The 57,484-nt window shown below is 72.8% G+C and carries 46 protein-coding genes (2 of these 46 only partly in view); 15 read left to right on the top strand and 31 right to left on the bottom strand.

Annotated elements, in window-relative coordinates:
* From AB0J08_RS02425 to nagB, 4 genes are all read right to left on the bottom strand, one after another.
* A protein-coding gene (locus AB0J08_RS02425; RefSeq protein WP_360625564.1) for a YdcF family protein crosses the window boundary here: on the bottom strand, positions 1–585 show its 5' portion. 414 nt of this gene lie to the left of the window's left edge; 585 of the gene's 999 nt are visible here — the first part of the coding sequence; it begins with the start codon at positions 583–585; its stop codon lies off the left edge, out of view.
* A 202-nt stretch (positions 586–787) separates the two neighbouring features.
* Positions 788–1,762 (bottom strand): cytochrome c oxidase assembly protein, encoded by a 975-nt coding sequence (locus tag AB0J08_RS02420; protein ID WP_360625768.1) that lies wholly within the window; start codon positions 1,760–1,762, stop codon positions 788–790.
* A 204-nt stretch (positions 1,763–1,966) separates the two neighbouring features.
* Positions 1,967–2,683 (bottom strand): TNT domain-containing protein, encoded by a 717-nt coding sequence (locus AB0J08_RS02415; protein ID WP_360625561.1) that lies wholly within the window; start codon positions 2,681–2,683, stop codon positions 1,967–1,969.
* A 296-nt stretch (positions 2,684–2,979) separates the two neighbouring features.
* Positions 2,980–3,762: a glucosamine-6-phosphate deaminase gene (gene nagB, locus AB0J08_RS02410; RefSeq protein ID WP_360625558.1), complete on the bottom strand. Its 783-nt coding sequence runs from the start codon at positions 3,760–3,762 to the stop codon at positions 2,980–2,982.
* Between the two features lie 455 nt (positions 3,763–4,217).
* On the opposite strand from nagB, the gene AB0J08_RS02405 reads away from it, so the two are divergent.
* Complete coding sequence (locus AB0J08_RS02405) at positions 4,218–6,338, top strand: alpha-galactosidase (protein WP_360625555.1); 2,121 nt, start codon at positions 4,218–4,220, stop codon at positions 6,336–6,338.
* A gap of 604 nt (positions 6,339–6,942) precedes the next feature.
* Here the strand turns inward: AB0J08_RS02405 and AB0J08_RS02400 are convergent.
* The 3 genes from AB0J08_RS02400 to AB0J08_RS02390 form a co-directional block, all read right to left on the bottom strand.
* Positions 6,943–9,276: a glycoside hydrolase family 44 protein gene (locus AB0J08_RS02400; protein ID WP_360625552.1), complete on the bottom strand. Its 2,334-nt coding sequence runs from the start codon at positions 9,274–9,276 to the stop codon at positions 6,943–6,945.
* A 209-nt stretch (positions 9,277–9,485) separates the two neighbouring features.
* Positions 9,486–10,229 carry a transposase gene (locus tag AB0J08_RS02395; protein WP_360625765.1) on the bottom strand — a complete coding sequence of 248 codons (744 nt, stop codon included), beginning with the start codon at positions 10,227–10,229 and terminating at the stop codon, positions 9,486–9,488.
* Positions 10,230–10,356: 127 nt separating this feature from the next.
* Entirely contained in the window at positions 10,357–11,358 is a 1,002-nt protein-coding gene (locus AB0J08_RS02390) for a 2-hydroxyacid dehydrogenase (RefSeq protein ID WP_360625549.1), read from the bottom strand.
* A 456-nt stretch (positions 11,359–11,814) separates the two neighbouring features.
* Here AB0J08_RS02390 and AB0J08_RS02385 point away from each other — a divergent pair, with 456 nt between their 5' ends.
* Positions 11,815–12,219 (top strand): tyrosinase cofactor, encoded by a 405-nt coding sequence (locus tag AB0J08_RS02385; RefSeq protein ID WP_360625546.1) that lies wholly within the window; start codon positions 11,815–11,817, stop codon positions 12,217–12,219.
* A gap of 56 nt (positions 12,220–12,275) precedes the next feature.
* Positions 12,276–13,103 carry a tyrosinase family protein gene (locus tag AB0J08_RS02380; RefSeq protein ID WP_360625543.1) on the top strand — a complete coding sequence of 276 codons (828 nt, stop codon included), beginning with the start codon at positions 12,276–12,278 and terminating at the stop codon, positions 13,101–13,103.
* A 99-nt stretch (positions 13,104–13,202) separates the two neighbouring features.
* Here the strand turns inward: AB0J08_RS02380 and AB0J08_RS02375 are convergent, their stop codons facing one another.
* The 7 genes from AB0J08_RS02375 to asnB all read right to left on the bottom strand — a co-directional run bounded on the left by AB0J08_RS02375 (position 13,203) and on the right by asnB (position 23,354).
* Positions 13,203–14,228: a 6-phosphofructokinase gene (locus AB0J08_RS02375; protein WP_360625540.1), complete on the bottom strand. Its 1,026-nt coding sequence runs from the start codon at positions 14,226–14,228 to the stop codon at positions 13,203–13,205.
* A gap of 351 nt (positions 14,229–14,579) precedes the next feature.
* Entirely contained in the window at positions 14,580–15,308 is a 729-nt protein-coding gene (locus tag AB0J08_RS02370) for a glutamine amidotransferase (RefSeq protein WP_360625537.1), read from the bottom strand.
* A gap of 79 nt (positions 15,309–15,387) precedes the next feature.
* Positions 15,388–16,650 (bottom strand): MurT ligase domain-containing protein, encoded by a 1,263-nt coding sequence (locus AB0J08_RS02365; protein ID WP_360625535.1) that lies wholly within the window; start codon positions 16,648–16,650, stop codon positions 15,388–15,390.
* A gap of 367 nt (positions 16,651–17,017) precedes the next feature.
* Positions 17,018–18,433: a GNAT family N-acetyltransferase gene (locus AB0J08_RS02360; RefSeq protein ID WP_360625532.1), complete on the bottom strand. Its 1,416-nt coding sequence runs from the start codon at positions 18,431–18,433 to the stop codon at positions 17,018–17,020.
* A gap of 137 nt (positions 18,434–18,570) precedes the next feature.
* Positions 18,571–20,007 (bottom strand): pyridoxal-dependent decarboxylase, encoded by a 1,437-nt coding sequence (locus AB0J08_RS02355; protein ID WP_360625529.1) that lies wholly within the window; start codon positions 20,005–20,007, stop codon positions 18,571–18,573.
* Between the two features lie 153 nt (positions 20,008–20,160).
* Positions 20,161–21,288, bottom strand: a complete 1,128-nt coding sequence (locus tag AB0J08_RS02350) for a hypothetical protein (protein WP_360625526.1) — start codon at positions 21,286–21,288, stop codon at positions 20,161–20,163.
* A gap of 215 nt (positions 21,289–21,503) precedes the next feature.
* A complete protein-coding gene (gene asnB, locus AB0J08_RS02345; RefSeq protein ID WP_360625523.1) occupies positions 21,504–23,354 on the bottom strand; it encodes an asparagine synthase (glutamine-hydrolyzing) in 1,851 nt (616 codons plus the stop codon).
* Positions 23,355–23,593: 239 nt separating this feature from the next.
* Between asnB and AB0J08_RS02340 the strand changes: the two genes are divergently transcribed.
* From AB0J08_RS02340 to AB0J08_RS02320, 5 genes are all read left to right on the top strand, one after another.
* Entirely contained in the window at positions 23,594–23,878 is a 285-nt protein-coding gene (locus AB0J08_RS02340) for a hypothetical protein (protein WP_360625520.1), read from the top strand.
* Positions 23,879–23,919: 41 nt separating this feature from the next.
* The gene (gene glmS / locus AB0J08_RS02335) at positions 23,920–25,746 is read left to right on the top strand and encodes a glutamine--fructose-6-phosphate transaminase (isomerizing) (protein ID WP_360625517.1); all 1,827 of its coding nucleotides are present in this window, start codon (positions 23,920–23,922) and stop codon (positions 25,744–25,746) included.
* Positions 25,747–25,971: 225 nt separating this feature from the next.
* Positions 25,972–27,291, top strand: a complete 1,320-nt coding sequence (locus AB0J08_RS02330; RefSeq protein ID WP_360625514.1) for an aldehyde dehydrogenase family protein — start codon at positions 25,972–25,974, stop codon at positions 27,289–27,291.
* A gap of 299 nt (positions 27,292–27,590) precedes the next feature.
* A complete protein-coding gene (locus tag AB0J08_RS02325) occupies positions 27,591–27,794 on the top strand; it encodes a cold-shock protein (protein WP_042388274.1) in 204 nt (67 codons plus the stop codon).
* A 300-nt stretch (positions 27,795–28,094) separates the two neighbouring features.
* On the top strand, positions 28,095–28,457 hold the full coding sequence (locus AB0J08_RS02320; protein WP_360625511.1) for a hypothetical protein: 363 nt from the start codon (positions 28,095–28,097) through the stop codon (positions 28,455–28,457).
* A gap of 21 nt (positions 28,458–28,478) precedes the next feature.
* Here AB0J08_RS02320 and AB0J08_RS02315 read toward each other — a convergent pair whose 3' ends face one another.
* The 5 genes from AB0J08_RS02315 to AB0J08_RS02295 all read right to left on the bottom strand — a co-directional run bounded on the left by AB0J08_RS02315 (position 28,479) and on the right by AB0J08_RS02295 (position 34,234).
* Complete coding sequence (locus AB0J08_RS02315; RefSeq protein ID WP_360625508.1) at positions 28,479–29,636, bottom strand: serine hydrolase domain-containing protein; 1,158 nt, start codon at positions 29,634–29,636, stop codon at positions 28,479–28,481.
* Positions 29,637–29,793: 157 nt separating this feature from the next.
* The gene (locus AB0J08_RS02310; protein WP_360625505.1) at positions 29,794–30,765 is read right to left on the bottom strand and encodes a DUF1648 domain-containing protein; all 972 of its coding nucleotides are present in this window, start codon (positions 30,763–30,765) and stop codon (positions 29,794–29,796) included.
* Positions 30,762–31,109 (bottom strand): GntR family transcriptional regulator, encoded by a 348-nt coding sequence (locus AB0J08_RS02305; protein WP_360625502.1) that lies wholly within the window; start codon positions 31,107–31,109, stop codon positions 30,762–30,764. Before AB0J08_RS02305 ends, AB0J08_RS02310 begins: the two co-directional genes overlap by 4 nt.
* 154 nt (positions 31,110–31,263) lie before the next feature.
* On the bottom strand, positions 31,264–33,057 hold the full coding sequence (locus AB0J08_RS02300; RefSeq protein WP_360625499.1) for a beta-galactosidase family protein: 1,794 nt from the start codon (positions 33,055–33,057) through the stop codon (positions 31,264–31,266).
* A gap of 196 nt (positions 33,058–33,253) precedes the next feature.
* Positions 33,254–34,234: a carbohydrate kinase gene (locus AB0J08_RS02295; RefSeq protein ID WP_360625496.1), complete on the bottom strand. Its 981-nt coding sequence runs from the start codon at positions 34,232–34,234 to the stop codon at positions 33,254–33,256.
* Positions 34,235–34,503: 269 nt separating this feature from the next.
* Between AB0J08_RS02295 and AB0J08_RS02290 the strand changes: the two genes are divergently transcribed.
* Both AB0J08_RS02290 and AB0J08_RS02285 read left to right on the top strand, forming a co-directional pair.
* A complete protein-coding gene (locus AB0J08_RS02290; protein WP_360625493.1) occupies positions 34,504–35,907 on the top strand; it encodes an amidase in 1,404 nt (467 codons plus the stop codon).
* A 241-nt stretch (positions 35,908–36,148) separates the two neighbouring features.
* Positions 36,149–36,892, top strand: a complete 744-nt coding sequence (locus AB0J08_RS02285; protein WP_360625490.1) for a PIG-L deacetylase family protein — start codon at positions 36,149–36,151, stop codon at positions 36,890–36,892.
* A 29-nt stretch (positions 36,893–36,921) separates the two neighbouring features.
* Here the strand turns inward: AB0J08_RS02285 and AB0J08_RS02280 are convergent, their stop codons facing one another.
* From AB0J08_RS02280 to AB0J08_RS02270, 3 genes are all read right to left on the bottom strand, one after another.
* Entirely contained in the window at positions 36,922–37,578 is a 657-nt protein-coding gene (locus AB0J08_RS02280; protein ID WP_360625487.1) for a DedA family protein, read from the bottom strand.
* Positions 37,579–37,627: 49 nt separating this feature from the next.
* Entirely contained in the window at positions 37,628–37,822 is a 195-nt protein-coding gene (locus AB0J08_RS02275) for a DUF1918 domain-containing protein (protein WP_360625484.1), read from the bottom strand.
* Between the two features lie 178 nt (positions 37,823–38,000).
* Complete coding sequence (locus AB0J08_RS02270) at positions 38,001–38,681, bottom strand: TetR/AcrR family transcriptional regulator (RefSeq protein WP_360625481.1); 681 nt, start codon at positions 38,679–38,681, stop codon at positions 38,001–38,003.
* A gap of 336 nt (positions 38,682–39,017) precedes the next feature.
* On the opposite strand from AB0J08_RS02270, the gene AB0J08_RS02265 reads away from it, so the two are divergent.
* Positions 39,018–40,901 carry an amino acid transporter gene (locus tag AB0J08_RS02265; RefSeq protein ID WP_360625478.1) on the top strand — a complete coding sequence of 628 codons (1,884 nt, stop codon included), beginning with the start codon at positions 39,018–39,020 and terminating at the stop codon, positions 40,899–40,901.
* A gap of 66 nt (positions 40,902–40,967) precedes the next feature.
* Here the strand turns inward: AB0J08_RS02265 and AB0J08_RS02260 are convergent, their stop codons facing one another.
* The 7 genes from AB0J08_RS02260 to AB0J08_RS02230 all read right to left on the bottom strand — a co-directional run bounded on the left by AB0J08_RS02260 (position 40,968) and on the right by AB0J08_RS02230 (position 47,866).
* The gene (locus AB0J08_RS02260; RefSeq protein WP_360625475.1) at positions 40,968–41,855 is read right to left on the bottom strand and encodes a universal stress protein; all 888 of its coding nucleotides are present in this window, start codon (positions 41,853–41,855) and stop codon (positions 40,968–40,970) included.
* 422 nt (positions 41,856–42,277) lie between these two features.
* Positions 42,278–43,210, bottom strand: a complete 933-nt coding sequence (locus AB0J08_RS02255) for an amino acid ABC transporter permease (protein ID WP_360625472.1) — start codon at positions 43,208–43,210, stop codon at positions 42,278–42,280.
* Positions 43,207–43,872, bottom strand: coding sequence for an amino acid ABC transporter permease (locus AB0J08_RS02250; RefSeq protein ID WP_360625762.1), 666 nt, complete (start codon positions 43,870–43,872; stop codon positions 43,207–43,209). Before AB0J08_RS02250 ends, AB0J08_RS02255 begins: the two co-directional genes overlap by 4 nt.
* Positions 43,873–43,964: 92 nt before the next feature.
* Positions 43,965–44,825, bottom strand: a complete 861-nt coding sequence (locus AB0J08_RS02245) for a glutamate ABC transporter substrate-binding protein (protein ID WP_360625469.1) — start codon at positions 44,823–44,825, stop codon at positions 43,965–43,967.
* 36 nt (positions 44,826–44,861) lie between these two features.
* A complete protein-coding gene (locus tag AB0J08_RS02240; protein WP_360625466.1) occupies positions 44,862–45,626 on the bottom strand; it encodes an amino acid ABC transporter ATP-binding protein in 765 nt (254 codons plus the stop codon).
* A gap of 120 nt (positions 45,627–45,746) precedes the next feature.
* Positions 45,747–46,652 (bottom strand): CAP domain-containing protein, encoded by a 906-nt coding sequence (locus tag AB0J08_RS02235; RefSeq protein ID WP_360625463.1) that lies wholly within the window; start codon positions 46,650–46,652, stop codon positions 45,747–45,749.
* A 101-nt stretch (positions 46,653–46,753) separates the two neighbouring features.
* A complete protein-coding gene (locus tag AB0J08_RS02230; RefSeq protein WP_360625460.1) occupies positions 46,754–47,866 on the bottom strand; it encodes a basic secretory protein-like protein in 1,113 nt (370 codons plus the stop codon).
* A gap of 269 nt (positions 47,867–48,135) precedes the next feature.
* Here AB0J08_RS02230 and AB0J08_RS02225 point away from each other — a divergent pair, with 269 nt between their 5' ends.
* A complete protein-coding gene (locus AB0J08_RS02225; RefSeq protein ID WP_360625457.1) occupies positions 48,136–50,136 on the top strand; it encodes a protein kinase in 2,001 nt (666 codons plus the stop codon).
* A gap of 61 nt (positions 50,137–50,197) precedes the next feature.
* On the opposite strand, the gene AB0J08_RS02220 is transcribed toward AB0J08_RS02225, so the two are convergent.
* Positions 50,198–53,239 carry a BTAD domain-containing putative transcriptional regulator gene (locus tag AB0J08_RS02220; RefSeq protein WP_360625454.1) on the bottom strand — a complete coding sequence of 1,014 codons (3,042 nt, stop codon included), beginning with the start codon at positions 53,237–53,239 and terminating at the stop codon, positions 50,198–50,200.
* Positions 53,240–53,627: 388 nt separating this feature from the next.
* Positions 53,628–54,320 carry an XRE family transcriptional regulator gene (locus AB0J08_RS02215; RefSeq protein WP_360625451.1) on the bottom strand — a complete coding sequence of 231 codons (693 nt, stop codon included), beginning with the start codon at positions 54,318–54,320 and terminating at the stop codon, positions 53,628–53,630.
* Positions 54,321–54,353: 33 nt separating this feature from the next.
* Between AB0J08_RS02215 and AB0J08_RS02210 the strand changes: the two genes are divergently transcribed.
* From AB0J08_RS02210 to AB0J08_RS02200, 3 genes are all read left to right on the top strand, one after another.
* A complete protein-coding gene (locus AB0J08_RS02210; RefSeq protein WP_360625448.1) occupies positions 54,354–54,821 on the top strand; it encodes an SRPBCC family protein in 468 nt (155 codons plus the stop codon).
* A 137-nt stretch (positions 54,822–54,958) separates the two neighbouring features.
* Entirely contained in the window at positions 54,959–56,662 is a 1,704-nt protein-coding gene (locus tag AB0J08_RS02205; RefSeq protein WP_360625445.1) for a DUF885 domain-containing protein, read from the top strand.
* A gap of 320 nt (positions 56,663–56,982) precedes the next feature.
* Positions 56,983–57,484 carry the beginning of a fibronectin type III domain-containing protein gene (locus AB0J08_RS02200; RefSeq protein ID WP_360625442.1) on the top strand. 2,678 nt of this gene lie beyond the right edge of the window, so only the first 502 of its 3,180 coding nucleotides appear in the window; the start codon lies at positions 56,983–56,985; its stop codon lies off the right edge, out of view.

Genomic DNA, 57,484 nt, shown 5'->3' with positions numbered 1-57,484 from the left:
GTGCCCGGCCGCCTCCTCGGCCCGGTAGAGCGCCACCGCGCGGTCCAGCCGGGCGACCAGCAGCGGTGGCACCTCGCAGCCGTCCAGGCCGGCGCCCAGCACCACCAGGTAGTCGGCGCCGGGCCGGGGGGCGAGCCGCCGGTACAGCAGGGTGTAGCCGAGGAAGCAGAGCAGCAGGAACGCGCCGTAGCCGCCGAGCAGTACGGCCGCGCCGGCCGCCGCCCGCAGCGCCCGGACGCTGAGGTAGGTGGCCGAGAGCAGCAGCGCCAGGAGGGCGAGCAGGGCCGCGCCGGCGAGCAGCGCGAGCAGACTGGCCGGCCGGGTGCCCTCCCGCCGGACCATGGTGACCCCGTTGGCCACCAGCAGGGCCGCCGCCACCAGCCCGCTCAGCCAGACCGCGCCCGCCACCGCGGCCGTGACGGCGCTCGCGGCCGGCGAGGAGAAGTGGCCGACGGCGCTCACCGTGCCGAGCGCCGCGCAGACGCCGATCAGCCCGAGCAGCACCCCGTTGCCGAACCGGCGCGGCTCCTGGATCCGGGAGAGCAGCACCACGGCGAGCAGGGCGGCCATCAGAAGGGCTTGCATGCCCCGGATCCTAGGCACAGACGGCCGGGCGCCGTCGCCCGCCGGGCGGAAACCGGAGGGCCCGCCGGGGAAGCCCCACCCTTCCTCGTACGGGCGGGCGGGCCGGCGTGGCGGCGGGGCCCGGGGAGCCGGGGCGGGGAGACGACGAAACCCCCGCCCGGCGGCAGGGGTTTCGTGTGCGGCTGTGTGCGGTCGTGTGTGGTCAGCCGGCGTCGGCCGCCGGGGCGGGGCGCTGACCGCGCTTGTCCAGCGAGGCCAGGTAGGCGTTGTACGCGGCCAGCTCGGCGTCACCGCTGCGCTCCTCGGCGCGGTCCCGGCGGCGGGACACCCGCTGCTCGGAGCGCATCCACTGGTAGACCAGCGCGATCAGCACGATCGCGGTCGGGATCTCACCGAACGCCCAGGTGATGCCGCCGGCCAGCTTCTGGTCGTCCAGCAGCTTCGTCCCGGGCGGCGCCGCCTCCTCGGTGAAGGTGGTCACCAGCGGGTGGCTGGCCATCATCACCGCGACGCCGAAGAAGGCGTGGAACGGCATGCCCATGAACAGCTCGATGATCCGCATCACGTGGCCCGGCCGGTGCGGGCCCGGGTCGACGCCCATGATCGGCCAGAAGAACGCCAGCCCGGCGGCGAGGAAGTGCACCATCATGAAGATGTGCCCGAGCCGGTACTGCATGAGGAAGTCGAACAGCGGGGTGAAGTAGACCCCGTAGAGGCTCGCGATGAACAGCGGGATGGTGAATCCCGGGTGCGAGACCACCCGGACGAAGGTGCTGTGCAGCAGGGCCACCAGCAGTTCGCGCGGCCCGCGCGGCCGGCCCTTGCCGGCCGGGCGCAGCGCCCGCAGCGCGAGCGTGATGGGCGCGCCGAGCAGCAGCAGGATGGGCGACAGCATGGAGAGCACCATGTGCTGCATCATGTGCGCGCTGAACAGCACCATGCCGTAGTCGTTCAGCCCGGTGCAGGTGACCAGGATCACCGAGCCGATGCCCGCCGCCCAGCCGACCGACCGGCCGATCGGCCAGCGGTCACCACGCCGGTACAGCCGGACGACGCCCGTGCCGTACAGGGCCAGGGCGGCCAGGCCGCCGATCAGGAACACCCAGTCGGGGGACCAGGTCAAGACGTTGGAGAGGGAGAACGGGCCCAGCTCTGCCATTCCGCCGTGGTGGTGCATCCCTGACATTCCGTCGCCCATCGGCGGGTCCTGCTTTCCCTCGTCACGGGCCCTGGGTGGGTCCGGTTCGCCCGTTTTGCTTGCCTCCACAGCCTAGGCGGGCCTTACTCCGGGGCTTCCCCCACCCCCTGGTTCGGCCGGGCGGGCCGGGGCGGCGCGCCGGTCGCCGACCGTACGCCGCCCCGGTCGTTCCGCGGGGGTCGATCAGGAGCCCTGGGTGTTCTTCAGGCAGAAGTCCTTGTCGGTGACGTGCTCCGTCAGGTAGCCCGCGCTGAGGAGCCCCGCGACGTCGAAGGTCGCCAGGTTGGGGTCGGCCGGCTTGAGGTCCGGGTCGAGCCACTGCTGGAGGCCGTTGCCCGGCTGCGAGAACGCCCCCGCGATGTGGCCCTGTTGGACCTTGAACGACTTCTTCACCTCGAAGCAGTGGTAGTTGGCGTCGCCGCCGTTGAGCGAGTCGGGCGGGAGGGCGCGCTGGGGGAACGGCGTGCCGCCCGGGGCCAGGAACTTGCCGCGGGCGTTGCCCCCGAAGCGGTCCAGCTTCTTCCCGGGCTGCAGCAGCTCCTCGGTCATGTCGAGGTCGCCGCCGTTGTCGGTGAAGCCCATGTGGTCCGGGTACTTCCAGCCCCGCCAGTCCCGGTACCAGTCCAGGAACCGGGCCGGCGTCACCCCGCCCAGCCGGTCGTAGCCCACCAGCAGCCGCTTCACCACCGGGTCCGTCGGCAGGACGGCCGGGCCGAGTTCGACCCGCGTGCAGAGGTACTTCGCCGCGCCGGGGTCGTAGACCTTCGGAACGTTGTCGCACTCCGCGATCGGCACCCGCTGGGAGGAGGACGACTGGGCGACGGCGGTGCCGGTGGCGGCCAACCCGGTGAGGGGCAGGACGGCCGCCATCGTGAAGGCGGCGAGAGCGGGGTTGCGCATGGGCGGTTCCGTTCGGGAGGGGGAGCGGGGGCGCCATGGCCGACGGCCCGCACGGCGAGCCGGTGGCGATGAGCACACGCACAGTCGCACAGAGTCACGCTGTTTGTGTGCGGATGACCCGTTCGCCCCCGCTGTGCCCACCCGTTCGGATGCATGCCCGTCGGCCACGGTCCGTACTCGCGAGCCGTCCTCGGGTCGGCGATGGGCCCGAGGATCACGGCTCTGCTCCCGGCTCCTGTCCCGCCCGGGCCCCTCCGGGATGCCCGGTCCGGGGGCCGGAGGGGGCTGCCCTCCTCTCAGAGGCCCTGCCAGGCGGGCTTGGCGGCGTAGGTGTCCCGGAAGTAGCCGGCGAGCTTGAGGCCCGAGGCGGCCGCCTCGTCGACGACGACGGTGGCGTGCGGGTGCAGCTGCAGGGCTGAGGCGGGCACCATCGCGGACAGCGGGCCCTCCACGGCGAGCGCGACGGCCTCGGCCTTGGCCGCTCCGGTCGCGAGCAGCACGAGGTGGCGGGCCTCCAGGATGGTGCCGATGCCCTGGGTGAGTACGTGGTGCGGGACGTCGTCGAGGCTGTCGAAGAACCGGGCGTTGTCCTCGCGGGTCTGCCGGGTCAGCGTCTTGATGCGGGTCCGGGAGGCGAGCGACGAGCACGGCTCGTTGAAGCCGATGTGGCCGTCGGTGCCGATGCCGAGCAGCTGGAGGTCGACGCCGCCGGCCTCGGCGAGGGCGCGGTCGTAGTCCGCCGCGGCCGCGGCGATGTCCTGCGCGTTGCCGTCGGGGCCCATGAAGGACGCCTCGGTCAGACCGAGCGGCTCCACCACCTCGCGAAGGACCACCGAGCGGTAGGACTCGGGGTGGCCGGCCGGGAGGCCGACGTACTCGTCCAGCTGGCAGACGCGTGCGCGGGAGGCGTCCAGGGTCCCGGCCTGGACCCGGGCGGCGAGGGCCTGGTAGATCGGCGTCGGGGTGGAGCCGGTTGCCACGCCGAGCAGGGCGTCGGGCTTGTCGGTCAGCAGATCGGCGATCGCCGCGGCGATGAGGCTGCCTCCGGCGGCGGCGTCGGGCACGATCACGATTTCCATACTGATGCACCATTTCGGGACTCGAGATAGAGGTCTAGACCATTCTGTCGTGATGTCCTCCCTCAGGTCCACTCCGCTTCCGGAGGAGTTCGCGGCCGTGGCCGGCGTGGGGGCCCGGCATCGGCCGCCGGGTCCATCCGTCGGGCCAGGCCGCGAGAGCGAACGTGGTTTGTTGTGTTGACTCTTGTGGGTTATTGATTGGTGAAATATCATATGGCACCACCGTCGGAGGTCGGGGGATCGCCGATTCCCCGTGCCAGTGCCTCGCCGACGGCGGCCTGCCGAGTGCTGTCATGTTCCCCCACCGCATTGCCTGTTGGCGCCTGCGTGTCCTTGCTCGACACCTCGGTGAGCCAGAGTTCAGAGCCACCCAGACCCACCCCCACCAGCCGTGGTCGGGCCCGCCCGCAGGGTGGCGCCTGCCCCGGCACACGCACCCCTCGGGAAGTCCCCACATGCGCACATCGCCACCTCGCGTCGCCGGCATGCTGGCCGCTCTGGCCCTCGCCGCCTCCGGCCTCGGCGCGACCACCCTCGTCACCGCCGCCCCGGCCGCCGCCCTCGGCAACGGCAACGCCCTGACCCCGCCCATGGGGTGGAACTCCTGGAACAGCCTGGGCACCCAGGTGACCCAGACCCAGGTCAAGCAGACCATCGACTTCATGGCGGCCAACGGCCTGGTCCAGGCCGGCTACAACACCGTCACCATCGACGACGGCTGGTCGGTCCGCCACCGCGACGGCCAGACCACGGACTTCGCGAAGACCGCGGACAACGGGATGCAGCTGTACGACGCCTACGGCCGTCCGGTCTCCGGCACCGACGGCTCCGGCAACGACCCCACCAGCGGGCACCTCGTCCCCGACGCCGACCGGTTCCCCTCGCAGACCGTCAACGGCAGCACCGTGAACGGCATCCAGTACCTGGCCTGGTACGCGCACAGCAAGGGCATGAAGTTCGGTCTCTACGCCACCGCCACCTACACCACCTGCCAGGGCCACCCCGGCAGCCTCGGCCACGAGACCACCGACGCGAACGACTTCGTGGCCTGGGGCGTCGACTACGTCAAGTACGACGACTGCCCGTACGGCCCGACCATCGTCGGCCCCGACGGCTACAGCTACTACCCGCAGGGCGAGGGCAAGGAGCTCACCCAGTCCATCTACGCCCGTACGCAGACCTTCCAGCGGGCCCTGGACGCGGCGACCGCCGCCGCGGGCCGGCCGAAGGTCACCCTCAGCCTGTCCGCCCAGCCCGCGCACACCGGCATCCCCCACCTGCTGAACGCCAACGACCCGGCCCGCACCGACCCGCTGATCGTGGCCGCCGGCGTCCAGCCGCATCAGGCCGCCGGCTACTACCCCACCGGCGTGTGGTGCGGCCAGGTCGCCAACCTGTGCCGGATCGGCGGCGACCGGAACAGCGAGCTGGACGGCGTCCTCTACAACGGCCAGTTGCAGACCGCCCTGAAGTACCCGGGCAACGTCCACCCCGGTAGCTGGAACGACATGGACATGATGTTCGCCGGCTGGCAGGACCCGTACGGCGTCTGGGGCGTCACCGACACCTACAAGGGCAACAAGCCCTTCACCGACGACGAGTCGCGCACCGAGCTGTCCATCCTGTCGATGATGGCCGCCCCGCTCATCTCCGGCGCCGACCTGCGCACCACCGCCGACGCGCAGCACACCGCGAACGGCTACACCTGGTCCACCGGGATCCATTCCTCCGCCCTGGGGCTGCTGAAGAACCCCGACATGATCGCCATCGACCAGGACAGCCTCGCCAAGCCCGCCACCCTGGTCGGCACCATGCCCAACTACCCCGCCTCGACCACGGCGCCGGTGATCCTCAAGCGTCAGCTCGCCAACGGCGACCTGGCCGTCGCCCTGATCAACCAGGACCCGAACAACTGGGCCATGCCCAGCGTCAGTTTCGCCGACCTCGGTGTGACCGGCACCAGCTACTCCTACCGGGAACTGTGGACCGGCGCCACCGGCACCACCACCGGCACCATCGGCGGCAGCTGGATCCCGGCGCACGGCGTCTCCCTCTACCGCATCGCCGGCGCGAGCGTCGGCATGGGCAACGGCAACGGCAATGGCAACGGCACTGGCGGCGACCGGGCGAGCGTCGTCGGCGACGGCAAGTACCACGCGATCAGCGCGGGCGGCACCGGCGGTCAGGCGCTGGAGGTCAAGGGCGGCTGCTACGCCCCGCTCGGCGGCAACAGCGGCATCAACGCCTACCAGAGCGGCAACGCCGCCCAGCAGTGGCTGTTCACGCCCAACGCGGACGGCACCGTGACGATCACCGACAACTGCTACACCGCCACCCAGACGCACACCGTGCTCGCCGCCGGCGGCGGAGTCGGCAGCGCCTACCTGCTCAACCCCACGGCCAACAACCCCTGGCAGAAGTGGAAGGTCACCCAGAACAGCGCCGGCGCGCTGACCGTCACCAACGTCGGCAACGGCCTGGTCCTGGACGTCGCCGCCACCACGGCCGGCTCGACCGGGATGACCAACCCGGCCAACTCGGCAGCGGCCGGCCAGAGCTGGACCGTCCTGTCCTGACGGCCCTGATCCCATCACGGCCGGGCCCGGCACGGCGCGACACCGTGCCGGGCCCGCGTACGCGGGTGGTGTCTTTCGTGACGGCCCGGCAGTTCATTTGCCGGGCCGGTTCGGCTTGTCGGGGTGGGACGGGTGGTCGGCGGGCAGGACCAGGACGGGGCGGTGGCCGGGTTGCATCAGCTCGAGCAGGGCCTGCCGGGGCCGCTGATCATCTCCATGTAGTCCTCCCTCCCCGGACCCGGCCCGCTCACCCTGTTTCCGGACGGGCGACATCATTGGCCAGCAGGCGTTGGCCTCGGAGCGGGCGAATTGGCTGACGGGCAGCCAGTGACCGTGGGGAGTCTTGACTCGTGGCGGCACTGTCGTCCTGGACTACCGCCCCGTGCAGGGGCGGCCGACAGGGCAGCGGACACGGCGCCTGAAGTCGTCCTTTTCCGGCACGACGACGAAGGATGGGGACCACTGGTTCCCGATCCGCACCGCCCGCTCCATGCGGCCGGGGGTGGCGTGGTGGCGCATGGCCGACCCCTGCTGTTCGGGGTCGGCCATGCGGGTACGAGGTGGGTCAGTGGGGTGCGGGTGCGTGGCCGACGGCCGGGGCGGGTCAGTGGAGCGCGGTGCCGGCGGTGGTGCAGGTGTTGCCGTTGAGGGTGAAGCCGCCGGGCGAGGGGTTGGCGCCGGAGTAGGCGCCGTTGAAGCCGATCGTGGTGGAACCCCCGGTGGGCAGGGACGCGTTCCAGCCGGCGCCCTCGACGGTGACTGCGGCGCCGGTCTGCGCCCAGGTACCGCTCCAGCCCTGGGTGACCTTCTGATTGCCGGCGAAGGTGAATCCGAGGTGCCAGCCGGTGACCGGTGCCGCCAGGTTGGTGATCTTCACGCTCGCGGTGAAGCCGGTGCCCCAGTCGTTGCCGACCTGGTAGGCGACGGTGCAGCCGCTCGCCGTGGCCGGACCGGTGGTGACCTGCAGCGGAGCCGACGGAGGTGAGCTGCGGCCCCCGGTGTCGGTGGCCACCACGCGGAACGTGTAGGCGGTTGCAGGGGTCAGTCCGGTGACGATGGCGGTGGTGGCCGACGCGGGGACGGTGGCCAGCGGCGCCGTGGTGGCCGGGTCGCCGGCGTACACGCGGTAGTCCGCCAGGGGGGAGGTCCCGGGTGTGGCGGCCGGCCAGGTCAGCGTCACGCGGTCGGGGCCGGTCGCGGAGGCCGTGGGAGTGCCCGGTGCCGAGGGCGGGGTGGCCTGGGCCGAGCCGGCGGGAATGACGTACTCGGTGATGGAGTACGCCGGGAATGTCGCGGTGAAGGAGCCGCCGTTCAGCGGCTGACCGGCCGGGTGCTGGATCGCGGTGGGGTCGCCCTGGCCGTAGCGGTAGACCTGTGCTGCTGCCGGGAGCGCGGTGCCACCGGTCACGGAGACGGGTGCGGTCAGGTCGCCGGTGGTCTTGTTGATCACCATGACCGTGGTGGCATGGTCGCTGCTGCGCTCGGCCGCGTACACCGACAGCTTGTCCTGGTCGGCGCTCGCGGCCTTGACGGAGGTATCGCCGAAGGTGCCGCCCTGGCCGTCGTAGTTCAGGAACATGCGGAAGGCGTACGCTCCGGGGTCGGTCTCTTTGGGCGGTGACCACAGGGTGGCCAGGTCCAGCCCCTGACGTCCGAAGATCCCCAGCACGTCGGCCTGGGCCAGGCCGCCGTCGATGTGGTCCAGCGCGCCCCAGTTGTACTCCGAGATGGCCAGCTTCGTGCCCGGGTAGTTCTGGTCGACCAGCGAGCGCATCCGGGGGACGAACTGGATCGGTTGGTTGATCCAGCTCTCGTCGACGTACGAGGGATCCCACAACTGCCGGGTGGAACGCAATCGCAGGGCCTGCGTCGCCGCATCGTCCGCACTGCCGGACACACCGGACTGCTGCGGGTAGATGTGCTCGTCGAAGTAGTCCAGGATCCGGCGCCCGTGCGCCTGCTCGTACTCCTTCATCTGCCGCAGATACCACGGGGCGAACTGCACGCCGCCGTGCGCGGCGGCGTCCGGCGGGTTCGACCAGCAACTGCCCCCCTGCTCGCCGCACACCTGCTGGTCCAGGCCGGAGTAGATCAGCGAGTTGAAGCCCCAGCCGACCGGACCGAGGGTCTGCGCGGCCGGGTCGGCGTCCTTGACGGCTGCGGCGATGGCGTAGGTGCTGTCGCGCAGTTCGTCGTAGCTTGGCCCGGCCGGGTGGACATCGCGGTGCGTGCCGAACCACAGGTCCGGTTCGTTGTCCAGGTTGTAGAAGCGCACCCCGCCGCTGTTCGCGGTGCCGTAGGAGCTGTTGAGGTACTGCACCCAGCCCTTGACGAAGTCCGGCCCCGCGGGCGTGCTGGTCTCGCTCGGATCGTTGCCCGTGATCAGGCTGCCGTCGGGCTTCCTGCCGTTGCCGCAGTCCGGCCGCCACTGCGCGTCGGTGTCCTGCTGAGGACCGTACTTGGCGACGCTGAACCCGCAGCCGCTGTCGCGGCCGGCCGCCGTCCAGCCGATCATCGGCACGGTCATCAGCGTGTCGGTGCCGGTCCTGCGGTTCTGCTCGACGAACTTGTCGGCCTGCGATCCGGCGGGCAGGGCCGCGGTGTCGTTGCTGTAGTGCAGGTCCTCGAAGTACCAGTCCGACCCGGCGTTGTAGGCGTCGAGCTTGTAGTTGTAACGGCTGGTGGCGTTGCCACCCCAGCGGCCCATCGGCAGACGCAGTTCCTTGGCCAGCGCCTCGTCGGGGAAGTTCATGCCGTAGATGTGGGGATCGATGGCGTGCCGCCCGCTGGTGGCGTCCACGGTGACCGCCGGGCCCGCGGAGGCAGCGGCCCTGGGCACCGCTCGCCCGGGCGCGGTACCGACGGCCTGCGCCGCTCCGGTACCGGCCAGCAGTACCGCGACTGCCGCCAAGGCGGCCGCCTTGTGTGTCGTACGCATGGTCTCCTTCTCAGCAGCCGACAGCGCGGGCGGTACGGCCCGCAACGCCCGAAGCGTGCGATGGACACGTACCGTCGGCAGCGCCGCGGCCTTGGGTGGGGGGATGGAAACGACCGCGCTGTGGGAACCCGGATCTCACCGGCCGGTTGGTCTGGCGAGGCAGGACGCTGCGGCCGGCACTGGCGTTGCCCGGCCGACGGCGCAACTCCTCAACTCGCCGCCAAATAAAGCCAGTCATTCGTGGGAGCGCTCCCATATGCGAGTCTGGAGCGCCTGGTCCGGAGTGTCAACACGTACGCACGAGCGTCCGCCCGGGGCCTCGGCGCCCTCAGCAGTCGGCGGGCTGTCGCCTTCGTCGTGTTGCCCGGTCTCAGGATGCCGGCGAGGGCTTCGCCGGTGTTGTCCGGGAAGCAGGGCATCGGGTGGTAGCCGAAGCCGCGTTTGTAGGTGGCGGCGGCCTGTTCCTTCTCGGAGTGGCAGGTGACGAGGGTGGCGTCGATGTCCAGGACCAGGCCCGGTAGTTCACGTCCTCCGGCGTGCGATGGAGGCATGGTGCGTCCGGTCTCGCCGGCTTGGAGCCAGGCGACCTCGCGGGCCCTGGCCCTGGCTGCCCGCAGTGCGTTCAGGGCTGCGGTGTCGATGCCGGCCAGCACTCGCCAGGCGGTCGGGGTGGAGGCGACGGGGCCGAACACCTCGTGCTGGTCGCGCAGCACGGCCAGGTCCCGGATCGCTTCGCCGCCGTCGGCGAGCATCACTGTCAGCTCCACCGCGACGCGGCCGGGATCGTGCCCGGTCCCGCGCGGCCGCAGCCGGTGCAGAGCGTCGCTGAAGGCGCTGGTCAGCGTGGTGGCGTCGGCCAGATCCGCGAGCAGACGCGAGCCGGCGTGGTTGACCACCCCGTGCCCGTCGGCGCTGACGACGAGCTTGGGGCGTGACCGGGTATGTGCACGCAGAAAGTGCCTTCCTGCTGGAACGACTGGGACCTTAGACAAGCCTCATCGTTGCAGCTCAGAACAGCTCAGAAGGCACTTTCGGTTTTCCGCTCACGATCCGGTCCCAGCCCGACGTGAAACGCGCAGGCTAGGGGCGTGAGGCTGGAACGAGGGTATTTTCGTTGATGCGGCCGGCTTCGAAGTCGTCGATGTTGCGGACGGTGGTGTCGATGATCTGGCCGACCGCGGTGTGGGTGAAGTAGGCCTGGTGGCTGGTGACCAGGACCTGGGGGAAGGTGACGAGGCGGGCGAGGGTGTCGTCGCTGATGCCTTCGACGGATCGGTCGTAGAAGAAGACGCCGGTCTCCTCCTCGTAGACGTCGAGGCCGACGCCGGAGAGCCGGCCGGCGCGCAGGGTCTCGACCAGGGCGGTGGTGTCGACGAGGCCGCCGCGGCTGGAGTTGATGAGGATGGCGTCGTCCTTCATCAGGGCGAGGGCGGCGGCGTCGATCAGGTGGTGGGTGTCGGGTACCAGGGGGACGTGCAGGCTGATCAGGTCGGAGCGGGCGAGCAGTTCGGCGCGGTCCACGTACGTCATGCCGAGGGCGGTGCAGGCGGGGTTCTCGGCGATGTCCCAGCCGAGCAGGTGGGTGCCGAAGCCGTGGGCGATCCGGGTGAAGCACTCGCCGATCTTGCCGGTGCCGAGCACGCCGACGGTCATGCCGTGGATGTCGCGGCCGAGCAGGCCGTCGAGGCGGAAGTCGAACTCGCGTGAGCGGTTGGTGGCCCGGGTGAGCCGGCGGTTTACGGCGAGCGCCAGGGCCCAGGCGTGTTCGGCCACCGCGTGGGGGCTGTAGTACGAGACCCGGGCGATGGTGAGGCCGAGTTCGGCGGCGGCGTCGAGGTCGATGTTGTTGAAGCCGGTGGAGCGCTGGGCGATCAGCTCGGTGCCGCCGGCGGTCAGCAGGCCCAGGGTAGCCGCGTCCAGGACGTCGTTGACGCTGCTGCTGACCGCGCGGTACCCGGCGGCGAGCGGCGCGGTGTCGTGGTCGAGGAAGACCGCCAGGCTCCGCAGCGCGTGCCGCTCGGCGAAGGCCCTCTCCAGCAGGGGCCGCTCATCTTGTTGGACGCCGTAGGCGAGGATCTCCATCCCCGCACGGTACCGAGACGCCCGCGGCCGACACCGCGCGGCGTGCCGACGGACCGACAGATGCCCCTGGGCTGACCGTACTTCGGCCACCGGCGGCCGGACGGAGGCCGTCGCATCGCGCCATCCTGCCCGGGTGAGGCCGATCACCGCGGTTGGGTCGGAGGCGAAGGATTTGCGGTGCGGAATCTGCACAGTGTGAAGATCCATCTTCTCCTGACGATCCTTCCGTGGAGAAACGGGAGATCTTCCTGGGGCGTCCGAGGTGTGGTCCATCGGTGGATGGCTGAATCCGTGCCAACCGTACGTACCCCCGCCGATTGGCAGTTCTCTAGGTCGACTTGCCCTGAAAGCATCGAAACAGCGAGCACGATCATGGAATCGCCTCGCATTAACGTTTCTGCAAGCCTTTCTGAACGGCGCCCCAACACACGGCGGGGTGCTCAAGGGGGTACCACCATGTCCGAAGACACCCATGCCTCGGAGCTGACCCGACGCCGGATGCTGCAGGGGGCCGCCGTGGCCCTGACCGCAGCGGCCGGCACCGTCGTGCTCGGCGTCGCCGGGCCGACCAGCAAGTCGGCGACGGCGGCGGACCCGGGGGCGTCCAACACCTTCGACGAGGTCTTCCAGGGCCGCCGCATACAGGGCCGCCCGGTCACCGACGGCAGCAGCCACCACCACGGCGGCGCCGGCTACTCGGTGCGGATCGACGGCGACGAGCTGCACATGATGCGCAACGCCGACGGCACCTGGATCAGCGTCGTCAACCACTACCAGACCTTCGCCACGCCGCGCGCGCTCGCCCGCGCGGCCGTCACCGAGCTGCAGGGCGCCACGCTCGTGCCGATCGCGACGGTCTGAGTCACGAGTCCGAACACCCGGACCCGGAACACCACTTCACACCCAAGGGGGGACTCATGGCAGTCCGCAAGAACCAGGCGACCCTGACGGCCCAGGAGAAGCGCGCCTTCGTGAACGCCGTGCTCGAACTCAAGCGCAGCGGCGGGTACGACTCCTTCGTCACGACCCACAACAGCTTCATCACCAGCGACACCGACAACGGCGAGCGGGTCGGCCACCGTTCGCCGTCCTTCCTGCCCTGGCACCGGCGCTTCCTGCTGCAGTTCGAGGAGGCCCTGCAGGCGATCGACCCGACCGTCACCCTCCCGTACTGGGACTGGACGGCGGACCGCACCACCACCGCCTCGATCTGGGGCGCGGACTTCATGGGCGGCAACGGCCGCAGCAGCGACGGCCAGGTGACCACCGGTCCGTTCGCCTTCTCCACCGGCAACTGGACGCTGGGCGTGCGACCCGACAGCCGCACCTTCCTGCGGCGCCAGTTCGGCGTCTCGGTCGCCCAGCTGCCCACCCGCTCCGAGGCCACCGGCGTGCTCGCCATCGCCACGTACGACGCCGCGCCGTGGAACAGCGCCTCGGACGGCTTCCGCAACAACCTGGAGGGGTGGCGCGGGGTCAACCTGCACAACCGGGTGCACGTCTGGGTCGGCGGACACATGACCACCGGCATGTCGCCCAACGACCCGGTGTTCTGGCTGCACCACTGCTTCATCGACAAGCTCTGGTCGGAGTGGCAGAAGCTGCACCCGACCTCGGGCTACCTGCCGGCCTCCGGCACGGCGAACGTGGTGGACCTCGGCGAGACCATGAAGCCGTGGAACAACGTCACCCCGGCGGACATGCTCGACCACAGCGCCCGGTACACCTACGACACCGGGTTCTGATCCGAGCGCCTGATTCGGGTCCGCCCTCCCTGGATCCGAACGCCGACGGCCCCCGAGCGTGTGCGTGCGCTCGGGGGCCGTCGGTCGGGGCGGGGCGGGTCAGATGACCGTCTCCGCCTCCAGGTAGCGCTCCTGCGGCACGGTCTTGAGCTCGGCGACGGCCTCGGCGAGCGGCACCAGGTTGATGTTGGTGCCCTGCAGGGCGGTGATGTGGCCGAAGGCGCCCTTGTGGACGGCCTCCACCGCGTGCCAGCCGAACCGGGTGGCGAGCACCCGGTCGTACGCGGTCGGGGTGCCGCCGCGCTGGGTGTGGCCGAGGATCACCGGGCGGGCCTCCTTGCCGAGCCGGTGCTCCAGCTCGCGGGAGAGCTGGGTGGCGATGCCGGTGAACCGCTCGTGGCCGTAGATGTCCTTGCTGCCCTCTTCCCAGTGCATGGTGCCGGGCTCCGGCTTGGCGCCCTCGGCGCAGACCACGATCGCGAACTTCTTCTGCCGGTCGAACCGCTCGCGGACGACGTCGGTGAGCTTGTCGATGTGGAACGGGCGCTCCGGGACGACGATCGCGTGGGCGCCGGCGGCCATGCCCGCGTTGAGCGCGATCCAGCCGGTGTGCCGGCCCATGACCTCGACGACCATGACCCGCTGGTGCGACTCGGCGGTGGTCTTCAGCCGGTCCAGCGCCTCGGTGGCGACCGAGACGGCGGTGTCGAAGCCGAAGGTGACATCGGTGGCGGCGATGTCGTTGTCGATGGTCTTCGGCACTCCGACGATCGGCAGACCCGCGTCGCTCATCAGCTTGGCGGCCTTGAGGGTGCCCTCGCCGCCGATCGGGATGACCGCGTCCAGACCGAGGTCCGCGCAGTACCGCTTGGCGCGTTCGACACCGTCCCGCAGGTGGCTCGGCTGCACTCGCGAGGAGCCGAGGATGGTGCCGCCCTGGGCGAGGATGCCGCTCACCGAGTCCAGGGTGAGCGGGCGGTGGACGCCCTCCAGGAAGCCTCGCCAGCCGTCCTCGAACCCGATGATCTCGTCGCCGTGGTCGACCACCCCTCGGTGGACCACGGAGCGGATCACCGCGTTCAGGCCGGGGCAGTCACCGCCGCTGGTCAGCACTCCAATACGCATTGCTTTGCAACTCCCGAGCAGAACCGAGGAACGGCCGGACTACAGGCTGGGACGACGAACCGTCACCGTAGCGGCCCGCTCCCACGCCGTGATGGCGGGGAGATGACCGTGGAGTGAAGGACCGACCGATCCGGACAGAACGCCCGAAAACGGCCGTGCAGTCGAGCATACGACCCCTGCGTCCGGCCGGGCAGGAGTCGACGCGGGAGCGGCGCCGTCGGCGCCCCCGCGCGGAAGTGCAGCCTGCTGCCGAGGAGGGTGTGCAGCCGGCAGCCCCATTGTCGTACGTCCAGGCCCGCCTGTGGACCGGGTGACCGCATCGCGGGCACCCGGTCGGAGCGGGCCGGCGTACTACGCGGGGCGCGAAGTGGCCGTGATGCGCTCGGCGCGCAGCGCGTCGTACCAGGTGGTGTCGGCCGGCGGCAGGGCGTTCACGTCCAGTGCCAGCTTGATCAGCATGTCCGCGACCGCGGGGTTGCGGGCCATCACCGGGCCGTGCAGGTACGTCCCGAAGACGGTGTCCCGCCAGGCGCCCTCGGTGCCGTCCCCGGTGCCGTTGCCCCGGCCGGCGGTGACGTTGGCCAGCGGCTGGACGCCCTGGCCGAGGTGGGTGACGCCCTGGTGGTTCTCGAAGCCGGTCAGCTGCGGCAGGCCCAGGCGCGGGTCGACGTCGGCGAGCACGTCGCCGACGCAGCGGGCGCCCTCGCCGCGGGTGGTCCAGACGTCGAGCAGGCCGAGGCCCGGCTCGCGCTCGCCGAGGTCGTTCACGAACTCGTGGCCGAGGATCTGGTAGCCGGCGCAGACGGCGAAGATGATCGCGCCGTTCTCGGCGGCCCGGACCAGCCCGCTGTCGCCCCGCAGGCGCTCGGCGGCCAGCCGCTGCGGGCGGTCCTCGCCGCCGCCGATCAGGTAGATGTCGCCACTGGTGGGCACCGCCTGGTCGGAGCGGACGTCGATCCTGGTCACGTTGAGGTGGCGCTGGCGCGCCCGGCGCTCCACGACCAGGGCGTTGCCCCGGTCGCCGTAGGTGCTGAGCAGGTCGGGGTAGACCCAGACCACGCGCAGGCTGCTCTCACTCATCCTCGAAGGCCTTCCATCGTGAAGTGGGCTGCTGGGCTCGTCCGGCAGGAGTGGCCGGACCGGTCCCCGGGGCCGGACATCAGCCGGCCACGACCTTCCGCAGCTGCTGGAAGGCGGTGTAGTTGGCGATCGCCTCGATCCGGCCGGGCGGGGCCATCCGGACGGCCTGCTCCAGCGAGTCCACCACGTGGAACTGCAGCCCGGCGACCTCCAGGCGGACGGCGAGGTCCAGCTTGCGCTGGCCCATCACGAAGACGGGGTGCCCGGCGAGGCGCTCGTAGTCGACGTCCCAGAGCCACGAGGTGTCGGTGCCGTCGGCGTCGAGCGCGTTGACGGAGAGGATGACCGGCGCCGGCGGGCCGTCGATCAGCGAGAAGGTCTCCAGCCAGCCGGCCGGGTTCTTGGCCAGCAGCAGCCTGATGTCGCGGCCCTGGTACTGGACCACGTCGTAGCGGCCGGCGACGGCCGTCACCGACTGCATCCGCTCCAGCGCGACCTGCGGGGGGACCCCGAAGACGGCGGCGACGGCGGCGGAGCTGGTGGCGTTGGCCAGGTTGGCGCGACCGGGCAGCTGGAGCTGGATCGGCCAGGCGCCGCGCTGCGGGTCGATCACGTGGGTGCCCTGGAGCGCCCAGTGCGGGTTGGGGCGCCGGAAGCCGCAGTCCTGGCAGAACCAGTCGTCGCCGGGGCGCTGCATCACGCCGCCGCACGCGGGGCAGGACCAGGCGTCCTCCTTCCAGGCCTGTCCGGCGGCCACCCAGACCACCTTCTTGCAGGAGGAGGCGGCCCAGGTCACCAGCGGGTCGTCGGCGTTGGCGATGACCACGGCCTCGGTGTCCTGGAGGCCCTCGCGCCACTTCTCGGCCATCATCCGGGTCTCGGCGGCGCGGTCCAGCTGGTCGCGCGAGAGGTTGAGCAGCGCGATCGCCTTCGGGTGGGTGTCGCGGGCGACTCCGGCCAGGTACTTCTCGTCCACCTCGATGACGCCGAAGCGGGCGTCCGAGCCGCCGGCCAGGGCGGAGGTGATGCCGGCCGGCATGTTGGCGCCCAGGGCGTTGGAGACCACCGGGCCGGCGGCGCGCAGCGCCTCGGCGATCAGCCGGGTGGTCGTGGTCTTCCCGTTGGTGGCGCTGACCAGGACCACGTCTAGGTGGTCGGCGAGGGTGGCGAGCAGATCGGGGTCGAGCCTGAGGGCGATCTTGCCGCCGATCACCGAGCCGCTGCCTCGGCCCGCCTTCTGGGAGAGGGCGGCGGCCACCTTGCCGGCCGTGACCGCGATCTTGGCGCGGGCGGGCAGCGAGGCGTCGCGTGCGCCTGTGGGCTCCGATTCGGTGCCTGCCATGCTCAGTGGTTCCTCCTTGCTGCGGCACCGCCCGGGACCGGATAACGGGCCGTCGGGCGGCGGGGACGGGGCCAGCCTACCGACTCCGCCGCTCGGCTCGACGCTCCGGACCCCGTGCCGCCTGCTGCGACGGCGCCGGCTGCCTCGTCGGCGCCGTCCTGACGCGGCGTCAGGACGGGCGGTGTACGGAGGGGCCTTTCACTGCGGGGGACGCCTCGCCCGGCCGGCCGGTTCCCTTCGGGGGCGGCCGGCCGCCGGGCCCGCGGAGGTGTCCGCCGGGCCGGTCGGACCCGGGAACGCGACGGTCCGGACGGTGTGATCGCCGTCCGGACCGGTGATGCGGAGTGAGGATGTGGTGAAGAACCGATTACCTGCTCGGCCGGCTGGGCCAGGGGACGGGCAGCTCCTCGGCGGCCTCCGCCAGGTGCGCGGTGATCACCAGGGTGCCCTCCTCGACCTGGTAGTCCAGCGGCGCGGCCAGCTTGCGCATGGTGGCGATCAGCCCGGTGTTGGAGGAGTTGGTGACGGCGTACACCGTCTCCACCCCGGCCTCCATCGCCAGTGCGGCCATCCGCCGCATCAGGTCGAGCCCCAGCCCGCGCCGCTGCCAGTCGTCCTCGACCAGCACCGCGACCTCGGCGCTGGCGTCGTCCCACATCAGGTGGCCGAGGGCGACGATCCGCCCGTCGGCGGCCTCGACCGCGAGGGTCTGGCCGTGCCGGGCGTCCAGCAGGTGGTCCAGGTAGCGGTCGGCGTCCCGGACCGGGCCGTGGTAGCGCTTGCGCAGGGTCTCCGGGGAGCAGCGGTGGTGCATGGCCAGGGCCGCCTCGTGGTCGCCCGCGTCCGCGCGCCGGACGGTCAGGTCCGCCCCGGCGGGCAGCCTCAGCCGGGCCCGGACGTCCGGCACCCGGGGGCCGAGCAGGGTGTCCAGCTCGACCAGCGCCTGGGCCCGGGCGAACTCGGTCGGGGTGAACGGCAGGTGCGGGCGGCTGAGCTCGATGAGGTCGCCGGAGGGTACCGGCAGCCGCATCACGTGCCCGTCCACCCCACCGCCGCGCCGGGCCGCCCCCGGGTACTGCCGGATGGCGCACTGCCCGAACAGCCGGCGCAGCGCGATCGGCAGCTCGGCGGCGTCCAGCGCGGTGCGGGTCGCCAGCGCGAGGACGTGGGTGGGCACGTCCACCAGGTCGTGCGCGTCGGCCGGGTCGCTCCAGATGTCGTGCCCGCCGGCCCCCGCCACCAGCGCGGCCAGATCGGCCCGGGTGAGCGCGTGCGGCGCGCGGACGAAGAACTCGTCGACGGTGCCGTTCGGCAGCGGGTGGGACTGCATCGAGACGATGTTGACCTGCCGCTCGGCGAAGGCCGTGCAGACCCGGGCCAGGCTGCCGGGGGAGTCCTGCACCGTGGTGCGGACCCGCCAGAGCGTGGTCTGCTCGAAGTCGTGCAGCGGCCCCCGGAGCCCGTCCGGACCGGGCGCGGCCGGGGGCGCCGGCGCGTCCGGGGCCGGTGGACCGTGCAGATGGTGCCGGTGCGACCACCAGGTGTGGAACAGGGTCGTGGCGAGCAGCGCCACCGCGGACGCGGCGAGCACCACCGGGCCCTCCGGGCCGTGCACGACCATCTTGGCCACCAGGTCGGCGGCGGTCACCGAGAGGAAGATCGCGGCGAGTTCCACGGTGTCGCGGCGCCAGCGATGGGTTCTGGCGCCGCGCCGCTGGGCACGGGAGGGGGTCGGCGAGTGGTCGGCGCGGTCGGTCGTCGTCAGAGGCTCCGTGTGCTCCATGCCATCAATCTGCCGCTCCGGTGTTTCGCGATCACGAATCCCCCGTGACCTGTCGGTTAATGTCGGTGATTTCGCACGCTCGCCGCCGCACGCTGGCCGCCGGGGGCCGGGACCGGTGCGGTGAATCGCGCCCCTGGTCACCGGGGCTCGTGGGTGAGCAGGTCGGCCGCGGCCGACTTCACCTCGGTGAGCAGCAGGTCGAGGTCGGCCTCGGTGGTGTCGGCGTTGAGCAGGCAGGCGCGCAGCATCTCGTGGCCGTCGAGCCGGGCGCCGGTGACGAAGACCCGGCCGCGCCGCTGCACGGCCACCGGCAGCTCCCGGTTGAGCGCGTCCAGCGCCGCCGCGTCCAGTCCGGCGGCGCGGTGGCGGAACGCCACGATCGAGGTCTGCACCTCGGCCAGCAGCTCGAACTCGTCGTCCGCCTCGATGAGTTCCCCGAGGTGGCGGGCCAGAGCGGTGCAGCGGGCGATGTCCCGGGCGATGCCGTCGCGGCCCCGGTGGGCGATGGTGGCCCACACCTTGAGGGCGCGGAACGGGCGGGTCTGCTCGGTGCCGTACTCGGAGAACCAGCCGAGCGACCCGGCCGCCTCGTCGCGCAGATAGGACGGCACCAGGCTGAAGGTGGCGCGCAGCTCCTCGGTGTCGCGCACCAGCGCGCAGCCGCAGTCCACCGGGACGCCGAGCCACTTGTGCGGGTCGAGGGCGAGCGAGTCGGCCCGCTCCAGTCCGGCGTAGCGGTGGGCGATCAGCGGGTCCAGGACGCCGAAGGCCCCGTAGGCGCCGTCCACGTGCAGCCAGAGCCGCTGCTCGGCGCAGACGTCGGCGATCGGACCGAAGGCGTCCACGGCGCCGGTGCCGACCGTGCCGGCGGAGGCGACCACCAGGAACGGCAGCAGCCCGGCGGCCCGGTCGCGCTCGATCGCGGCACGCAGGGTGGCCGGGTCGAGCCGGCCGTCCGGTCCGGTGGCGACGGTGCGCAGGTGCCGGCTGCCCAGGCCGAGCAGCTCGGCGGCCTTGCGCACGCAGGAGTGCGTCTCGCCGGTGACGTACCCGACGAGGGGCGGCATTCCGGCGAGGCCGTCCTCGCGGACGTCCCACCCGGCCGCGCGGGCGGCCCGGTTGCGGGCGGCGGCCAGACAGACGATGGTCGCCATCGAGGTGCCCGAGGTGAGCAGGCCGCCGCCGGCCGGGTGGGGGAAGCCGACCAGCTCGGCGATCCAGCGGACCACGGCCCGCTCCAGGTGGACGTCGGCGTGGTCGCCGCCGGCCGAGCTGGGATTCATGGCGGAGGCGGCGAGGGTGGCGAGGACGCCGGCCGGTGCGGGGGCGGAGTTCACCCAGCCGAAGAAGCGCGGGTTGCCGTTGCCCATCGGATGGGGCAGCACGTCCGCGCCGATGGTGGCGAGCAGCTCGGTGAGCGGGCGGCCCGCCGCGGGCAGCGGCGCGTCCAGCAGGGTCTGCCGGGCGGCGTCGTCCATCGGCTGCCAGACCGGGCGGTCGGGCAGCTCGGCGAGGTAGTCGCCGACCAGGTCGGCGGCGGCGTGCGCGGCGGCGCGGAAGTCCTCGGAGGTCACGGCGGGCTCCAGGTGGTGCAGGGCCTGGTGGCGCGGCGTCCTCGGCGCACCCGGGTCGGCCCGATCCTACGAAAGCGGGCCCGCGCCGTGCGGCGCGGGCCCGCTCTTCGGGACGGTCGTCGACCCGGGACGGTCGCCGGCCCGGGGGAGCCGTCAGTCCAGGGAGGCGGAGAGCCCACTGGCCGAGCGGCAGTAGCCCTGCATCTCCTTGTTCGTGATCTTGGCGCAGAGCCGGCCGGCCGCGCCGCCGTCCGTGTAGTTGACCGTGTAGTAGCTGACCAGGCCCTCGGCGCAGGCCTTGCGCTGCCAGCCGTCGGCGGCGGTCGCGCACTGCTGGGCGGCCCAGTCCTCGCGGTCCAGGTTGTACTTCATGGTCCGCGAGCCGACGCCCCGGCTGCAGTCCACCGCGCCGCCGCTCGCCTTGCCGTTCAGGCACCACTTCAGTGCCTCGCCGTACACCTCGGGGTGGTTCGGGTAGTCGTGCGAGGAGAGGAAGAAGGTCGGCGCGTAGAAGTAGCAGGCGGACTGGTACAGGGCCGGCTGGTCCTTGCACGGGTAGAGCGGGTCCTGGGCGAGCTTGTCGGCGGGCAGGTTCGCCTTCGCCTTCTCGTCCTCCTCGTCCGGGCCGAAGAGCTGCATGAACAGGCCCTCCGAGCAGCGGATCCGGTTCTGGTCGGTGGTGAACTTCTGGCACAGGTCGCGGGCCTTGGCCACATCCTGCTTGGCGACGAACATCGTGCCGTGGCCGACGCCGTGGATGCAGGGCCCGCTGTTCTTCGGCGCGCAGAGCTTCAGCAGGTCGACCTCGGGCTGCGCGGAGGCGTTCAGCATCTCCTCGACCGCGCCGTGCAGGTAGCCGGCCGCGCAGGTCTCGTGCGGGAAGGAGATGACCTTCTGGAAGTCGGCGTTGTACCGCTTGACCGCCTCGTGCCCGAGCTCGTGCGCGATCGGGTGGCAGAACCGGACGGTGTACGGCAGCTGCTTGGTGATCCGGTCGAGGTCGGCCAGCGCGACGCCCGGGTCGGAGGCCTGCATCTCGGCCATCATCTTGTTGCGCAGTGTCGAGCGGGTCCACACCGCCGGGTCGCCGGTCGGGGTGGCGCTCGCGCCGGCCGGCGTCGCGCCGCCGGCCGGAGGTGTGCCCGAGCCCGCCGTACCGGCCGCCGCCGGGGCGGTCGCCGAGGCGCTCGTCGCGGGCGTCCAGTCGGTGACGGCCACCGACCCGAGGCCCAGGACTCCCAGCAGGAGCGCGGTGAGAATCGCGAATGCTCGCGGCTGCATGACGGAGATCCCCCGGCGGATCGAGGTGGACGGTTAGCTCCCCATCCTGACGGCACGGGGGCGGGATTCCGCGTTTTGGGCAGCCATTCGGGAGGTGTCGGCGACGCTATCGCACGTCGTACGCGCTCAACGAGGCGGGATGGCCGGGGGTCACCACCCGGACGGCGGCACCCGGCCGCCGCCGTCCGGGGATGCCGTCCGGAGATGACGGGCGTTCACAGTTCCAGGGACACCTGGTACTCGGTCAGCCAGGCGTTGAGGTCCAGCGCCAGGTCGGTGCCGAGCCGCACGGACTGCGGGTCGGTGTCCGGGGCGAGCGCGTCGGCGAGCGCCCGGCGGTCCAGCAGGCCGTGGACGGGGGCGCCCGGGTCGGCGGCCAGTTCGGCGAGTTCGGCCCGGAGCAGCGCCGGGTAGCGCGGGTCCTGGACGACGGGGTAGGGGGCCTTCGCCCGGTCGGCGATCTCGGCCGGCAGCAGATCGCGGACGGCGGCCCGCAGCAGGCTCTTCTCCCGGCCGTCGAAGCTCTTCATCGCCCACGGGGTGTTGAAGACGTACTGCACCAGCCGGTGGTCGCAGAACGGCACCCGGACCTCCAGGCCGTTGGCCATGCTCATTCGGTCCTTGCGGTCCAGCAGGATGCAGACGAAGCGGGTGAGGTTGAGGTAGGAGATCTCGCGCATCCGCCGCTCCACCGGGTCGGCGTGGGGCAGGTGCGGGACTTCGGCCAGCGCCTCGCGGTAGCGGGCCCGCCGGTACTCGCGCACGTCGAGCTTGCCGATCAGGCCCCGGTCCAGCAGCTGCTCGCGCGGGCCGGTGCCGGCGCCGCCGAGCTGGGTCACCGCGCCGATCCAGGGGAAGTCGTCGGCGGCGACGAGCTTCGGGTCGTGGTACCAGCGGTAGCCGCCGAACAGCTCGTCGGCGGACTCGCCGGACAGTGCCACCGTGGACTTCTCGCGCACGCCCCGGAAGAGCAGCAGCAGCGAGACGTCCATGTCGCCGAAGCCGCCCGGCGCGTCCCGGGCCCGCAGCGCGGCGGCCCGCTGCGCCGGATCGGTGAGCGCGGCGGCGGCGAGCTCGATGACGCTGTGGTCGGCGCCGACGTGCCGGGCCAGCATCCGGGCGTACGGGCCGTCCGGGGTGGAGCGGACCTCGTCGGCCCGGAAGTGCTCGCTCTGGCCGGCGAAGTCGAGGGCGAAGGAGCGCACCGGGCCGGCGCCGGCCGTGCGCAGGGCCCGGGCGGCGATGGCGGTGACGGCGCTGGAGTCGAGCCCGCCGGAGAGCAGCGAGCAGAGCGGCACGTCCGCCTCCAGCTGGCGGTGGACGATGTCCTCCAGCAGGGCGCGGACGGTGGCGACGGTGGTGTCCAGGCTGTGGGTGTGCTCGCGCGCCTCCAGTGCCCAGTACCGCCGGTCCGAGACGCCCTGGCGGCGCACCCGGACCACGTGGCCGGGCCGCACCTCGGCGGTGCCCCGGTAGACGGTGCGGCCGGGGGTCCTGGTGACGGCGAGAAGCTCGCGCAGCCCGTCCAGGTCGACCACCGGCCGGACGTCCGGGTGGGCCAGGACGGCCTTCGCCTCGGAGCCGAAGACCACACCGTGCGGCGTCCGGAAGTAGTGCAGCGGCTTGACGCCCATCCGGTCGCGGACCAGCAGCAGCTCCTCGCTGCGGGAGTCCCAGAGGGCGAAGGCGAACATGCCGTTCAGTCGCTCGGCCAGCTCCTCGCCCCACTCCAGGTAGGCGTGCAGCACCACCTCGGTGTCGCTGCGGGTGCGGAACCGGTGACCGGCCGCCTCCAGCTCGGCGCGCAGTTCGCGGTGGTTGTAGACCTCACCGCTGTAGCTGAGGGCGGCCAGCACGCGGCCGTCGTGCTCGGCGGTCATCGGCTGGGCGCCGCCCTCGACGTCGATCACGGCGAGGCGGCGGTGGCCGAGTGCGGCGTGCCGCTCCAGGTGGGCTCCGCCGGCGTCCGGACCGCGGCAGAGCTGGGTCCGCGTCATCGCGTCGAGCACTGGACGTTCGGCCGTGAGGTCGCGCTCGAAGTCGACCCATCCGGTGATCCCGCACATCAGCAAGCCTCCGGTCTTCCGCTACGCATCTCCGATGCGTATGCGGAGTGTCACGCTACGTGGCGAACGGGTGGCGCGACAAGGGTGTGTCGGTGGGGTGGCGAACGGGTGCCGCGCGCCGGTGGCGGCCCGCCACCCGGACGCGCGGCGCCTCGTTCTGGGCCGAATGTCTCAAGACCTGCCCGAAATCGGGCAGGATCTTTGATCTCGACCTCTCCTCCGGCCTAGGCTCCCGATTCGTGTCCAGCTCACCCGGCCCCTCACACCCTCACGAAGACCTGCTCGCCCACCTCACCCGGACCAGCCCGCTCGGGCCCCGCGAGGCGGCGCGGGTGGTGGCGGAGGTGCTGGCGTACTTCTCCGAGACGACCGAGGAGTACGTTCGCCGCCGCCACGGCGAGCTGCAGGCACGCGGCCTGACCAACGAGAAGATCTTCGCCCGGCTGGCCGAGGAACTGCCCGCCCGACGCGTCGCGGCGCCCGGGCTCTCGGCCCGCCAGCTGCGCCGGATCGTCTACGGCTGACCGTCGTCGCCCTCGTCCTCCCCGTTAAGGAGTCCCCCCAGATGTGCGGAATCGTGGCCTACATCGGCCCCAAGGACGCGACCCCCTTCCTCCTGGAGGGCCTGGCCCGGCTGGAGTACCGCGGCTACGACTCGGCCGGCGTGGCCGTCACCGGCCGCACCGGGGGCCTCAAGGTCCGCAAGGTCAAGGGCCGGGTCGCCGACCTCGCCGCGGTCGTGCCCGCCCGGTTCAAGGGCGGCACCGGCATCGGGCACACCCGCTGGGCCACCCACGGCGTGCCCAGTGACGCCAACGCCCACCCGCACCTGGACAACGCCGAGCGCATCGCCGTCGTCCACAACGGCATCATCGAGAACGCCGACGAGCTGCGGGCCAAGCTGGCCGCCGACGGCGCCGTCTTCCGCTCCGAGACCGACACCGAGGTGCTCGCCCACCTGATCGCCGCGCACGCCGCGGAGGGCGCCGAGCTGGAGGACGCGGTGCGCGCCGCGCTCGGCAAGGTCGTCGGCACCTACGGGATCGCGGTGCTCGACGCGGAGCAGCCCGACCGGATCGTGGTCGCCCGCAACGGCAGCCCGATCGTGCTCGGCATCGGCGAGAAGGAGATGTTCGCCGCCTCCGACGTCTCCGCCCTCGTCCGCTACACCCGCCAGGTCGTCCACCTGGAGGACGGCGAGCTGGCCACCGTCCGCGCCGACGGCTTCCGCACCTTCACCGAGGACGCCCGCACCACCCACCGCCAGCCGTCCACCGTGGACTGGGAGATCGACTCCTACGACACCGGCGGCTACGAGCACTTCCTGCTCAAGGAGATCCACGAGCAGCCCGGTTCGGTCGAGCGGACCCTCGGCGGCCGGCTGGACGAGCGGTTCGCCACCGCGCACCTCGGCGGTCTCAACCTGGACGCCCGTGAGCTGCGCGAGATCCGCCGGGTCAAGATCCTCGGCTGCGGTTCGGCCTACTACGCCGGCGAGATGGGCGCCCAGTTGATCGAGGAGCTGTCCCGCATCCCCGCCCACAGCGAGCCCGCCTCGGAGTTCCGCTACCGCAACCCGGTGATCGAGGCGGACACCCTCTACGTGGCGGTCAGCCAGTCCGGCGAGACCTACGACACGCTCGCCGCCGTCCAGGAGATCAAGCGCAAGGGTGGGCGGGTGCTCGGCGTGGTCAACACCGTCGGCAGCGCCATCGCCCGCGAGTGTGACGGCGGCATCTACCTGCACGCCGGGCCGGAGATCTCGGTCGCCTCCACCAAGGCCTTCACCTCGACGGTGGTCGCCTTCGCGCTGCTCGCCCTGCACTTCGGCCGCATCCACGACCTCTCGCCCGCCGACGGCCGCCGGATCGTGGCCGGCCTGAAGGCGCTGCCGGACCAGATCCGGGAGGTCCTCGCGCAGAGCGAGGCGATCGCGGAACTCGCGGGCGAGTACGCCGAGTCCGAGGGCATGATGTTCATCGGCCGGGTCCGTGGCTATCCGGTGGCCCGCGAGGGTGCGCAGAAGCTTAAGGAGATCTCCTACGTCCACGCCGAGGCCTACCCCGCCAGCGAGCTGAAGCACGGCCCGCTCGCGCTGATCAGCCCCGAGCTGCCGACCGTCGCGCTGGTGCCGGACGACGAGCTGCTGGACAAGAACCTCACCACGCTCGGCGAGATCAAGGCCCGTTCCGGCCGCGTGCTGGCCGTCGCCCACCGCCGGCCCGAGGCCAAGCTCGCCGACCACTGCATCCTGGTGCCCAAGAGCGAGCCGGAGCTGGACCCGCTGCTCCTCAACATCCCGCTCCAGCTGCTGGCCTACCACGCCGCCGTGGCCCTGAAGCGCGACGTCGACAAGCCGCGGAACCTGGCGAAGAGCGTGACCGTCGAGTAGCGGTCACCCGGCCGCGTGGAGCCGGCCGCCCAGGGCGCAGCCGTGCGCCCCGGGCGGCCGTCACCGTTGCGGTGGCTGCCTCCGGCGGCTTCCTCCGCGGCGGGGCGCGCCGGGCGTTTCGGCCCGCAGATGATTGACTTTGCCAACCATCTCGGCTTACTGTCGACAGAAGCTTGATGTTATCAACTATCGAGCGCATCAAAATTTCCTGTCGGGAGTACTGTCATGAAGGCCTTCACCGATTCCGACCCCGCCGCCGTCGTCGCCGGCCTGCGCGCCGCGTTCGCGAGCGGCCGGACCCGCCCGGTCGCCTGGCGCCGCGAGCAGCTGGGCGCCCTGCGCGCGCTGCTCACCGAGCGGAGTGAGGAGCTCCTCGCGGCGCTCCGCGCCGACCTCGGCAAGGGCCCCGCCGAGGCGTACCGTACGGAGATCGCCTTCACCCTCAATGAGCTCGACCACACCGTCCGGCACCTGGACGAGTGGCTGAGCCCGCGGCCGGCCGACGTCCCGGAGGCGTTCCGGCCGGCCACCGCCCGGGTGGTCCGGGAGCCGCTCGGCGTGGTGCTGGTGATCGCGCCCTGGAACTACCCGCTCCAGCTGGCCCTCGCGCCGGTGGTGGGCGCACTGGCGGCCGGCAACGCCGTCCTCGTGAAGCCCAGCGAGCTGGCCCCCGCCACGTCCGCGGCGCTGGCCGAGCTGATCCCGCGCTACCTCGACCCGCAGGCCGTCGCCGTCGTCGAGGGTGCGGTGCCCGAGACCACCGCCCTGCTGGAACAGCGCTTCGACCACATCTTCTACACCGGCAACGGCGCGGTCGGCCGGATCGTGATGACCGCGGCGGCCCGCCATCTGACCCCGGTGACCCTGGAGCTGGGCGGCAAGAGCCCGGTGGTGGTCGACCCGGGCACCGACCTGCGGGTGACGGCGCAGCGGCTGGCGGCCGGCAAGTTCCTCAACGCCGGCCAGACCTGCGTGGCCCCCGACTACGTCCTCGCCGTGGGCGGCACCGGACCGGCCCTGGCCGAGCACCTGGCGCAGGCCGTCCGCGCGCTCTACGGCGAGGACCCGGCCGCCCACCCCGAGTACGGCCGGATCGTCAACACCCGCCACTTCGACCGCCTCGCCGCGCTGCTCGGCGACGGCCGCGTGGTCACCGGCGGCGGCCACGACCGCGCCACCCGCTTCATCGAGCCCACCGTGCTCGCCGAGGTGGACCCGGACGCGCCGGTGATGCGCGAGGAGATCTTCGGCCCGGTGCTGCCGGTGCTGGAGGTGGCCGATCTGGACGAGGCGATCGCGTTCATCACCGGCCGGGAGAAGCCGCTCGCCCTCTACGCCTTCACGGAGTCGGAGACGACCAAGCGGCGGCTCGCCGAGGAGACGTCCTCGGGCGCCCTGGTCTTCGGCCTGCCGGTGTCCCATCTGGCGGTGCCGGAGCTGCCGTTCGGCGGCGTCGGGGAGAGCGGCATGGGCAACTACCACGGCGAGTACTCGCTGACGACGTTCAGCCACGCCAAGGCGGTGCTCGACAAGCCGCTGGGCTGAGCCCGGCGCCCCGGCGCCCGGTGCGGGTGCGGCCCTCCGGGGCGGCGCCCGCACCGGCCGCGCGGCCCCGGCGGGGCGGGCCGCGAACGCGTGCGAAAAAGAACGCCGTTCCGCGTCGGCACCTGCTACAGTCGATGTCAGTTGCAGTTTTGGTTCCCATGAACTTTGTGTGCGCCTGCCGGTTGTAACCGCTGGCGCATTTTGTTTGTCCGGGATTTTCCTCGGGTGGGCCTCATCGCGGCGACGCGGGACTTCGCGAGGTGCGAAGCTCCGGAATTGCCCTTTCAAGGAGAATTTTTATGGCTAATGGCACTGTGAAGTGGTTCAACGCGGAGAAGGGCTTCGGCTTCATCGAGCAGGAGGGTGGCGGCCCGGACGTCTTCGCCCACTACTCGAACATCAACGCCCAGGGCTTCCGTGAGCTGCTCGAGGGCCAGAAGGTCGAGTTCGACGTCACGCAGGGCCAGAAGGGCCCGCAGGCGGAGAACATTCGCCCCCTGTAGTACGAACCGCTGCTCGGCCCTCGGCTGATCAGCACGGGCCTGCACTGCGCTTCACGCGCGGTGCAGGCCTTTCGGCGTCTCCGGGCTCCTCGGCGCCCCGGGCCCCTCCGCGGGTTCGGCCGGCCCGGCGGGATGGCCCGACTGGCGGCCCGTCGGGCCGTGGACGGCCGACGGGCCGCCAGTCGAGGGCCGACGCCGCGCCCGTCGGACCGGAAGGGCCACGGCGCCGGGGCCGGCCGGGACGAAAGCGGCCGGGCCGGGACCCTGCCTCCGCCGGGGCCGGTCCGTTAACCTGGCGGTATGTCGAACCCGGATCCGTTGCTCGTCAGTATCACCACGATGGTGGAGTCGACGGGCAGTAATCAGATGCCGATCACCGTGGTGGTCCCCGGCGCGGTCATCACCGGGCGGCTCGCCGCCGAGACCGTCTGGCGTGAGCGAGTCGCCGAAGTGCTGGAAGCGTCCGAGCACCTCAAACCGTTCGCGCCGCTCTTCGCCGACGAGGTGGCTCCCGCCGACGCCCCGGTGACGCATCTTCACCTGCACCTGGCCAAGATCCTGCAGGGCAGCTTCGGCCTCCCGCACACCGGCGGGATGTACCGCATCGCCATCGAGGACGTCAGCAGTTGGACCCTGGGGGACCTCAGCTACTCGGACCAGTGACCTGACCGGGCCCCGCCGTCCTCAGCGGACCGCCTCGGCGGCTCGCAGGACGGCGGCGGCCAGGCGGTGGTTCTCCGGCGCACCGCCGCCGCCCCCGGGGCTGAAGCTGCGGCGGGTGTAGCCGTAGGCCACGCCGCTGCGCGGATCGGCGAACGACTGGGCGCCCACCGCGCCGCTGTGCCCGAAGGCGTCCGGCCCCAGGAAGGGGTAGCGCGAGCTCTGCGCCTCGAAGCCGAGGCCGAAGTGGTCGCGCTCGCCGGTGACCAGGTCGACGCCGGCCGTCCGGACCGGGCCGAACTCGGCGACCGTCTCCGGGGTGAGCAGCGGTGGCCGGCCGTCGAGCCCGAACGCGGCCGCCGCGTACAGCGCCGCCAGGCCGCGGGCGTTGCCGAAGCCGCCGGCGGAGGCCGGGCCGAGGGCGTGGACCGCGCGGGTGCCGGCGAACTCCACCAGGTCGGTGGGCGGGGTGGCGTTCAGGTTGAAGGCGATCCCGGTGAGGCTGTCCGGGGCGGGCGCCGGGCCGGCCGCGGCCTGCTGCTCCGGGGTGGGACGGGCGGCCAGCACCGGCAGGTAGCGCGGCTCCAGCCCGGCCGGCAGACCGAAGTGGAAGTCGAGCCCGAACGGCGCCCGGATCCGCTCCTCGTAGCACTCCTGGATCGACCGGCCGGTGCGGCGGCGCACCACCTCGCCGGTGAGCGCGGCGATCACGAAGGCGTGGTAGCCGTAGGCCGTTCCGGGCTCCCAGTACGGCTTCTGGCGGGCCAGCCGGGCGGCGAGCCGGCGGTCGTCCGCCAACTCCCCAGTGCTGAAGCCGCCGTCGACGCCGATCAGCCCGGCCCGGTGCTCCAGCATCTGCCGCAGGGTGATCCCGGCCTTGCCCTCGGCCGCGAACTCCGGCCAGTCTCGGGCGACTTCCTCGTCCAGGTCGAGCACGCCCTCCTGTACCAGCAGTGCCACCACCAGGTGGGCGGCGCCCTTGGCCGAGGAGTAGAGGGCGAGCAGCGAGCTGCCCGTCATTCCCTCGCCGGTCCAGAGGTCCACCACCGGGCGTCCGTCCAGGCGGGCGGCCAGCTGGGAGCCGCCACTGCCCGGATCGGCGGCCGCGACGGCGGCGAACTCCGCGCGCACCGCCTCGAATCCAGGTGCGACACTGCCATGGACGGTGGTACTGCTCGACATTGGTCCCCCGGGGCCTCGGACGTGGTCAGGCCTTGATCATCGGCCTGTCGAGGCGTCAACCACGGGTGCGCCGGGCGAATTCCTGAGGGCGGGGGTGGGGGGCCGGAGGCGAGGGCGGGCGAAGGCGGGGTGGGTCCGGGGGCCGTGCGGCTGCGGCTCAGTCGGCGGTGCGCCGAGCGGCCAGTGTGTTCAGCAGCGCGGCGCCGCGTTCGGCGTCGTCGACGCTGACCGCGAACTCCGCCCCCGTGCGCGGGTGGATGACCAGGCAGTCGCCGCGCCGGAGCATCACGGTGGTGCCCAGCCCGCTCAAGCGGTAGCCCCAGCCGCCGACCTGGGCGGGGGTGCGCTGCTCGACGCGGGCCGACTCGATGGCCTGGATCGGCCAGCGCCGGACCGGCCAGCCGGCGGGGCCGAAGGCGACCTCCAGGCCCTTCGGAGTCACCCGGGCCTGGACGGAGGAGCAGCCGAGCACCACCCCGGCGACGACGGTCAGCGGGGCGACGACCGCCCAGGGCGCGCCGATCAGACCGCCGGCCGCGGCGATCGCCGCGGCCGCCGCGACCAGCCCGAGGGCGGCGGCGGTCAGTTGGAGCCAGGGGTTGGTCGTCCAGGAGAGCCAGACGAACCGCTCGCCCGCCGGCACGTCGAGCACCGGGCCGGGGGCCGGGGCCGGGGCGGCCGCCGCGCCGCGTCGGCCGGCCAGCAGGCCCAGCAGGCCCGCGAGCGCCGCGGTGCCCAGGGTGAGGGCGACCGCCGGGCCCACGGTGGCGGCCTCGGTCCAGTCGGTCCGGTCCAGGTTGGCGTGCACGATGGACGCCTGCGCGCCGGTGAGCAGGACGCCGGTGAAGAGCAGCACCGCGCCGTACCAGGCCCGCACCGGCCCGGTGGCCCGCCGGGCGGTCAGGGCGAGGATCAGCAGCAGCGCCGTCCAGAGCAGGGCGGGGAAGAGCGGCACCGCCCAGAACGGCATCGAGCCGTCCGGTCGGTCGCCGCCCCAGTGGGTGGCCACCCGGTCGGGCAGCCGGTCGCCCGCGCCCAGCGGCAGTACGACCAGTGCCGCCAGGACGCCGGCCGCCCAGGCCGCCGCGCTCCACCGTGCTCCACGATTCCGGTTCCCCCCGCCGCTCACGGCAGCCTCCTGATCAGTTCGACGAGATCGGCCCTGCTGTACCCCAGGCGGGCTGCCTCGGCGACCAGCACCGCCGCCTGTTGCAGCAGTTCGGCCCGTTGGTCGGCGCCGCCCGCGACGGTCACGCCCCGGCCCCGGCGGAACTCCAGCACCCCTTCGTCGCGCAGGGCCCGCAGGCCCCGCAGGACGGTGTTGGCGTTGACGCCCAGCGCGCGGGACAGCTCCCGGGCGGGTGGCAGCCGGTCGCCCGGTGCGCACTCGCCCTCGGCGATCGCGCGCCGGATCGCGCCGGCGACCTGCTCGTGCAGGGGGCGACCGTCCGCGAGGTCCAGTTTGAGCAACATGATGACATCGACAGTAGCACCATCGGGGGAGGGGCCGACCGCTCCCGGACGGCTCCGGAGGCGGCCGGCTGAGCGGTTCGCCCGGCCCGCGACGCACGCGGCTCAGCGGGCCCCGGAGGCCCGGCAGAACACGCGGCCCGGTGGTGCGACCGGCTCAGTAGTCCACGCTGGGAGCGGCCGCCGTGGTGCCCAGGTCCGGGGTGTCGCGGAGCTCGACCGCGTCGGCGTGGGTCTCCAGTTCGAGCAGGATCAGCTCGTTGCGGCCCGGGCGCCACAGCGGGCCCGGCGCGTACAGCGTGCGCTGCGGGCCCTGCCGGGTGTAGCGGCCGAGCAGGAAGCCGTTCAGCCAGAGCAGGCCCCGGCCCCAGCCCGGGAGGGCGACGAAGGCGTCGGCGGGAGTGTCCAGCACGGCCTCGAAGCGGTGGAACACCGGGTCCCCGTCCTCGGCCGGTGCGGCGTCCTCGTCGAAGGCGAGCGGGCCGAGGTCGGTCAGCGGGAGCGGGCGGATCTCCCAGCCGAAGAGGCGCTGCGGGCCGTGCGAGACGCCACGGCCGATGCCCTTGCGGTCGTCGAGCTGCGGGCCGTAGTTCACCCGGCCGAGCGCCTCCACCAGGATGTCCAGCGTCACGCCGGCCGGTCCGGTCGCCAGTGGCAGCGTCTCGCCGGGCGCGTTGCGGTCCAGGACGCCGAGCGGCACCCCGTCGGCGAAGACGTGGGCACGGTCGCCGATGCCGTCGATCCGCAGCGGCATGGCGGGGCGCGGGCCGGGGACCCGGGTGCGGTAGTGGATCAGGCCGAGGGACTGGCCGACCTTCTCCATCGGCTCCGGCGCCGCACTGCGCAGCGGCGCGGACAGCGCGTCGAGGGCGGCCGACAGGCGGACGCGGCCGGTCGGCGTCCCGAGCCGCTGCGGGACGATGCGCGGGGCGGGCTCCGGCAGCGGCCCGTCGGGCAGCGGGGCGTAGGTGGCGATGACGGACCGGAACGCGTGGAACTTCTCGGTCAGTTCGCCCGCCTCGCCGATCGGCGCGTCGTAGTCGTAGCTGGTGGAGGTGGGCTCGTAGCCGGCGTCGTACGGGTGGGCGCCGAAGTGGTTGGCGCCCGCCCAGAAACCGAAGTTGGTGCCGCCGTGCGCCATGTACAGGTTGACCGAGGCGCCGGTCGCGAGGAGGTCGTCGAGGGCCCGGGCCGACTCCTCGGGGTCGCGGACGTGGTGCGGCCCGCCGACCCGGTCGAACCAGCCGATCCAGAACTCCATCGCCGCCAGCGGCCCCTTCGGCTGGTGGCGGCGCAGTACGGCGAACCGCTCGGCGGGCCGCGACCCGAAGGTGGCGGTGGCCAGGTGCCCGGGGATCGTGCCGCCCTGCTGCATGACGTCCTCGGCACCGTCCGCGGTGAAGAGCAGGCAGTCCACGCCCCGGCCGAGCAGGCCGTCGCGCAGGTGGGCCAGGTAGCCGGCGTCGTTGCCGTAACTGCCGTACTCGTTCTCGACCTGGACGGCGACCATCGGGCCGCCGCGGCTCGCCAGCAGCGGCAGGATCTCGGGCACCACGGCGTCGAACCAGCCGTCCACCTCGGCCAGGAAGGCCGGGTCGGCGCAGCGCAGCCGCAGTCCGTCGACGGCGAGCAGGCGGGCCGGGAAGCCGCCGAACTCCCACTCCGCGCAGATGTACGGGCCGGGGCGCAGGATCACGTCCAGGTCGTTCGCCTGCGCCAGCGCGGCGAACCGGGCGATGTCCCGCCAACCGGTGAAGTCCACCTCGCCGGAGGGCAGTTCGTGGAAGTTCCAGGGGATGTAGGTGTCGACGGTGTTGGCGCCCATCGCGCGCAGCCGACGCAGGCGGTCGTCCCACAGATCGGGGTGGACGCGGAAGTAGTGCAGGGTGCCGGAGATGATCCGGTGCGGTGCGCCGGCGCGGCGGAATCCGGTGTCGTCGTAGTCGAGCATGAGGACCTGCCTTCGGGGGAACGCGGTGGGACCGCGGTGTGCCGGACGAGGGTCGGTGGGCAGACGGTCGGTGGACGGCCGTTGGACGGTCGATCTTTGGGAGCCTACTCGGGGCCGCCCGGGGGCCCGGCGGGGCCATGGCCGGCGGGGCAGCGGGCAGCGAGGCAGTGGGTCGGCGGGGCCACGGCCGGCGGGGCTACGGGGTGACCGGGTGGCCCGGCTGCCGGAGGTCGGCCGGCCAGGGCGGGTTGGGGCCGGCGACCGAACAGGTCAGGGCGGCCACCCGGGCGGCGAAGCGGCAGGCGTCGTGCACCTCGTCCGCGGTCAGCCCGTCGAGCCGGCCGCCGAGGCGGCCGATCCCGCCGAGGTGGTGCAGCAGACCGCCGGTGAAGGCGTCGCCCGCGCCGATGGTGTCGACCACGACGGTCTCGGGCGCGGCGACGGTCAGCCGCTCGCCGTCCAGCGAGGCGAGCGCGCCCCGGCTGCCCAGGGTGATCACGACCAGTCGGACACCGGCCAGGTGCCAGGTGTCGCAGGCGTGTTCGGGAGTGACCCCGGGGAGCAGGAGGTCGAGGTCCTCCGCGCTCAGCCGTAGGATGTCGGCGGCCTCGCACCAGTGCGGGAGCCGGGACCGGTAGACCGCCGGATCGACCAGCAGCGGACGCACGTTGGGGTCGATCGAGACGGTCGGGCGGCCGGGCGCCAGGGTCAGCAGGTCCTCGATGCGGGGGCCGCCGGGCTCGCGCACCAGGGCGAGCGAACCGGTGTGCAGACAGCTCACGCCGGCCAGTGGAAGGGCGGCGAGCTCGGCCGGCGTCCAGGCCCAGTCGGCGGTGCCCTCGGCGTGGAACGAGTAGCGGGCCTGGCCCAGTTCGTCGACGGTGGCGATGGCCAGGGTGCTGGACTCGGCCGCGTCCACGCAGCCGGCGAGATCGACGCCGGACGAGTCGAGGTGCTGCCGGAACAGGTGGCCGAAGGGATCGGCGGAGATCCGGCCGAGGAAACGGGTCGGGGTGCCCAGCCGGGCCAGCGCGACGGCGGTGTTGGCGGGGCCGCCGCCGGGCAGGACGCGCAGCGCCAGTTCGCCGGGGCGCGGCTCGGCGGAGGAGTCGGCGAACGCGTCGGCGAACGCGTCGGCGACGCACTCGCCGAGGACGGCGACCGGGAGTCGGGCCATGACGACCGCCTTCGGGGGAGGGTTCGCGGTGGAGGTGCCACGGGCTGTTCCGGGGCACCTCAGGGTACTTGGGGGCGGCGGGCGGGCCCGGCCCGCCCGAGCCCGCCCGGAGCGGCCCGGGGGCGAAGGCCCGTACGCCGCAGGCGGGTTCGGCACTCGGGGTCGCGGCTCGGCCGCCCGGCCGTCCGGTGGGGTGTCCGGCCGGGCGGCGCGCGCCTAGACTGCGGAACTCTCGCGGTATTACCGACCGGTAGGGATGGGGAGTTCGGATGGCCGAGGAGCGGGTCCACGCGTTCGGGGACGACGCGCTGGGGGAGCACGACGCGGTCGCGCTGGCGGGGCTGGTACGGGCCGGTGAGGTCGCTCCCGGCGAACTGGCCGCCGCCGCGGCGGCGCGCGCCGCGCGGGTCGACGCGGCGCTGGCGCCGGTCGCGTTCGCGTCCTACGGGCGGCCGCGAACCGGCCCGGCCGGCGAGGGGGCCCCGCTGTACGGGGTCCCGAGCTACCTCAAGGACAACGTGGACCTGAGGGGGATGCCCACCGGGCAGGGGAGTTCGGCGTTCCGTGCCAAGCCCGCACGGCGCGACGCCGGCTTCGCCGAGCAGTTCCTGAGCACCGGTCTGGCGGTACTGGGCAAGACCAGGATGCCGGAGTTCGGCCTCAACGCCTCGACCGAGTTCGCCGAGGCCCGGCCGGTGCGCAATCCGTGGCGGACCTCGCACTCGCCAGGGGCGTCCTCCGGTGGAGCGGCCGCGCTGGTGGCGGCCGGCGTCGTGCCGATCGCGCACGCCAACGACGGCGGCGGCTCGATCCGGATCCCGGCGGCCTGCTGCGGCCTGGTCGGCCTGAAGCCGACGCGTGGCCGGCTGGTGGCCAACGACCAGGGCCGCCGGCTGCCGATCGACCTGGTCACGGACGGCGTGGTGACGCGCTCCGTCCGGGACACGGCCGCCTTCTTCGCCGCCGCCGAACTCCACCACCGCAACCCGGCGCTGCCCCCGCTGGGACTGGTGGAGGGGCCGGGCGACCAGCCGTTGCGGGTCGGGCTGGTGGTGGACTCCCCGCTTGCGGTCACCGACGGGCCGACCCGGCAGGCGGTCGAGCGGACGGCGGCCCGGCTGGAGGCGATGGGGCACAAGGTCACGCCCGCGACGCTGCCGTTCGGCGAGGACTTCTCCCGCGACTTCACGCTCTACTGGGGCTGTATCGCCTTCATGATCGCCTCGACCGGCCGTCTGCTGTTGGACCCGGGCTTCCAGGCCAGGAAGCTGGACGGCCTGACCACCGGTCTGCGGCGCCGCTTCCACCGCGAGTTCCTCCGCACGCCCGGGGTGCTGCGCCGGCTGCGGCAGGCGGAGGCGGCCTACGGTGGGCTGTTCCGCGAGCACGACGTGATCCTCTCGCCGGTGCTGGCCCATGTGGCGCCGCCGATCGGACACTTGAGCCCGAACGTGGCGTTCGACGAGCTGCTGGAGCGGTTGGGCCGCTATGTGGCCTTCACCCCGGTGAACAACGTGACGGGCGGCCCGGGGATCTCGCTGCCCGCCGGGGCGGCCGGGAACGGGCTGCCGATCGGGGTGCACCTGTCGGCCGCGCACGGCCGGGAACGGGTACTGCTGGAGCTGGCGTTCGCCCTGGAGGCGGACCAGCCCTGGCAGCGGATCCAGGACTGAGCCCGGCGTGCGGCGGCGGGCCCTCGGGGTGGATCCGGCGGACCGCCGGGTGGGCCGGCCGTGGGGAGGCCGTCGGGGTTCTCCGGTGGAGCCGGGCCAGGGGCGAGCGTCCTTGGTGGGGGCGGTGTCTGACGCCCGATCGGCCGGTGATCTTCTAGAGTCGCCAGCGGTACGACCGTACGACCGACGTGCGGTCGGCCGTACGACTGTGCAGAGCGCGACACCGAGAGGCGGCACCACCATGAGCGACCAGCAGGCACCCGAGCCGTTCGAGCCCGTCGACGAGGACTGGCAGACCGCGCTGGCGGTCGTCGCCCACCCCGACGACATGGAGTACGGCGGGGCCGCCGCCGTAGCCCGCTGGACGGCCCAGGGCAAGAAGGTGGTCTATGTGATGGTCACCAGCGGTGAGGCCGGCATCGACACGATGAGCCCGGAGGAGTGCGGCCCGCTGCGCGAGGCCGAGCAGATCGCCTCCGCCGCGGTGGTCGGCGTCGACACCGTCGAGTTCCTGGGCCACCCGGACGGTGTGCTGGAGTACGGGCTGCCGCTGCGCCGCGACATCGCCCGGGCGGTCCGCCGCCACCGCCCGGACATCGTCATCACCAGCAACTTCCGTGAGACGTACGGCGGGACGTTCCTCAACCAGGCCGACCACATCGCGGTCGGCCGGGCCACCCTCGACGCGGTCCGGGACGCCGCCAACCGCTGGGTGTTCCGCGAGCTGGTGGCCGAGGGGTACGAGCCGTGGGGCGGGGTGCGGGCGGTCTGGGCGGCCGCCTCGCCCGAGTCGCGGCACGCCGTGGACACCACCGAGCACTTCGCCAAGGGCGTCGAGTCGCTGGCCGAGCACAAGGCGTACCTGGCCGGACTGGGTGGTGCGATGGCCGACCCCCAGGAGTTCCTGGAGGGCTTCGGCAGGGGCGCCGGCAGCCGGCTCGGCACGCGGTTCGCCGTCCCGTTCGAGGTGTTCCCGCTCCGCTGAGGGGGTGGGCGCGGCGGGTCCGGCGGCGGTCAGGAGCTGTCGCCGGCCCGGTCGGCGGGTCCGTTGCGCCGCCGCCGGTGGCGCAACAGTTGCCGGACGGCGAGCGCCGCGCAGAGCACCCCGAGGGCGATCAGCAGCCACAGCTGGTACCGGACCGCCGTCCGGTACACCGCGCCGATGTTGGCCCCGGCCAGATAGCCGAAGGCGGACCAGACGCCCACCCAGAGCGCCGCGCCGAGGACGTTGAACGGCTGGAACCGCCGCCAGGGCATCTCGGTGGTGCCGGCGATGATGCCGTTGGTCTGGCGCAGCCCGTCCACGAAGCGCGCGACGGTGACGACCTTGCCGCCGTGCCGGGCGAAGAACTCGTCGGCACGCCGCATTCGGGCCGGTGTGAGCAGCACGTAGCGGCCCCACCGGTGGACGAAGGCGCGACCGCCGGTGCTGCCGATCAGGTAGCCGAGGCTGTTGCCGATGACCGCGGCCGCGAAGGCGATCGCGACGACGCCGGCGAAGTCGAGGTGTCCGGTGCCGGCGTAGACGGAGGCCAGCACCAGGATGGTCTGGCCGGGAGCGGGGATGCCGCAGTTGTCGAGCAGGACGAACAGCGCCACCGCCGGGTAGCCGTACTGGTCGAGCAGGGGTGCCAGGCCGGCGAGCGGGCCGGGCAGCGCGGGCTCGGACACGTGACTCACCACCCCGTGCCGGTCGGGCCCGGGGTGGCGGCCGGATGGGTCAGCGGAGCGCCTCGCGGCGTTCGATGTTGCAGTCGGGGCCGGGGTAGATCAGGCCCGTGTGGCCGTCCTCGAAGCGGACCATGTACGGCGGCTCGCCCTCCGCGCCGCGCACCTCGATGATCTCGCCCTTCTGGTCGACCATGCCCACCGACCTGCTGTGGATGTGGAGCTGGTCACCTACCGCTGCGTGCATGGTCTGCTCCTCGGGGTAGTGGTGGCCGCGCCGGCGGCCGTTCTGCTTCCACTGTGCTGCGGCCGGGGCGGCCCCGCAACGGCGCGGCCGCGCGGGGCCGCGCCGTTGCGGGGCCCGTCGTGCCCGGGGCGCTGCCCGGGGCGCTGCCGCGGGGCCCGCCGCCGCCTGTCGGGGCCGGTCAGCGGGGGCCGAGCTGCTCGGCGAGGTAGCAGCGGACCAGCCGCTTGCACTCGGCGATCAGCGCCGGGTCGCCGTCCGGGGCGCTGCGGAAGGCGAGCTTGAGCACCGCGTCCGCCGCCTCCAGGGCCACCCGCAGGGCGAGCGTCAGCGCCGCCGGGTCCGCCGTCGCGAAGAGTTCGCCGCCGAGGGCCTGCAGGCGCAGCGCGACCGCGGTGTTGTTGTCGAGGTCGGTGTCGAGCAGGTGCCGGTCGTCCCGCACCCCGGCGGGCACGGTCGCGCCGGCCAGCCCGAAGTCCACCTGGCCGAAACCGGGTACCGCCCGCTTCATCGCGACGAACTCGTCCACCGCGAGGTCGGTGAACCCGGCGGTGCCGGCCGGTGCCTCTTCGAGCAGCCGGTGGTCGAGGCGCTCCAGGTAGCGGTCGAGGTTGCGGCCGGCCAGCGCGGCCAGCAGGTCCTCCTTGCCGGCGAAGAACTGGTACAGCGTGCCGATCGGCACCTGGGCGCGGTGCGCGACCTCCTTGGTGGTGAGCGCGGTGGCGCCGACCTCGTCGAGCAGCCCCGCGCAGGCGTCCAGGAGCCGCTGGTAGCGCTCCAGGCTGCGCTGCTGCACCGGGCGCCGCCGGCCCGGCCCGCTGTTCTGCCCGGCCACCCGGTGACTCCTCGTGTCCGCGCTCATGGGGCCACTGTGCCGCATCCGGCGTTCCACGGGCGAATCATTGACATGAGTTGTGCTCACATTCTGTTTCCCGGTGTCGGAGCCGGGAGGAGCCGGACCGCTGAGCATGCCTGCGGCCGGAGGAGAGCGTTCCACCATTGCGGCGACATCGTTCCGGCGCTGCGCGGTCTGATCGCCCGAGGCGCATACCCTGTCGCCTTGCCGTCTACTCGACGGCGAGGCGATGCGAATCTGTGGACAGGGGTGCGCGTGGGTTCGTCGGGTTCGGCCGATCCGGGAGCCGTGCGGTCGGGACGGCAGCGCCTGCGTGCGTGGTTGCTGGAAGGCCTGGCCGACATGGCCAAGCAGTACCCCGGGCCGCATGCGCAGGCGCCCGTCGAGCACAAGGGCGCCCGCTGGTGGCGGGTGATGTGCCTGACCGGCCTGGACTACTTCTCGACGCTCGGCTACCAGCCGGGCATCGCCGCGCTGGCGGCCGGCCTGCTGTCCCCGGTGGCGACGATCGTGCTGGTGCTCGTCACCCTGTTCGGCGCGCTGCCGGTGTACCGGCGGGTGGCACAGGAGTCCCCGCACGGCGAGGGCTCGATCGCGATGCTGGAGCGGCTGCTGTCGTTCTGGAAGGGCAAGCTCTTCGTCCTGGCGCTGCTGGGCTTCGCCGCCACCGACTTCATGATCACCATCACGCTGTCGGCCGCCGACGCCACCGCGCACCTGGTGGAGAACCCGCACCTGCAGAGCGCGCTGAGCGGCAAGCAGGTGCTGATCACGCTCGTCCTGGTCGCGCTGCTGGGCGGCGTCTTCCTCAAGGGGTTCAGCGAGGCGATCGGTCTGGCCGTCGTGCTGGTCGCGGTCTACCTGACGCTGAACGTGGTCGTCGTGATCACCGGGCTCTGGGAGGTCGTGCAGGCTCCGCACCTGGTCACCGACTGGACGGACGCGCTGACCGCCGAGCACGGCAACGTGGTCGCGATGGTCGGCGTCGCGCTGATCACCTTCCCCAAGCTCGCGCTCGGCCTGTCCGGCTTCGAGACCGGCGTCGCGGTGATGCCGCACATCGAGGGCGCCCCGGAGGACACCGAGGAGCGGCCGACCGGCCGGATCCGGGGGGCCAGGAAGCTGCTGACCACGGCGGCGCTGATCATGAGCGTCTTCCTGATCACCACCAGTCTCATCACTACCCTGCTGATCCCGAAGGCGGCGTTCGAGCCCGGAGGGGCGGCCAACGGCCGGGCCCTGGCCTATCTGGCGCACGAGTACCTGGGCAACACCTTCGGCAGCGTCTACGACCTCTCCACGATCCTCATCCTCTGGTTCGCCGGCGCCTCGGCGATGGCGGGCATGCTCAACCTGCTGCCCCGCTACCTGCCGCGCTACGGCATGGCGCCGCACTGGGCGCGGGCGGTGCGGCCGATGGTCATCGTGCTCACCCTGATCGCCTTCCTGGTGACCTGGATCTTCGACGCGAGCGTGGACGCCCAGGGCGGCGCGTACGCCACCGGTGTGCTGGTGCTGATCACCTCGGCCGCGATCGCCGTCACCATCGCCGCGCACAAGGCCCGGCAGCGCAACTGGACGATCGGCTTCGCGGTGATCGCGGCGGTCTTCGTCTACACCACGGCGATCAACATCGACGAGCGGCCGGACGGTGTGAAGATCGGCGCCTGCTTCATCGCCGGCATCGTCCTGGTGTCACTGCTCTCGCGGCTCAAGCGGGCCTTCGAACTGCGGGTGACGGACGTCGTGTTCGACGAGGCCGCCGAGCGGTTCGTCCGCGACTACACGCACCGACCGCTCCGGCTGATCGCCAACGAGCCGAACAGCCGGGACCTGGCGGAGTACCAGGAGAAGAAGCGGCAGATCCGGGCGGACAACGACATCCCGCCGGAGGACGACCTGGTATTCGTCGAGGTCACCGTGCTCGACCCGTCGGAGTTCGAGACCGTGCTGACGGTCCACGGCGAGGTGCTGCACGACCGCTACCGGGTGCTCACACTGGAGAGCTCCAGCGTGCCGAACGCCCTGGCGGCGCTGCTGATCCAGGTCCGGGACCGGACGGGACAGCAGCCGCACATCTACTTCGAGTGGACCGAGGGCAACCCGTTCGCGCAGTTCCTGCGGTTCTTCCTGTTCGGCCACGGCGAGGTCGCGCCGGTCACCCGCGAGGTGCTGCGCGAGGCCGTGCCGGACCGCAGCCGCCGCCCCCGCGTCCACGTCGGGTGAGCGCGCCGGCCGGGGGTCTCGGCGCACTACGACGGCGCGACCTGACGGCGCGACCCGACGGCGCGCTCAGTGCCCGCCGTCGGGGGGAGCGGGCACGGTGACCACCGGGCAGAGGGCGCGGTGCAGCAGCCCGTGCGGGACGGACCCGAGCCGCATGCCGGTGAACCCGCCGCGCCCGCGGCGCCCCACCACGACGCCGATCGCGTGCTCGGAGGCCCTGGCGAGCTCCTCGACGGGGTGGCCGCGGAGCACGGCGGGGGTGAGCGTGACGGCGGGGTGAGCCGTCCGGCGGCCGGCCGTGGCCTCGTCCAGCAGCCGCCGCAGGTCCTGGAGGGCCGTCTCCTCGTCGACCTGGGCGGTCAGGCGCGACCGCCGGACCCGGACGGCGTGCAGCGCGGCCCGGTGCCGGGTGGCGAGGTCGAAGGCGAACTCCACCGCCGCCGCGGACGACGGGCTGCCGTCCACGCCGACCACGACGTAGGGCTCCTCCGGCTCCTCCAGGGTGGAGTGCTCCGGTTCGCGGACGACGACCACCGGGCAGCGGGCCTGGGCGCTCACCGGGACGGCCACCGAGGAGGCGCTCAGCACCTCCTCCAGCCGGTTCAGCCGGCGCGAGCCGAGGACGACGAGCGCGGCGTGCACGGACTCCCGGCAGAGCGCCGGGGCGGCGACGCCCTCCGCGACGACCGTGGTCACCGACAGGTCCGGGTGCCGCCGGCGGGCGAGGGCGGCGGCCCCGTCCAGCGCGCGCTGGCCGCGCTCGCGCAGCTCCTCGCGGTACTGCTCCGCCCCGAGGACGTGCCGGTCCTGGGACATCGGCGGCAGGGCGTGGACCAGCCGCAGCGGGCGGCCGCTGCGGTCCGCCTCGTCGGCGGCCCAGGCCACCGGTGTGGCCTCCGTGGCGAGCGCGTCCACGCCGAGGACGATCGGGAGGTTGCTGTCGGCGGATGTCATGGCTCCTCCACCGGATCGACGCCCACGACGACGGGATTTGTCATGCCGACTCCTCCTGACTGCGGGACGGCATCCGGGACGGCCCGGTGCTCGCATCGGGCACCGCATCCGGGCTTACGTCCAGGCTATGCCCGCCTCCCGTCCGAGGCGCGGGACGTCACCACGAGGCCGAGTCGCGCTCCGGGCGGTCAGCCGGGCCGAGGCGTTCGGTCGGGACGGTGCCGGGCGGGACCAGGAGGTCCGGCCGGGGAAGGCGGTGGCGCCGTCGCCGCCCGGTGCGCCTGCCGGGCCGAAGGTCACGGGGGATCACAGGGGGAAATGACGCGCCAACAGTGCAAGGGTGACGTATCGCCCACCTACGGAAGGAACTGTTCCGGTGCTCCGAGCGTCCCGGGAGGCCCGGTGCGGAGCAGGGTCCGGTATCAGGCGCCGGGGGGTGCCGGGCCTCCGCCGAGATCGTCGCGGGTCACGTGCTCGCCCGGTGTCGCCAGCTCCTCGACCGCGTCGGCGCCGACCACCGCGCCGGTGGACTTCTTGCCGCGCCGCAGCCGGCCTTCCAGCCAGCCGGCGAAGGAGGTGAGCGCGAAGTTGAGTACGACGAAGAGCACCGCGATGACGGTGAAGCTGGCGATGGTGTTCGCACCGTAGTTCGCGCTCATCGGGCGGACCGACGCCAGCAGCTCGGAGAAGCCGAGCAGCGCACCGCCCAGCGCGGTGTCCTTCACGATGACCACCAGCTGGCTGACGATCGCCGGCAGCATCGCGGTGACCGCCTGTGGCAGCAGCACGTAGCGCATGACCTGGTTCTTGCGCATGCCGATGGCCTTGGCCGCGTCGGTCTGGCCCCGGGGGAGGGAGAGGATGCCGGCTCGGACGATCTCGGCGAGGACGGAGGCGTTGTAGAGGACGAGACCGGTGACCACGGCGTACAGCGGCCGGCTGTCCGGGCTGACGTCGGTGTACTCGGAGTACGCCGCGTTCGCGAAGAGCATCAGGATCAGCACCGGGATGGCGCGGAAGAACTCCACGACGGTGCCGGCCGCACCCCGCACCCACCGGTGCTCGGAGAGCCTGGCGATGCCGAACAGCGCTCCGAGCGGCAGCGCGAGGACCATGGCGAGCGCGGCCGCGATGAGCGTGTTCTTCAGCCCCGGAAGGAGGAACGTCGACCAGGCGCGGGAGTCCGTGAAGAAGGGCCGCCACTTGGCCCACTCGAGCTGGTTCTTGTCGGCCAGGCTCTGGACCACCCACCAGACCAGGACCGCGAGCGCGACCAGGAACAGCACGGTGAACAGCACGTTGTGCCGCTTGGCACGCGGCCCCGGGACGTCGTAGAGCGTGGGCGGCGGGCTCACCGCCGCACCGAGACCTTCTTGCCCACCCAGCCGAGGAAGAGCCCGGTCGGGAGGGTGAGACAGATGAAACCGAACGCGAAGATGGCGGAGATGAGGATGAGTTGGGCCTCGTTCTCGATCATCACCCGCATCAGCGCCGCGGCCTCGGCGACCCCGATCGCGGCTGCCACCGTGGTGTTCTTGGTCAGCGCGATCAGCACGTTCGTCAGCGGGCCCACCACCGAACGGAAGGCCTGCGGCAGGACGATGAGCGTCAGCACCTGGCTGAACCTCAGGCCGATGGCCCGCGCCGCTTCGGTCTGGCCGACGGGCACCGTGTTGATGCCCGACCGCAGCGCCTCGCAGACGAACGCCGAGGTGTAGGCGATCAGGCCGAGCACGGCGAGCCGGAAGTCGATCGTCTTGAAGGTACTGGCGCCGAGCGTGACGCCGAGCGTCTGGAACAGGCCCAGCGAGGTGAAGACGATGATCACGGTGAGGGGGATGTTCCGGACCACATTGACGTAGGCGGTGCCGAAGCCCCGCATCAGCGGCACCGGGCTGACCCGCATGGCGGCCAGCGCGGTGCCCCAGATCAGGGCGCCGACGGCGGAGTAGAACGTCAGCTGCACCGTCACCCAGAAGGCCCCCAGCAGGTCGTAACGGTCAAGGAAGTCGAACACGGTCCACCGGCCTTCCGCGTGGGTGAAGCCTGCTGCGGGGGTGAAGGGCGGGGCGCGCCGCTGCGGGTCGGCGCGCCGTGGGGTCACCCGCTTCAGCTGACGATGACGCCGATCTTCGGTGCGGGCTCGTTCTGGTAGTTGGCCGGGCCGAAGTTCTTCTCGACGGCCGCCTGCCAGGAGCCGTCGGCGACCATCTTCTCCAGGGCGGTGTTGATCTTCGCCGTGAGCTCGCTGCCCTTCTGGACGCCGATGCCGTAGTTCTCGTTGCTCATCTTGAATCCGCCGAGCTTGAACTTGCCCTTGAACTCGGGCTGTGCGGCGTAGCCGGCGAGGATCGAATCATCGGTGGTCAGGGCGTCGACGGCCTTGTTCTCCAGGCCGGTCAGGCACTCCGAGTAGCCGCCGTACTCCTGGAGCTGGGCGTTGGGCGCGATCCTGGTCTTGACGTTCTGCGCCGAAGTGGAGCCGGTGACCGAGCAGAGCTTCTTGTTGTTGAGGTCCTCGGGCTTGGTGATGGAGTTGTCGTCCGCCCGGATCAGCACGTCCTGGTGGGCCAGGAGGTAGGGGCCGGCGAAGTCGACCTTCTCCGAGCGGGCGGGGGTGATCGAGTACGAGGCGGCGATGAAGTCGACGTCGCCGCGCTGGAGGAGCGTCTCGCGGTCGGCGCTCTTGGCCTCTTTCCACTGGATGTCGCCGGGCTTGTGGCCGAGCTCCTTGGCGACGTACGTGGCCACGTCGACGTCGAAGCCCGTGTACGTGCCGTTCGGGGTCTTCAGGCCGATGCCGGGCTGGTCGAACTTGATACCGACGGTGATCTTGCCGCCACCGCCGCCCGTACCGGCGCTCGAACCGCTCGGGCTGCCGCTGCTCGTGCCGCCGCCGTCGGAGCTGCAGCCGGCGGCGGTCAGGGCCAGCACGAGCGTGCCGGCGGCCGCGACCTTGCGAAGCTTCATGGTGATCTTCCCTAGCGCTCAAGGATCCCGGGTTCGTCAGTGGTGAAGGATCTTCGCGAGGAAGTCCTTGGCCCGCTCGCTGCTCGGGTGGCTGAAGAACTGTTCGGGTGTCGTCTCCTCCACGATCCGGCCATCCGCCATGAACACCACGCGATTGGCGGCCGAACGGGCGAATCCCATCTCGTGGGTGACCACGACCATGGTCATTCCGTCCCGGGCGAGCTGCTGCATCACCTCCAGCACCTCGTTGATCATCTCGGGGTCGAGCGCGGAGGTCGGCTCGTCGAAGAGCATGATCTTCGGGTCCATGGCCAGCGCTCTGGCGATCGCGACGCGCTGCTGCTGGCCGCCGGAGAGCTGCGCGGGGTACTTCTCCGCCTGGGAGGCGACACCGACCCGGTCGAGCAGCCTGCGGGCCCGCTCCTCGGCGGCCTTCTTGTCCTTCCCGCGGACCTTGACCTGGCCGAGCGTCACGTTCTGCAGCACGGTCTTGTGGGCGAAGAGGTTGAAGGACTGGAAGACCATGCCGACGTCGGCCCGCAGTGCGGCCAGCTCGCGGCCCTCGTCGGGCAGCGGCCTGCCGTCGATGGCGATCTCGCCGGAGTCGATGGTCTCCAGGCGGTTGATGGCGCGGCACAGGGTGGACTTCCCGCCGCCGGAGGGCCCGATGACGACGACGACCTCGCCGCGGGCGATGGTCAGGTCGATGTCCTGGAGGACGTGGAGCTTGCCGAAGTACTTGTTGACCTTGCTCAGCACGACCAGGTCGCCCGCGGCTGCGGTGGGGATCTCCCGGGTCATTGTCTCTCCGCTCGTCGGCCCCATCGTCCGTCCTCCGCACGGGGGCCGCATGCCGGGAGCAGGGGGCCGGGACAGGCGGCGGCGGACCGCCCCGCCTGGGTGGCAGGGCGGTCCCGGCGGTCAGCGGGCGCCGAAGTCGGCGTTCCAGGAGGCGGTGCCCGTCCGGGCCAGACCGACCTCGGTGTAGTCGCCGAGCATGATGTTCAGGTGGAGGGGCGACCTGATCCAGCCGTCGACGGCGGCGTCTATGTCGGTGGGTCCGTAGAAGGCGATCTCGCCGAACGCCCTGGAGGTGTAGCCGAGGCCACTCGCGATGCTCCCCGAGTCGCAGAAGTGGCCCGAGACGCGGCGCTGGTCCATCTGGTCGGCGTTGCACTTGGCGGCCTGGGCGAGCGTCTGGTTGAGCCGCACCGCCGACCTGCCGTTCTGGGCGCGGACGGCGTTGAGCCGATCGAGGAAGCGCTGCTCGACGGAGGTGCCCGTGCCCGTACCCGGCCCGCTCAGGTCGAACCGCTGGGACATGCTGCCGTCACAGTTCTCGACGGTGACCTCCCGGTCGAGGCCGTGGTACGTCAGGCAGCGGTTGTCGCGGGCGTTGTGGAGGTAGCTGCCGCCCTCGGCGGCGGACTCCAGGGTCCACTGCTGGTTGTCGCCCGCCCACCAGTGGATGAACTGGGTGGACCGGCCGTCGTTGGTGTCCATCTCCAGGACGCGCTCGGTGCCGTTGACGTTGCGGGCGAAGTCGACCCGGCCGCCCGGCTTGTTGGAGATCCAGAACGAGGTGGAGGCGTCCCGGTAGTTGCGGGCGACGATCCGGGAGCCCTCGCCGTCGGAGCTGGCCAGCGCGTGGTGGTTCTGGTGGTCCTGGATCGTGATCATCTGCTCGACCACGGTCGTCGTCGCGGCGTTCGCCGGCGCGGCGATCAGCGTGAGGCCGCTCACGGAAAGCGCGGAGGCGGCGAGCGCCAGCCCCGCCGACCGGGTGCGGGGTCGGCGGCGGAGGTTGCGGGTGGAGGGGTGGGACACGGGGTTTCTCCTGTGGGTGGGTGGGTGGGCGGTGGGCGTCGGCGCGGCTGCGCCTGCGGCCGGCGCCGCCCGGGGAGGCCGGGCCGTCGGTGGGGTGCGGCTTACTTGGGCATCTCGTTCCACAGCTGCTGGGCGCTCTTGCCGGTGAGCTGGACCCAGATCTGGTCGCTGTAGTTCGTGGTGTTCAGCAGGTGCGCCAGGTCGGGCTTGCCGTAGGTCTTCGAGACGTGGTCGACGAACCGGGCGGTCGCCTGGTAGCCGCTGTCGTAGTTGGTGCCCGGGCCGAAGTGCTGGGCGCCGGTGCCCGGCTGGAAGTTGTAGTTGCGCACCCAGTCCGCCAGGCCCTCGCTCAGCCAGCCCGGGCGGGAGGTCGGGTTGTCCCAGACCGCGACGTGCACGGCCTCGTGCACCAGGAAGCCGGTGTCGTTCCGGTTGCCCCGGGTGTAGTCGATGTTGACGTGGACCTCCTTCACGCCGTTGCGGACCGTGGCGTAGGCGGGGTAGTCCTTGAGCGTCGGATCGAAGATGATCTTGAAGTAGGCGGGGGCGGCGAAGGCCCCCTTGGTGAGCAGGTTGGAGATCGTCGGGTAGTAGCCCGCGACGGTCTGCTTCTGCTGCTCCAGCCACGGGCCGAGGTCCGGGGCCTGCGAGTAGTCCAGGTCGATGGTCGGGCGGTCGGTGGTCGGCGGGGTGGTGCCGGTGGCGCGGTCGAGGTTCCAGGACTGCGCCGGGTCCCCGGCGTCGCAGGAGGTGACCTTGGCGTTCAGGTCCGCGCCGCGGGCCAGGCAGAGGTTGGTGTCCGAGACGCTGTGCAGCAGCCAGGCCCGGCCGTTGCCCATCGAGGTGTTCTCCAGCCACCACTTCTGGTTGTCCGCGCCGACGTAGTTCCAGGCGCCGACGGTGTTCCTGGCCCGGTCGCGGTCGACCGCGTTGTTGGTGCCGGGCACCTTGACCGACCAGGCGCCGTTGCCCTCGTCCTTGACCGACCAGACCTGCTGGGCGGAGGACTCGTTCCAGTCGCGGACCACCACGTTGGAGCCGGCGTTCCGGCTGTCCCACTGGAGGGCGCCGCCCGCATGGCTGGAGATCCGGTAGTCGGTGCCGCTGGACGGCAGCGGCTCGGCCGCGTTCGCGGTCCCGGCGCCGAAGGTCAGCCCGGACACGACGGTCGCGGCGGACAGGACGGCGGCGGCAGCCGTCCGACGGGTGATCATCTCGGAGTTCTCCTCTCGGGCGGCTCCCCTTGAACCGGCCTGCGGCACATGTCACCGGGCGGCGGTGTACAGGGCGTCGACGGGTCGTCAACAAGGGCGTTGACGAGGGCGGTGACGAGGGCGTCGACGGGCGGTCGGCTGTCCGGGCGCTGGTGGCGGTCGTCGGCAAGTCAGCGTTTATTCGCAGGTGAGAGGGTCGTGGATGCCACCGAGGGCCCGGCCCGGGCCCATGGCGGCGGGCGCGAGGACGAACGGGGTCGGGGAGGATCATGCGTGGGACCACGCTCGGGGACCGCTATCGGCTGGACGAGTGGCTCGGCGGTGGCTCGATGGGCGATGTCTGGCTCGCCGAGGACGAGGTGCTCGGCCGCCGTGTGGCCGTCAAGGTCCTGAAGCCCGCGCTGCTGGACGAACCCGGCTTCGCGGAGCGCTTCCACGAGGAGGCCCGGGTGATGGCCCGGCTGCGGCACCCCGGCATCGTCGGCGTGCACGACTTCGGCTCCGGCCGCACGGACGGCGGCCAGTCCTGGACCACGGCCTGGGGGAACACCGGCCGCCCCATCGCGTACCTGGTCATGGAGCTGATCGACGGCGAGCCACTGAGCAAGATCCTGGAACGGCGAGGACTGCTCACCACCGAGGAGACGCTCGGAATGGCCCTCCAGGTGCTGGCGGCGCTCCAGGCGGCGCACGGGGCCGGCGTCGTCCACCGGGACATCAAGCCGGCCAACCTGATGGTCCGCGAGGAACGCGTGGTCATCGCCGACTTCGGCATCGCCCGTCCCGGCTGCGACACCCGGCTCACCGTGCCCGGGATGGTGCTCGGCACCGCCGCGTACCAGGCGCCGGAGCAGGCCTCCACCGGCACCGTCGGCGCCTCGGCCGACCTGTACGCGCTCGGCGTCGTCCTCTACGAGTGCCTCTCGGGGCGGCTGCCGTTCCACGGGCAGAGCGCGCTGGAGGTGATCCTCAAGCACCTGACCGAGCCCGCGCCACCGCTGCCGGCGGACGTCCCGGCGCCGGTCCGGGCCCTGGTCGAACGGGCGATGGCGAAGGACCCGGCCGAGCGCTGGCCGGACGCCGCCGCCATGGCGGCCGCCACCCGGGCGGCCCTCGACGGGGAACCGGTCGAGGGACCGGCGGTGGGCACCGTGGGGCGTGCGGTGGTCGCGGCCGCGGCGCGCCCGGCGGTCGTCACCGGGGCGACCCCCGTCACGCCCCGCCCCGCCGGCCGGTGGCGGGCGGCCCTCGGCGGCCGCCGCCGACGGACCCTGATCGCGGCGGGGGCCGTCCTGCTCTGCTGCGTGATCACCGCCGGTGCGGCCACCGCGCTGCGCCTCCACGGGGACGGCGCCGCCGCTGACGGCGGGTCGGCCGACGGCGAGGCGCCGAAACCCGTGCCCGGCCTGGCCGTCCCGCTCTCCGCCACCGCCGGCCAGGCCTCCGAGTCGGGCGCGCCGTCCTCGCCCGGCGCCGCCACGGCCTCGGGGTCGCCCGCACCGCCCACGCCGGGCGCGCCGGTGGTTCCGGTGGGGCCGGGACCGGTGGTGGGAAGCGGACCTGCGGCCACGCCCGGCGGCGGGGCGCCGGACACCCCCGGCGCCCGGGGCGGCGCATCGAACGACGCCACGCGACCGTCGACCGGTGCGCCGCCCGCACCGACCGGGGCGGCCCCGTCGTCGCCCGGCGACCCGGCCCCCGCACCCGCCTACACGGCGGCTCCCCCGCCGCCGGCCTACCGCACGACACCGCCGCCCTCGCTGTCGCCCGCCCCGGCCTACACGGGGGCTCCCCCGCCCGTCTACACCCCTCCGCCGAACTACAGCACTCCGCCCATCAAGCCGCCGACGCAGCCCGTCGGCCCGCTGCCGCCGCGCGCGCGGCTGAGCAACGGCGGGTCCGTCCTGTACGACCAGGGGGCCCTCGACCAGGACGGCAACCCCGTCGTCATGGCCCGCGACGACGGTGGCCCCGCCGCCCTCTGGACGCTGGGCCCGAACCAGGGCGGCGGGTACTACCTGGCCAACGGCGCCACCCAGGGCGCGCGGGTGCTGACCCTGGAGGAGACGACCTCCCGCGCGCAGCTGTGGCACTCACCGCCCTACAGCTCGAACCAGATCTGGTCGATGCTGCCGGTGGCCGGGGGCTACATGATCATCATTGCCAAGGACTCGTCACGCTGCCTGTCCGCGGTGGGCTCCTCGGTGCCCGCCGCCGTCCGGCCCTGCGACGGCTCGCCCGGCCAGATCTGGACGGTCACCGCCGCCTGACCGCCGCCCCCCGGTCCCGTGACCGCCCCCCGGCCCCGTGACCGGGGGGGGCGGCGTCAGCTCAGGCCGGGAGCCAGGAGGGCCAGCGCTGCCGGGCCGGGCCGGCGGGGTGGTCGTCGCCGAGCAGGGGCAGCAGGCGCTCGGCCTCGGGCGAGCCGATCGCGGCCAGGATGCCGTGCGCCTCCGCCCAGTACGAGCGGGCCCGGGACAGGTCTCCGGCCGGGCCCGGGCCGCCGAAGCGGCGGTCCGCGAGGGCGTCGCCCAGCGCGGCGAGGGCCAGACCGCGGCCCCGGTGGTCGCCGTCCAGGGTCAGCGCCTCGAGCGCGCGGCCCGCCGCCTCGACCGCCTCCGCAGCGCGTCCGGCCGCGCGCAGCGACTCGCCGAGCCGCAGCAGGATGCGGCCGGTCCGGCGGTGGTCGGACGGCTCGGTCAGGGCGAGCGCGGCCCGCTGGTGGGCGACCGCCTGGTCGTGCTCGCCGCGGTCGTGGGCGATCGTCCCGAGCGAGTCCCGGGCGCGTGACTCCAGCTCACGGTCGGCCAGTTGATGGCTGACCAGCAACGACTGGTCGACCACCCGGTTCGCCGCGTCGAACCGACCCTGCCGGGTGAACGCCCCCGCCAGGTTGAGAAGTTCGGCGGCCAGCGCGCGCCGGTCGCCGACCCGCTCCCAGACCGAGACGGCGGCCGAGAACCCGGTCACCGCCTCGTCGGGGCGGTCGATCTGGACGAAGCAGGCGGCCAGTGAGCCGTGCGCGAGCGCGAGCAGCGGCTGCGACAGCCCGTGCGTGGTGCACAGGTCCCGGGCCCGGAGCAGCTCGGCGAGCGCCGAGGGCGCGGAGCCGACCTCGGTCAGCAGCCGGCCGAGCACCAGGCGGGCCCGGGCCTCCGCCGTCCGATCGCGCTCGTTCAGGGCGGCGCGCAACAGGGCGTTGGCGGCGTGGCCGAGCGGCCGGGTGGCATGGCCGGAGTCGGCCAGCAGGCAGCAGCCCAGCAGCAGTTCGGCGAGCCGGTCGAGGGCCCCGGGGGTGCCGGCGGGGCGGCCCGGGAGCTTGGCGCACTGGCTCACCAGCGCACCGACGGCCAGGTACTCCCCGACGGCGAGTGCGGACCGTGCCGCCGACGTCCCGAGCGCGGCCGACACCCGCGCGTGGTAGTGGTCCGCGAGCCGGGCCACGGCGCCCGCCGCCTCGTCGGCGCCCGCCGGCGGGCCGCCGCCGTTCCGGCTGCCGCCGTCCTGGTTGAAGTCCTGGCCGCTGTCCTGGCCGCCGTGCTGGCCGTGGTCCTGGCCGACCCGCTGGGCGAAGGCCCGCAGCAGGTCGTGGTAGCGGTAGTGGTCGGGGTGCGCCGCGATCTCCAGCATCGAGCAGTCCACCAGGCACTCGGCGAGCTCCACGGCGGCCGGTTCGGGCAGGTCCAGCACGGCGGCGACCGCCGCCGGCGACAGGTCGGGCACCTCCGGGACGGCCAGCAGCCGGAAGGCGCGGGCCTGTTCGGGGTCCAGCTGGTCGTAGCCGAACCGGAAGGAGGACTCGACGGCGAGGTCCCCGCTGCGCAGTGCGTCCAGCCGGTACCGGTCGCAGGTGAGTTTCGCCAACAGCCGGGCGATGGTCCAGCCCGGGCGGCAGGCCAGCCGGGCGGCCAGGATCCGCACCGCCAGCGGTAGTTGGCCGCAGAGCCGGACGAGTTCGCGGGCCGGCTCCTGCTCGGCCGCCACCCGCTCGGCGCCGACCACCCGGGTCAGCAGGGTGACCGCCTCCTCGGCCGGGAGGACCGCCAGTTCGGTGAAGCGGGCGTTGGGCAGCGCCCCGAGCCGGGTCCGGCTGGTGACCAGGACGGAGCAGCCCGCACTGCCCGGCAGCAGCGGCCGGATCTGCTCGGCGTCGCGCGCGTTGTCGAGCAGCACGAGGACACGGCGGCCGGAGAGCAGCGAGCGGTAGCGGGCCGACCGTTCGGCGAGACCCGCCGGGATCGCCTCCCCGACGACGCCGAAGGAGCGCAGGAAGACCGCCAGCGCCTCCTCGGGGCGGGTCGGGCGGCCGTCCGCGCCGTGCAGATCGAGGTAGAGCTGGCCGTCCGGGAACTCGGCGGCGAGGCTGTGCGCGACGTGGACGGCGAGCGCGGTCTTGCCGACCCCGCCCATGCCGGCGACGGCCGCCACGGGTACGCTGCCCGGCTCCCGCAGGGCGGCGCGCAGCACCTCGGCCTCCGCCTGTCGACCGGTGAAGTCAGCAGTGCTGGCGGGGAGTTGGGCCGGGACGAGAGTGGACACCGGGTCCGGCCCGGCGGCCGGCGGGCCGGTCGGCGCCGGGGGTGGGAGAAGGGCCGTCCGCCCCGCCGGCGCCGCCAGGGTCTCGTCCGCCGCGAGGATCCGGGCGTGCAGGTCGCGCAACCCCGACCCGGCGCCCACGCCCAGTTCGGTGCGGAGCCGGCGGTCGGCCGCCCGGTACACCGCGAGCGCCTCGGCCTGCCGGCCGGAGCGGAAGAGTGCGAGCATCAGCAGCTCCGAGAGCCGCTCGCGCAGCGGGTGTTCCTCGACGACCGCGCTCAGCTCGGCGACCGACTCGGTCGACCGGCCGCTGTCGACCTCCGCCTCCAGGCACAACTCCGTGACGGTGAGCCGCCGTTCGTCCCACTCCCGGCGCTGGCGCTGCGCGTAGGGGCCGGGCAGCCCGGACATCGGCTCGCCGCGCCACAGCGCCAGCGCCGTCCGCAGCGTGGCGGCGGCCTCGAAGTGGTGCCCGTTCGCGCGCCGGGCCCGGGCCTCGGTCAGCAGCGACTCGCACCGCGCGGTGTCGAGGCCGCCCCCGACTGCGAGCAGGTACCCGCCGCCGACCGAGGTCAGCGCCTCCGCCCCGAGCACCCGCCGCAGCCGGTGCACGTACGTCCGGACGACCCCGGTGGCCCTGGCGGGCGGCTCGTCGCCCCACAGGTCGTCGATCAGCTGAGCCCCCGAGACGTGCCGGCCCGACCGGAACAGCAGGGCGAGCAGCAGGCTCTGCTGCTGCGGCGACCCGAGCGACAGCTCGACCTCGCCCTGCCACCCCCGTACCGGCCCGAGCACCGCGAACCGCAGTCCGCCCGATGTGCCGTCCTCGCCTGCCAACCGACTTCCCCCTCCACCCGATGACATGTCCCCATCGGCATGATACCGATCGACATTCCCCCTGCTCAGACCACGTTCGGCAGGGTTCGGCGACGCGTGGTACGCCGATGGGAGATGACGGGGTGTCCGGCTGAACAGACCCGGCGTTGCGCTGCGGTCATGCCACCGGCCGGTGCGTCCCCGCCCGTTCCGGCCGATGTGGTGCCGAGGGGGGCGGTACGCGGCCCTTCAGCAGCTCGGGCCGGATCCGGATGGTCAGCTGATCGGCGGGTCGGTCTGCCGGGGCGTGCTCGCGCTGTGCCGCTGCGCGGGGGAGGGGCCGTTGGTCCCCCGGTGGCGGCCGGCGGGCCCGGTTCCGGCTCGGGGATCCCCCGGAACGAGGACCGCGTCAGAGGGCGGGCCGGGCGTAGCGCGGGTCCTGGTTGCCGAGGTAGACCACGGTCATGGTGAGCCGGACCGGCTGAGCGGTCGGGTTCCGGTAGACGTGGGCCCGGTCGCCCCGGATGCGTATCGACCCGCCTTCCGGGACGTGGAACGAGGCTCCGCCGACCTCGACTTCGAGTTCTCCCTGATGCAGGTGGATCAACTCGCGAGTGCCGGGGGGATGGGCGTGCGAGCCGATCTCGTCGTTCGGCGCGATGACGAAGTCCCACAGTTCGACGAACGGCGCCTGGCCGTCGTTGATGAGCAGCCTCGCCTCGCTGGCACGTCCGGCCCGCCGGACGTCGATGTCGGCGGCGGTCGTCACGTGGCCGAGATCGTCGGGCGGTTCGACGAGCTGTCCGATGGAGATCCCCAGGGTGGCGCAGATGCGGGCGACCGTCGCGATGCTGGGATTGGTCTGCCCGGTTTCGATCTGCTGGAGCATGCCGCGGCTGACTCCGCTGCGAGAGGCGAGGTCTTCCAGGCGCCAGCCGCGCTCTCTTCTTCCCGCCCGCAGATTCGCCGCCAACGTGGCACTGACCGCCTCTGCCGGATCTGTTGACACCGCACTGCCTCCGCGACCAGGATGTTGTATCTGACTTCCGAGATAATGTATCCGAGGGGGCCGAGCATGACGAGCCAGAACCCAGCCACTCATCCGGACGTCCGGTTCTGTCTGGAGGGGGTCGGGGTGGCCGCGCCCGGTTGGAAGACGCTCGTCGTCACCGCGACAGCCGACAGCGCCGCCGACCCGCAGGACATCTGGGCGCTCTGGAGCGACCTGGGCAGCTGGCCGTCCTGGTCGCCGTTGCACCAGCGCACCGAATGGACCGGACCGCCGGGATTCGTGGCGGGTGCGACCTTCGACCAGACGCTCCGCCTCGGCTTTCCCGCCGGAACCACGACCGACCACGTGACCGTCGCCATCGCCGAGTCCGCTCACCGCGTCTCCTGGTCCGGCGATGTCAACGGGGTGCGCTCCTGCCATCTGTGGACCTTCACCGCGCGGGTCGGAGGGGGAACCCGAATCGGCAATACCGAGGTGTTCGACGGCACGGTCATCGGCCTGACGAAGCCGATGATCGCCGCGCGCTGGCGGCGCCAGTTCCGGCAAGCCGTCGACACACTCGCGAGCAGGGCGGCGCAAGCCCACCGCTGAGAGCGCTGCTGCCGGCCGGCGCACCGGGTTCCGCCGCGCTCGCGCCGGCGAGCGAGCTCGCATACGGGGGCGGCCGTCGAGACGGCCCGAGTGACCGCTCCTGACCGCCCGGGATGACAGTGCGTCATGATGCTGGCATGCCAGATGAACAGATCACCCCGCGCGCCATCGCCGACAGCCACCTCGACCAGGTCGCGGCGCACGACCCGCTGGAATCCGCGTGGCTGGGCCTGCACCCCGGCGACGACCGGCAGCCGGACCTCTCGCCGGAGGGCTTCGAGGCCCACGCCGAGATAGCACGCCGTACCCTCGCCGCACTCGACGCCGCCCCGGTGACGGCCGATCCCGCCGAGCTGGCCTGCGCCAGGCTGCTGCGGGAGCGACTCACCGCCGAACTCGCCGTCCAGGACGCCGGTGACAACTACCGTCAGCTGCGGGCGATCGGCGCCCACGTCCACCAGGTCCGGGACATCTTCACCTTCATGCCCACCGCCACCGACGAGGACTGGGCGGCCGTGGCCGGGCGACTGCGCAACCTCCCCGGCGCGCTGGACGGTTACCGGGCCACCCTCACCGAGGGGATCGCCCGGGACCTGCTCGCCGCCCCGCGTCAGGTGGAGGTGGTCATCGGCCAGCTCACCGCCTGGACCGGAGGAACGGCCGAACGGGCGGCCGGACCGCAGGCGGGCGCCGGCGCCGGCTGGTTCGCCGGCTTCGTCGCGGGCGGTCCCGAACCACTCCGCGCCGAACTGGACGCCGCCGCCCTGCGGGCCACCGCCGCGGTCGCGGAGTTCCGGGACTGGATGCGGGACACCTACGCCCCCGCCGCCGCCGGCACGCCGGACGCCGTCGGTCCCGAGCGCTACCTGCGTGCCGCCCGCTACAACACCGGCGCCGACCTCGACCTGGAGGAGGCGTACGACTGGGCCTGGAGCGAGTTCCACCGCACGCTCGCCGACATGCGGGCCGCGGCCGCCGGCATCCTGCCCGGCTCGACTCCGCTGGAGGCCATGCACCACCTGGAGCGGCACGGCCACGCGGTCAAGGGCGAGGAGGGCATCCGCGACTGGCTGCAGCAGCTCATGGACGGGGCGATCGACGCCCTCGACGGCCGCCACTTCGACATCACCGGCCCGATACGCAAGGTCGAGTCCCTGATCGCGCCCGCGGGCAGCGTCGGAGGGCCCTACTACTCGGGCCCCAGCCTCGACTTCAGCCGCCCGGGCCGGACCTACCTGCCCACCCTCGGCCGGGATTCCTTCCCGACCTGGCAGCTCGTCAGCACCTGGTACCACGAGGGCGTGCCGGGCCACCACCTGCAGCTCGCCCAGTGGGTCGCGGTGGCCGACCGGCTGAGCCGCTACCAGGCCACGCTGGGCATCGTCAGCGCCAACATCGAGGGTTGGGCCCTGTACGCCGAGCGGCTCATGGACGACCTGGGGTTCTTCGCCGAACCCGGCCGCCGCATGGGCTTCCTGGACGCGCAGATGCTGCGGACCATCCGGGTGATCATCGACATCGGGATGCACCTGCGGCTCGCCATCCCCGCCGACTGCGGCTTCCATCCCGGCGAGCGCTGGACCCCGGCCCTGGCCACGGAGTTCATGGCCACCTACCACGGCGCCTCGGCCGAGGAGCGGAGCGGCCAGATCGACCGCTACCTGGGCTGGCCGGGCCAGGCCATCGGGTACAAGCTCGGCGAACGCGTCTGGCTGGCGGGTCGCGAAGCCGCCCGGCGGCGCCAGGGCGCCTCCTTCGACCTCAAGGCCTGGCACATGAAGGCCCTCTCCCAGGGCTCCCTGGGGCTGGACGATCTGGCCGGCAACCTCTCGGCGCTGTAGGTCCCCACAGCGCGGGACGAGCCGCGCACCGCCGGACCGCGCTGTCCTGGCAGGGCGGGGAGCCCTCCGGGACAGCGCCCCGGGATCCGATCTGACGGTCTTTCATACGCTGATCACCGGACGCCAGCTGGACGCCAATTCCACTGCAATTGCACTACGTTGAGGATGGTTTGGTTCCGCTTCCCGGTCGGTAGCATCCGACGGGGCCCCGCCGGGGCCTCGCCCCGCGGACCTGTGTGTGCCGCGGGTGGAGAGGCGTGAGCATGTGGTATCGCAGGAAGACCGGGGCCGGGCGCTTATCCGGTCGCTCGGTGGTGGCCGTGGCGATCGTGCTGGGGCTGGGTGCGGGATCGGCGGGGGCGGCCGGGGCGGCTCCGTCGCCCGTGCGGGCGAGCGCCGCGGCTCAGGGGGTGCAGGCGCCGCTGATCGACTCCGTGCAGCCGTTCGCCGCCGGCACGGTGCAGGTGACCGTCACTCCCGGGGACACCGCCCAGGAAGCGGTGGCCCGCGTCGACGTGTCCGCGTACGCGCTGGACGCGGACGGCAACGCCACCGGCGTGCCGGTCGCCACCGGCACGGTGCGGAACCCGGCCCCGGCCAACCCGCCGGTGGTCGAGATCAGCGGCCTGACCAACGACGTCAACTACGCGTTCAAGGCCACCGAGACCACCGCCGGCGGCACCGTCTCCGGCGTGTCGCCCGCCTTCATCGGCGGCCCGCAGACGCCCAGGGCGCCGCTCGCCCCCACCCTGGCCACCCTCCTGGGCCGGGACGGCGGGCTCCTCGTCGCCTGGAACCCCGCCCACCCCAACGGCTCGCCCG

It is taken from the genome of Kitasatospora sp. NPDC050463, from assembly GCF_040655255.1.
Lineage (GTDB): Bacteria > Actinomycetota > Actinomycetes > Streptomycetales > Streptomycetaceae > Kitasatospora.
Note: the sequence above shows the minus strand (reverse complement) of the source record. Positions and strands in the feature narration are given on the sequence as shown.

Bases quoted from the DNA above. Each gene is read 5' to 3' on its own strand.
- AB0J08_RS02420 (WP_360625768.1), bottom strand. From the start codon at position 1,762: ATGCACCACCACGGCGGAATGGCAGAGCTGGGCCCGTTCTCCCTCTCC.
- AB0J08_RS02415 (WP_360625561.1), bottom strand. From the start codon at position 2,683: ATGCGCAACCCCGCTCTCGCCGCCTTCACGATGGCGGCCGTCCTGCCC.
- nagB (WP_360625558.1), bottom strand. From the start codon at position 3,762: ATGGAAATCGTGATCGTGCCCGACGCCGCCGCCGGAGGCAGCCTCATC.
- AB0J08_RS02405 (WP_360625555.1), top strand. From the start codon at position 4,218: ATGCGCACATCGCCACCTCGCGTCGCCGGCATGCTGGCCGCTCTGGCC.
- AB0J08_RS02400 (WP_360625552.1), bottom strand. From the start codon at position 9,276: ATGCGTACGACACACAAGGCGGCCGCCTTGGCGGCAGTCGCGGTACTG.
- AB0J08_RS02390 (WP_360625549.1), bottom strand. From the start codon at position 11,358: ATGGAGATCCTCGCCTACGGCGTCCAACAAGATGAGCGGCCCCTGCTG.
- AB0J08_RS02385 (WP_360625546.1), top strand. From the start codon at position 11,815: ATGTCCGAAGACACCCATGCCTCGGAGCTGACCCGACGCCGGATGCTG.
- AB0J08_RS02380 (WP_360625543.1), top strand. From the start codon at position 12,276: ATGGCAGTCCGCAAGAACCAGGCGACCCTGACGGCCCAGGAGAAGCGC.
- AB0J08_RS02375 (WP_360625540.1), bottom strand. From the start codon at position 14,228: ATGCGTATTGGAGTGCTGACCAGCGGCGGTGACTGCCCCGGCCTGAAC.
- AB0J08_RS02370 (WP_360625537.1), bottom strand. From the start codon at position 15,308: ATGAGTGAGAGCAGCCTGCGCGTGGTCTGGGTCTACCCCGACCTGCTC.
- AB0J08_RS02365 (WP_360625535.1), bottom strand. From the start codon at position 16,650: ATGGCAGGCACCGAATCGGAGCCCACAGGCGCACGCGACGCCTCGCTG.
- AB0J08_RS02360 (WP_360625532.1), bottom strand. From the start codon at position 18,433: ATGGAGCACACGGAGCCTCTGACGACGACCGACCGCGCCGACCACTCG.
- AB0J08_RS02350 (WP_360625526.1), bottom strand. From the start codon at position 21,288: ATGCAGCCGCGAGCATTCGCGATTCTCACCGCGCTCCTGCTGGGAGTC.
- asnB (WP_360625523.1), bottom strand. From the start codon at position 23,354: ATGTGCGGGATCACCGGATGGGTCGACTTCGAGCGCGACCTCACGGCC.
- glmS (WP_360625517.1), top strand. From the start codon at position 23,920: ATGTGCGGAATCGTGGCCTACATCGGCCCCAAGGACGCGACCCCCTTC.
- AB0J08_RS02330 (WP_360625514.1), top strand. From the start codon at position 25,972: ATGAAGGCCTTCACCGATTCCGACCCCGCCGCCGTCGTCGCCGGCCTG.
- AB0J08_RS02325 (WP_042388274.1), top strand. From the start codon at position 27,591: ATGGCTAATGGCACTGTGAAGTGGTTCAACGCGGAGAAGGGCTTCGGC.
- AB0J08_RS02320 (WP_360625511.1), top strand. From the start codon at position 28,095: ATGTCGAACCCGGATCCGTTGCTCGTCAGTATCACCACGATGGTGGAG.
- AB0J08_RS02315 (WP_360625508.1), bottom strand. From the start codon at position 29,636: ATGTCGAGCAGTACCACCGTCCATGGCAGTGTCGCACCTGGATTCGAG.
- AB0J08_RS02305 (WP_360625502.1), bottom strand. From the start codon at position 31,109: ATGTTGCTCAAACTGGACCTCGCGGACGGTCGCCCCCTGCACGAGCAG.
- AB0J08_RS02300 (WP_360625499.1), bottom strand. From the start codon at position 33,057: ATGCTCGACTACGACGACACCGGATTCCGCCGCGCCGGCGCACCGCAC.
- AB0J08_RS02295 (WP_360625496.1), bottom strand. From the start codon at position 34,234: ATGGCCCGACTCCCGGTCGCCGTCCTCGGCGAGTGCGTCGCCGACGCG.
- AB0J08_RS02290 (WP_360625493.1), top strand. From the start codon at position 34,504: ATGGCCGAGGAGCGGGTCCACGCGTTCGGGGACGACGCGCTGGGGGAG.
- AB0J08_RS02285 (WP_360625490.1), top strand. From the start codon at position 36,149: ATGAGCGACCAGCAGGCACCCGAGCCGTTCGAGCCCGTCGACGAGGAC.
- AB0J08_RS02275 (WP_360625484.1), bottom strand. From the start codon at position 37,822: ATGCACGCAGCGGTAGGTGACCAGCTCCACATCCACAGCAGGTCGGTG.
- AB0J08_RS02270 (WP_360625481.1), bottom strand. From the start codon at position 38,681: ATGAGCGCGGACACGAGGAGTCACCGGGTGGCCGGGCAGAACAGCGGG.
- AB0J08_RS02265 (WP_360625478.1), top strand. From the start codon at position 39,018: ATGGCCAAGCAGTACCCCGGGCCGCATGCGCAGGCGCCCGTCGAGCAC.
- AB0J08_RS02260 (WP_360625475.1), bottom strand. From the start codon at position 41,855: ATGACATCCGCCGACAGCAACCTCCCGATCGTCCTCGGCGTGGACGCG.
- AB0J08_RS02245 (WP_360625469.1), bottom strand. From the start codon at position 44,825: ATGAAGCTTCGCAAGGTCGCGGCCGCCGGCACGCTCGTGCTGGCCCTG.
- AB0J08_RS02240 (WP_360625466.1), bottom strand. From the start codon at position 45,626: ATGACCCGGGAGATCCCCACCGCAGCCGCGGGCGACCTGGTCGTGCTG.
- AB0J08_RS02230 (WP_360625460.1), bottom strand. From the start codon at position 47,866: ATGATCACCCGTCGGACGGCTGCCGCCGCCGTCCTGTCCGCCGCGACC.
- AB0J08_RS02225 (WP_360625457.1), top strand. From the start codon at position 48,136: ATGCGTGGGACCACGCTCGGGGACCGCTATCGGCTGGACGAGTGGCTC.
- AB0J08_RS02215 (WP_360625451.1), bottom strand. From the start codon at position 54,320: ATGAGTGGCTGGGTTCTGGCTCGTCATGCTCGGCCCCCTCGGATACAT.
- AB0J08_RS02205 (WP_360625445.1), top strand. From the start codon at position 54,959: ATGCCAGATGAACAGATCACCCCGCGCGCCATCGCCGACAGCCACCTC.